The sequence below is a fragment of the Ruegeria sp. CDSA236 genome, assembly GCF_059611285.1.
The window spans coordinates 54981-111025 of the sequence record NZ_JBXWPG010000006.1 but is presented as its reverse complement, the minus strand read 5'-3'; the positions used below and the strand labels follow the sequence as shown (position 1 = coordinate 111025).

Below are 56045 nucleotides of genomic sequence, written 5' to 3'. Positions count from 1 at the left end.
TGATGATCAAGATGTGAAGAGGCAAAAATCACGTTGGTTTGAATTCCCATTCGGCGCTCTTATCTTTAACAGGTTGTCGTCCAAATGACCCCGTCAGGAGCCCCGCCATGACCTCGCCCGACCCTCGCCCCATCGTTCAGATCGACATAGTCTCGGATGTGGTTTGCCCCTGGTGCATTGTTGGATTCCGGCAGTTGGATCTGGCGCTCAAACAGCAAAATATTCTGGCAAAGCTGCGCTGGCATCCGTTCGAATTGAACCCAAACATGGCGTCCGAGGGTCAGAACCTGCGTGAGCACATTGCCGAGAAATACGGCTCCTCGACGGAACAAAGCCAAGCGATGCGGGATCGATTGACGCAAATCGGGGCTGACTTGGGCTTTACCTTCGCCTTTGATGAAGAAAGTCGCATCGTAAACACATTTGCTGCACATCAGCTTCTTGACTGGGCTGAGGCTCAGGGTCGCCAGCATCCACTGAAACTGGCTTTGTTCGAGGCCTATTTCACCAAGCAAATGGACGTTTCGAATATTGAAGTTCTGCTTGAGGCCGCGGAAACTGCCGGTCTGGATCGGAATGCTGCGCGCAGGGTGCTTGAATCAGGTGCTCATGCCGCGCCGGTTCGAGAGAAGCAGCAATACTGGACCGGTCGCGGTATTTCCGGCGTGCCCTCAATGGTGTTTGGCGGAAAGTATCTGCTGACCGGAGCGCAGGGGGCGGACACCTATGCGCAGGTCCTGCAGCGCTGTTTGACCGAAGCGGCCTAGGCCCTTTCCATCCATGCAACCAGCCGCTAAGGAGCCGGCATGGAATGGAAGATTACTGACGGATTGACCGACTATGATGAGGCCATCGCCTTTATGGAGGCGCGCGTGGCCGATATCGCGGCGGGTGAGGCGGATGAGTGTATCTGGCTACTTGAGCACCCTGCCCTGTACACAGCGGGCACTTCAGCCAAGGTCGAAGACCTGAAAGACCCGGACAGATTTCCAGTCTATACGTCAAAACGCGGTGGTGAATACACCTATCATGGTCCGGGGCAGCGCGTTGCTTATGTCATGCTGGACCTGAACAAACGCGGCAGGGATGTGCGCAAGTTTGTAAAGCAGCTTGAGAATTGGGTGATCGCAGCTTTGGCCGAGTTCAACGTGACCGGGCAAATCCGCGACGGCCGTGTTGGTGTCTGGGTGCAACGGGATGACAAACCGCTGACGCCTGCAGGCGAAAAAGCCGAGGACAAAGTCGCGGCGATCGGCCTGCGATTGCGTAAATGGGTCAGCTTTCACGGCATCTCGATCAATGTCGAACCGGATTTGAGCCATTTCTCTGGGATCGTACCCTGCGGCATCTCGAACCATGGCGTGACTTCTCTGGTCGATCTGGGTCTTCCGGTCGCGATGGATGATGTGGACAACGCGCTTAGAAAAACCTTCGCTGAGGTTTTTGGACCCGCGGGGGCGGATTAACTCGGATCACGAATCGAAAAACAGCCCGGCACCGACTACAATCCTGCCGTCAGATCCGCTCTGTTTCAGAATTTGGAAACAATTCCCGATTGGTCCGTCTGGTTTCCGACGGAATCTAGTTAAATTTCACAAATATGAATACTTGGGTCCCATTAACGCCTAGTATGGATTTACCGTTCTAGAGTGAGTGGTGTGTTAAGCCGGTGATCGCAGGTATACCCTGGGAAAACAGGTAAGTGTTTTGGTTACGAGTCTGCCGTTCCGACCCCAAATCGGAACGGCAATTTCTTTTTTAGTGCTCGTGTTTGTCATGTCCAAACCGGGCCGGATGGCCACAAACCTCTTCCCCACTTTCAATTTCAAGCGTTGCATGGCCGATCCCGAACTGATCCTGCAGCGCATTCTTGATGGTTGTGGAAAGCCACCTGGCATCTTCGTCTGCGTGGCTGGTCGCAACCACATGTGCAGTCAGGGCAGGTTCATGCTCCTGCATACTCCACAGATGAACGTGATGGACCGAAACAACGCCCTCGGTGGCCTCGATCATCGAAGCGACCTCTTCTGGGTCAAGGTCGGATGGTGCACCCAACATCAAGACGTGAATGGTTTCGCCAATTTCAGATTTCACATGCCAAAGGATGTAGACCGAGATCAGAATGGTTACGGCGGGATCCACCCATGTCCAGTTGAACACGATGACCATGGTCCCGGCGACGATCACTGCCAACGAGCCCAATGCATCTGCCACATTGTGCAGAAAGGCCGCCCTGATATTCATACTGTCCTTTGCCATCGAATAGGTCAGTGCAGCCGTGATCAGATCGACGATCAGGGCCAGCGCTGCGATCCAGACGACGATCCAGCCATTCACCGGTTCGGGCTCTATAAACCGCATGACTCCTTCGTACATCAGATAAACGGCAAGAACGACAAGAGTGGTGTAGTTAACAAGAGCGGCCACAACCTCTGCCCGGCCATAACCAAAGCTCATCCTTGGATCTGCCGGGCGTCGCGCAATCTTACGAGCGAAAAACGCGATGATCAGCGCGATGGCATCTGAAAAATTGTGCAAGGCATCTGCGATCAAGGCCAGTGAGCCAGACAAAATGCCCCCCACTATTTGTGCAAGCGTCAATACCATATTGACGCCGATCGCTCCGACCACCCTCCGGTCACCGGCATTCGGATCAATGTGAGAGTGGGTGTGGTTATGTGACATGGCAGATCAGATCCTTGTTTTGTACTGCCATCTTATGTAATTCCTCTAGTCACTAGAGGTTCAAGAGGCAAAAAGCACAAAATGTACTCAATCGGAGATTTGTCGCGCCAAACCGGGGTCAAGGTGCCCACGATCCGTTTCTATGAGGAAAAAGGCCTGTTGGCCAAGCCGTATCGGACGGCGGGCAATCAGCGCAGATATGACGAGACTGCTCTGAAACGCCTCCAATTTATCCGCCACTCGCGTGATCTGGGCCTGCCTTTGCCGGATGTCGAAGCGTTGCTTTCTTTGGAAGGGGCGCAGGGGGCGGATTTGGACCATGTTCATGAAATCGCGGATCGTCAGCTGACTGAACTGCGCAACCGGATAACATTGCTGCGCAGCCTTGAGGCCGAACTGGAACGCATCACAGCCGCCTGTGACGGCACCCACGACCATGTATGTGAAGTGCTGAACGCGTTTGGCGACCATAGCAAATGCCTTGGATCGCACTGATCCTGTAGCGGGTGATCAGGCCAGCGCGTCTTTGATTTTAGCGGCGTTTTTAGCGATCAGGTCAAAATCACCCATATTGCCCGGCGGTCGCATCGAAACGCCTTCGTGCCGCGGCAGAACGTGGAAATGCAGATGAAACACCTCTTGCCCACCTGCAGCCTCGTTGAACTGTTGGATGGTGACACCATCCGCACCAAACGCCGCTTTCACCGCCTGTGCCATCTTCTGAACCGTTGAGATCACAGAAGCAAGCTGTTCTGGGCTGGCATCCAGCACGTTGCGACAAGGCGTTTTCGGGATCACCAGCAGATGCCCGTCCGTGCGCGGCATGATGTCCATGAAGGCCAGTGTGTCGTCGTCTTCATAGACCCGGTTTGCAGGGATTTCACCACGCAGGATCTTGGCGAAAATGTTATCGGGATCATAGGCAGACATACTCGGCCTCCGTTTGGACGTTTTTCATGAGGTGTTTGTGCGGTGCCGCACCTTGGCGGTCAAGACGCAATGCACATGCGATCAGAGCGACAAAGGTGTTTCCAGAAAATCGCGGTATACCCTGTCCCGATGCAACAGCAAACCTGCCGAAAGAGTATCCCGTACAGGATCGGATATATGCTCGAAAACCCTTCGGGTACTCAGCCGCATAGCACACAACTCTTCCGGCAACGGTGCGAACAAAGCCATGAAGGCAGCGCAATAAATATCTGCTGCAGTGAGCGTGTTGCCAAACAGAAAATCACCACTTTCTGTGAGCTTGCTACTGACGCGTTTCAATATCCCATCAGCGCGATCGGCAGCCATTTCACCTGCTTCTGTATCATAGCCGTATTTCTTGCCAAGATAGTCGGCAATCTTGGGATGGAACCCACCTTCTTGGCCTCGCATACCAGCATGGATTTGCTGAAGCCGCCTTTGCCAGCCCAATCCATTGGGGGCCGCCAGTAAGTCAATGAAGGCGAGAATGTCGGGCGCCATTGATGCTGGCAACAAATCTGGTTCAGGCGCGATTCGTTGTGCCAAGGCGACAATATCGGCCGTTTCGGAAAGCCGTACTTCATCTTTCCAGAACACAACCGGTGCGCTGTCCGTTTGCGCCCAGATGGTCTGCGCCCGGTCCTGATGGTCCAGATAAACTGGCAGCCAAGGCAGACGCTTTACGTGAAAAATACCCTTTGCGGCTTCGCTCCAAGGGCTTGGCACACCTCCGACAACGATCATGCGTAGCCCGGTGGCCGCCTGAGCCTTTTCGGTTGTCACGTAGTTCAGAACCATCCGGTCTCCTCCATTTGCCGAAAGTTGTGCTCTTTTTCGAAGCCCTGCAACCGGCACCCGCGACAATTAATCTTGATCCAGATCAAACTCGACCATTGAAGGTCGCCCCCACGCAATCTAAAACCAGCAGGAATCCCGCGCGTTGGAGAGGTCCGACAGCGCGGTGTAGTTGCAACAGGAGGCACCTAATGGCAGACGCAGCCATTCATGGTCACGACCATGAAGACCAGCGCGGGTTCTTTACCCGCTGGTTCATGTCGACCAACCACAAGGACATCGGGATTCTGTACCTGATCGTCTCGGCCCTGGCCGGTCTAATCTCGGTTCTGATGACTGTTATCATGCGGATCGAATTGATGGAGCCCGGGGTACAGCACATGTGCATGGAAGGGTTCCGCTTGTTCGGCAGCGGTGCCGAGCTCTGTACTCCGAACGGGCATTTGTGGAACGTGATGATCACCTATCACGGTGTTCTGATGATGTTCTTCGTGGTCATCCCTGCCCTATTCGGCGGATTTGGCAACTATTTCATGCCGTTGCAGATTGGCGCGCCGGACATGGCGTTCCCGCGGATGAACAACTTGTCCTTCTGGCTTTATGTCGCCGGTACTTCGCTGGGCGTGGCCTCGCTGCTGAGCCCCGGTGGTAACGACCAGCTTGGTTCGGGCGTCGGCTGGGTTCTATACCCGCCGCTGTCGACGAGCGAGGGCGGCATGTCCATGGACCTTGCGATCTTTGCCGTGCACGTATCGGGCGCCTCCTCGATCCTCGGCGCGATCAACATGATCACCACCTTCCTGAACATGCGTGCCCCGGGCATGACCCTGTTCAAGGTGCCGCTGTTCAGCTGGTCGATCTTCATCACCTCGTGGCTGATTCTTCTGTCGCTGCCGGTTTTGGCAGGTGCGATCACCATGTTGCTAATGGACCGCAACTTTGGTTTCACCTTCTTTGATCCGGCCGGTGGTGGTGATCCGATCCTGTATCAGCACATCCTGTGGTTCTTTGGCCACCCAGAAGTGTACATCGTAATCCTACCTGGATTTGGCCTTATCAGCCACATCATCGCGACCTTCTCGCGCAAGCCAGTCTTCGGTTACCTGCCGATGGTTTGGGCACTTATTGCGATCGGTGTACTGGGCTTTGTCGTGTGGGCACACCACATGTACACAGTTGGCATGTCGGTCCAGCAGCAAGCCTACTTCATGCTGGCAACGATGGTCATCGCGGTTCCCACCGGCGTTAAAGTCTTCTCGTGGATTGCCACCATGTGGGGCGGCTCGATCGAGTTCAAGACACCGATGCTGTTTGCCTTCGGCTTCCTCTTCCTGTTCACCGTTGGCGGTGTGACCGGTGTGGTTCTGTCGCAGGCTGGTATCGACCGCGCCTATCACGACACATATTATGTGGTTGCACACTTCCACTATGTGATGTCGCTGGGCGCTGTGTTTGCGATCTTTGCTGGGATCTATTTCTACTTCTCCAAGATGACAGGCCGTCAGTATTCAGAGTTCTGGGGCAAGGTTCACTTCTGGCTGTTCTTCATCGGCGCCAACTTGACCTTCTTCCCGCAGCACTTCCTGGGTCGTCAGGGCATGCCACGTCGCTACATCGATTATCCTGAAGCGTTCGCGCAGTGGAACTATGTCTCGTCGATTGGCGCCTTTGTATCCTTCGCCTCGTTCCTGCTGTTCTTTGGTATCGTGTTCTACGCCTTGTTCCGTGGCGCACGTGAGACCCGGAACAACCCGTGGAACGAATACGCGGATACGCTGGAATGGACCCTGCCCTCGCCGCCGCCCGAACACACGTTCGAGCAGCTGCCCAAGCAAGAAGACTGGGACAAGGGCCACGCGCACTGATCCCTCTGAACCAACAGAAAACCCCGCCAACTTGGCGGGGTTTTTCATTTCTAAGTGGCGTGCCACCGGAAATTCGCCAGATCGGTCAAAATAGGGTACTCTGGTAAAGGCAAAACAATCGGCAACCCCGAGGGTTCATATGCCCGATCTTGATTTCTGGTACTCTATCGGAAGCACCTACAGCTTTCTGACGATCATGCGCCTGGACGATTGGTGTTCTGAACACGATGCGTCCGTCACATGGCGGCCGTTCAATGTACGCACAGTGATGTCGCAGCAGAAGAACATCCCCTTTGCAGGGAAACCCGTCAAATCCGCCTATATGTGGCGCGACATTGAGCGTCGGGCGGCTAAGTACCATATGCACGCCCAGCTTCCTGCGCCCTACCCCATTTCTGACCTTGCCTTGGCAAATCAAGTAGCGCTGTTGGGAATGGAAGAAGGCTGGGGCAAGAACTTTACGCAAATTCTATATCGGATCTGGTTCGAAGAAGGTGTAGAGGCCGGTAGCGAAACCGCCCTGTCCGAAGCGCTACATCGCAGTCAGCAGGATCCCCGACTGATCCTGTCCCGCGCGCGCAGCCCCGACATTGTCGCCGCACTTGAGGCGGAAACACTACGCGCAATCAAGCTGGGCATTTTTGGCGCCCCAAGCCTGGTTGTGGGGAACGAAGTCTTTTGGGGGGATGATCGGCTGGACGATGCCCTTTCGTGGGCCCGCGTCGGGCACGTCATCTGAATTTTCAGCGTCGACTCGGACACTCTTTGGGCTATCTTCCGACCATGCCCTACAGATGGAATCAAACCACCACATCAGAACTTGAGCTGCGCTTGTGGCCGCATAACTCGCTGCCGCGTCCTTGGGCGGTGCGAGTTGTGTTTGGGGTCTTTCTGTTCGGGCTGATCCCACTTTTGGCCGTGCTTGGCTCGGCCTTGCTTTGGGGGTTGCTGCCCTTCCTGCTGCTAACAGTTATTGGCCTTTGGCTGGCGCTCCGGTCAAACTATCGGGCCCGTAGCATATTCGAAGTCCTGACTCTGACCGGGACACAGGCGCATCTGATACATCATGACCCGCGACGGGGGCAGCAGGAATGGGCCTGTAATCGCTATTGGGCCCGCCCCGAGATCCATCAGAGCGGCGGCCCGGTTCCGAACTACGTCACCCTCAAGGGTGAAGGTCGCGAAGTCGAAATCGGCGCATTCCTGTCCGAGGAAGAGCGGATTGCGCTTTACGATGACCTCAAAGAAAAACTGCGCGAACCAGTCGCGCAGTAAACTTTCAGCATGTCACGGCAGTCAGCCGCTGGCAGCCGCACAAAGCTGATCTTTGACCATGGGCCCAACTTTCCCAAAGTCCATCTGGCCAGTATAGCGTGTCTTGAGCTCGCCCATGACCTTGCCCATATCCCGGATCGACCCGGCACCAGTGGCCGTAATCGCTGATTGGATGGCTTTCGTCACCTCATCGTCGTCCAGTTGCTCGGGCAGGAATTCTTCTATGACTTCTATCTCGCGCAGTTCACGCTCCGCCAGATCGAGGCGTCCACCCTCTTCGTAAGCACGCGCACTTTCCTTACGCTGCTTGGACATTTTCCCTAGAATTTCAAGAACTTCGGCATCACCGCAACCCTTGGCTTCCTCGTTGACCGCAGCACGAGACGCGATATCCCGGTCCTTGATTGCTGCATTGATCAGACGTAGGGTCGACAGACGCTCGGCGTTCTTGTCTTTCATTGCTTGCTTCAGGGCGGAATTCACCCGTGATCGCATATCCATTTAGTTTGTCCATCCCCATGACAAAAGGAACCCCGACCATATCGAAACAAAAAGCGTGATACAACCGGGGGCCTCAACATCTAAGTCATTGATATTACTCAATAGCCCAAAAATTGAACACACTTGACCCAAGCGCATAACCCCCTTAGGTATGCGCCGATTTACCCTGCAGGAGAGTCGCGCTATGGCCCAGAACGCCCCGTCCAAGCCCACCGCATGTCTGGCTTTGGCCGATGGAACACTGTTCTACGGGGTCGGTTTCGGCGCCACAGGCCAGACCGTGGCCGAGCTGTGTTTCAACACCGCAATGACCGGCTATCAAGAGATCATGACCGATCCTTCTTATGCCGGACAGATCGTAACCTTCACTTTCCCTCATATCGGAAATGTTGGTGTGAACCCCGAGGATGACGAAACCGGTGATCCTGTCGCGGCCGGAATGGTCGTCAAATGGGACCCAACCGAACCGTCCAGCTGGCGGTCTGCTGAAGAGCTGAAATCATGGCTTGCCCAGCGTGGGCGTATTGCCATTGGCGGTGTCGATACCCGCCGGTTAACCCGCGCAATTCGCCAGCAAGGCGCACCTCATGTGGCATTGGCCCATGATCCTGAGGGCAATTTCGACATCGAAGCTCTGGTTTCGGCTGCGCGTGGCTTTGCCGGGCTTGAAGGTATGGATTTGGCGAAGGAAGTGACTTGTGCGCAAAGCTATCGCTGGGATGAGATGCGTTGGGCCTGGCCAGATGGCTATAAACGGCAAGAGGCCCCAGTACATAAGGTTGTGGCACTGGATTTCGGGGCAAAGCGCAATATCCTGAGATGCCTTGCCTCGACCGGGTGCGATGTCACTGTGCTGCCCGCAACGGCAACCGCGGCTGAGGTTCTGGCCCATAGTCCCGACGGCGTATTCCTGTCCAATGGCCCCGGTGATCCAGCGGCTACGGGTGAATACGCAGTACCGATGATCAAAGAGGTATTGGACACCACCGACCTACCCGTATTCGGGATTTGCCTTGGTCATCAGATGCTTGCGCTGGCCCTTGGCGGTCAGACTGTCAAGATGAATCACGGCCACCACGGGGCGAACCACCCGGTAAAAGATCTCGAGACTGGGAAGGTGGAAATAACGTCTATGAACCATGGGTTTGCGGTAGACGCTCAAACCCTTCCCGACGGTGTCGTTGAGACTCATCGTTCGTTGTTTGATGGTTCAAACTGCGGAATTCGCATGACGGATCGACCGGTCTATTCGGTACAGTACCACCCAGAGGCATCTCCGGGCCCACAAGACAGCTTCTACCTGTTCGAGCGGTTCTCGGATGCGATGGCCGCCCGGAAGGCACAGGCATAATCATACAGTCTTAACGGCCTATTAACCTTAATCGCTCCACCCTGACGCAGATTACCACGTCTGGGTTGATTGAATGGTTGAACTGAACCTGCAGCATTTCGCATCGGCCGCGCCGATTTCTACAACGGTGCGCAAGCCTTTGGGGGCTTGCCTGATCGACCGCGGGCTACTTTCGAACCATCAGTTGCAAAAAGCCCTGCACCTGCAATCCAGACAAAATGTTGCACTGGGCGAAATCCTGGTCGGCGAAGGCTGGGTAGATCGGTCCGAGGTTCTGACGGCGCTGTCTGAACAAACAGGATTGCAGATCGCGGACCTGGATCTGCATCCACCAAATCCGGACCTTTGCAAAACCCGCCCCGCCAGCTTTTGGCTGGATCACAACATCATTCCCTGGATGCGCATCGGTCCCATTCTGCTGGTCGCTACCGCCAATCCCGATCAGTTCGACGCAGTTCGCAAGCAGTTGGCAAAGGAAAAGCAAACGATCATACCCGTGCTTGCCGATGCGGACCGGATCGACGACGCGATCGCCAGAATTTTCTCGGAAAGCCTTGTTGAAAAGGCTGAAACCCGTGTGGCAATAGCTCAGAGTTGCCGATCCTGGACTCGGCACTCGCGTATTGGGCCGATTGCCATAGTGCTTGGCCTCGCCACACTGTTCCTGGCGCAACCCATTCCGGGGCTGCTGGCTCTGGTCGTTTTGGCCGTAACGTCGCTTGTATTATTCCTGACATTGCGACTGGCGGGATTGCTCTCGTTTCTGTGTTACAAAGGAAAACGCCACAGTCAGACCGCCACCACGCTTCCTCTTCGACTGCCTCGCGTTTCCATTATGGTCCCTTTGTACAAAGAGCGAGAGATTGCTGGCGCTCTGATCCGCCGATTGCGACGTCTGACATATCCCAAAGCTCTTTTGGACGTCATTCTGGTTTTGGAAGAAACGGATATGGTAACCCGTGCAACCCTGGCCAAAATCGAGCTGCCCTGTTGGATCCGCACGATCGAAGTACCGGCACTAAGCGGGCTGACGACAAAACCGCGCGCGATGAACTATGCGCTGGATTTCTGCCGTGGTGACATTCTAGGCGTTTGGGATGCCGAGGACGCCCCTCTTCCCGATCAAATCGAACGCATCGTCGGACATTTCACCCAAGCCAGTGAAGACGTCGTCTGCTTGCAAGGCGTTCTGGATTATTACAACCCGCGCACCAACTGGCGGTCTCGCTGCTTTACCATCGAGTATAACAGTTGGTTTCGGGTCATCCTGCCTGGCATTGCCCGGTTGGGACTGGTGGTTCCACTTGGTGGTACAACCTTTTTCTTTCGTCGCGAAAAGCTGTTGGAACTGGGCGGTTGGGATGCCCATAATGTGACCGAAGACGCGGATCTGGGCGTCCGCCTCAGCCGCGCGGGTTATCGGACCGAGATGGTTGATACCGCCACTTTCGAAGAAGCAAACTTTCGGGCCTGGCCTTGGGTCAAACAGCGTTCACGATGGCTCAAGGGCTTTATGGTCACATATCTTGTCCACATGCGCGCGCCGATCCATCTGCTGAAAGAGCTGGGTGTGCTGCGCTTCCTTGGGCTTCAGGCGTTTTTTCTGGGCACCGTCGGACAATTCCTGCTGGCCCCGGTTTTGTGGCTGTTCTGGCTTACCACATTCGGATTGGCCAGCCCGCTGGATCCCGTCATTCCGGGCAAGGTCATGACCATACTGATAGCTCTATTCGTATTTGCAGAGATCACGAATGTGACCATCGGGATACTGGCTGTCTCTGCCCGTGAAAGACGGTTTCTGATGCCGTGGGTGCCGACAATGCCGTTGTATTTCCCCTTGGGTGTGCTGGCAGCTTACAAAGCCCTTTGGGAATTGGCTATCAACCCGTTCTTCTGGGACAAAACCCAACACGGTCAAGCTAGTGAAGAAGCCTTCGACATGTGACCGTCAGCTTTCGCGACGAACCGCATCCTGCTTGAGACGCGTCATGAAAGCGACCGAGATATGCTCTTTCAACGCACGTTCCGCGGCTTGCTCGTCACGGGCGGCAATAGCCTCGACGATGCCTTTGTGTTCACTTTGCGCGATCTCACCGCGCCCGGAAACCGCAAGCGATGTCGTTGCCATCAAGGCCATTGTACGGTGCACAAGGTTCAGCTGTTGCACCAAATAGCGGTTGTGCGAGGCCAGATGGATCTGTTCGTGAAACCGCCGGTTCGCCCGAGACAGGGCGTTTGGATTGTCCACCAGCGCATCATCTTCGGCAACCATTTCCTGCAGCACCTTGATCTCTTCCTCGGTCGCGTGCTTGGCGGCCAAACTTGCAGCGAGACCTTCAAGTTCACGGCGAACGACATATAGCTCTGCCATCTGATTGTGGTCCAATGAGGCCACAATCAGCGAACGCCCGTCGCGTTCAAGCAAGGATTGGGTCTCTAACCGCTGCAACGCCTCGCGGATTGGCGTGCGCGAAACACCGAACCTTTCGGCCAGCTCGCTTTCGACCAGCCTGTCACCGGGCTTGTAGATGCCCACATCAATCGCTTCGAGAATAAGGCTGTAGGCGTCGCTGTTGGACTGCTTGGATTGGGGCATCTTTTGTTTTTCTCCTCGTTCGGACATGTCTATCCGTCTGCAGTGCGCACAATCAAGTACTGCATTGAAAACCTGCGCTGCGCGGCTTAAACGGCAGGCATGGTCAAACCTGCCTTCAGCCATGTCTCCCAATGGGTGTTCGATCTGGACAACACCCTGTACCCGCCGCATATGCGCCTGTTCGATCAGATCGAGGTGCTGATGACGGATTATGTGGTCCAGGCCATCGGCGTCGACCGGGCCGAGGCCGACCGGCTGCGATCCCATTACTGGCGCGAATATGGCACCACGCTGGCCGGGCTGATGGCCGAACATGATCTGGATCCCGACCCTTACCTGCATGCCGTGCATCAGGTGGATATGAGCCATATGGACCCGGACGTGGATCTGGCGGCACATATTCGTGCTCTGCCCGGGCGCCGCATTGTCTATACCAATGGCAGCGCGCCCTATGCCGAACGCGTCCTTGCGGCGCGTGGCCTCAGCGGTTTGTTCGATGCCATCTATGGGGTTGAGCATGCGGGATACCGTCCTAAACCCGAAAAGGCCGCATTCCAGGCCATCTTTGCGCAAGACGGAATCAAGGCAGAAAAAGCGGCCATGTTCGAAGACGATCCGCGCAATCTGGCGGCCCCGCATGAGATGGGGATGCGCACGGTTCATGTCGCGCCCGAACCGCACATGGCCGATCACATCCACCATCATACAGACGACCTGACCGCCTTTCTGGCCCGCCTGCGATAGGCTGTCACACTGCGACGATCTGCACTTACTGCGACCCGGGCGCCGCCCCTATATCCCAACTGCGACGAACAGAACGGAGACCCAGATGTCCGCAATCGAAATGCCCCCGCGCTCACCCATCTGGCAGCGCCTGCTATTTGCTGTTCCCCTGTTTGGCTGGATGGCGCGCGATGCGGCCGATGCAGATGGGGACGACTGGTATTACACCGCTGCCGCCATCTTCAGCATGTGGGGCTGTTCGGTGATGCTGTTTGGCTTGCCGGGCCTGTATATCCCCGCCGTCGTGATGGTGCCCGTGATATTCCTAATCCTCATCCTGATCTCGCGCGGCTGACCTGCGAGACAGGATGTCACTTGGCGCAGGCAGCGGAACCGCTCTAGGGTCGGCTCAGAACCAAAGAGGGCGCCATGAACGACCAGTGCGACATCCTGATTTCCGGCGGCGGAATTGCCGGTTTGACCGCAGCGGCGGCCTTTGGCGCGGCTGAGTTCAATGTGGTCTGCGTTGATCCCACCCCTCCTGTGACCCAGCGGGACGTGGACGGATCGGATTTACGGACTACCGCGTTTTTGCAACCAGCCCACGGTCTTTTGGAACAATGCGGGCTGTGGGAAAAACTCGACGCGCATGCCGCCCCTCTTCAGATCATGCGGATTGTGGATGCAGGCGGAGATGTGCCCGAGCCGCGCGTGGTGCGCGACTTCAATGCCGCGGATATCTCGGATCAGCCCTTTGGTTGGAACCTGCCAAACTGGCTCTTGCGGCGCGAAATGGTGGCCCGTCTCGCTGAACTGCCCAATGTCGATTTTCGCCCCGGAACGGGCACGGTCAGCTTGTTCACCCGTACAGCCGAAGCCCGCGTTGGCCTGAGCGACGGGACGCGCATCCGCTGTCAACTGGTGATCGCCGCAGATGGTCGCAACTCGCCCATGCGAGAGGCCGCCGGGATCAACGTGCACACCACGCGCTATGGACAAAAGGCGTTGGCCTTCGCGGTTACACACTCGATCCCGCATCAGAACGTCTCGACCGAGATTCACAGGTCCGGCGGCCCGTTCACGCTCGTTCCCCTGCCCGACTGGCAGAGTCAGCCCTCGTCCGCGATTGTTTGGATGGAGCGTGGCCCGCGCGCAGTAGAGCTGTTGAACACCGATCCGGAAAGCTTTGAAGCGCTGATGACCGAACGGTCCTGCGGGTTGTTCGGTCCGTTGAAACTGGCTTCACGCCGAACAATCTGGCCGATCATCAGCCAATCGGCAGAGCGCCTTTCGGGCGAACGCGTGGCCCTGATGGCCGAAGCCGCCCATGTCGTGCCCCCCATCGGTGCGCAGGGGCTGAACATGTCCTTGGGTGATCTGCGATGCCTGCTGGATTTGGCACAGGCCCGTCCCGAGGGCCTGGGTGACGCGCAGATGTTGGATGCCTATCACAAAGCGCGTCATGCCGAGATCGAGGCCCGGGTCAAGGGTATCGACTTGCTGAACCGCGCCTCGATGATCGAAGCGCGGCCTTTACGGGACATACGTGCAATGGGGTTGAACGCGCTGTACTCGCTGCCGACCGTGCGCAAGACGCTGATGCAGATGGGCCTCGGCGTCCGCTAAAGCCCGATGGTCACAAAACCTGGTCCAGCACGCGCTTTAGACGCGCGATTGTGCCGTCAACATCGTACAGCTTGTCCAGACCGAACAGGCCCAGACGGAAGGTGCTGAACCCGTCTGGCTCATCACATTGCAAGGGTACACCAGCAGCGATCTGCATGCCCAAGGCGGCGAATTTGCTGCCGTTCTGGATATTGGGATCCGAGGTATAGCTGACCACCACACCCGGCGCACCAAACCCATCGGCAGCGACAGAAACAATGCCCTTCTCCTTCAGCATTGCCCGTACACCGTCCCCCAATGCCCGCTGGGCGTCACGCAGTTTGTCAAAGCCATAGTCTCGAGTCTCAGCCATCGTGTCGCGGAAGGCTTTCAGCGCATCTGTTGGCATCGTGGCGTGATAGGCGTGACCGCCATTTTCATAGGCTTGCATGATCTGACGCCATTTCTTCAGGTCGACGGCAAAACTGTCCGAAGTCGTCTCCTCCAGCCTTGCCTCAGCCTGTTCGGACAGCATGACAAGACCCGCACAAGGCGATGCGCTCCACCCTTTCTGAGGGGCCGAGATCAGGACATCCACACCCGTCGCCTTCATGTCCACCCATGCGCAGCCCGAAGCGATGCAATCCAGAACCATCAGCGCCCCAACCTCGTGGGCTGCGGCTGCCATCGCCGAAATATAGTCGTCGGGCAGAATGACCCCGGCCGCCGTTTCGACATGCGGCGCAAAGACCACATCCGGGCGCCCATCGCGGATCGTTTCGATGACTTCCTCGATCGGAGCAGGCGCAAATGGGGACGTTGCAGAGTTGCCGGTCTGGCGCGCCTTCAGAACTGTTGCCGACGCCGTCAACCCACCGGACTCGATGATCTGGCTCCACCGATAGGAAAACCAGCCATTCCTGACCACCAGAACGTTGGCATTGCGGGCAAACTGGCGCGCGACTGCTTCCATAGCGTAGGTACCACCGCCCGGGATAACGACCACACCGTCAGCGTTGTAAACGCCTTTCAGCATCTCAGAGATGTCGCGCATCACATGCTGAAACTGAACCGACATGTGATTAAGCGAGCGATCGGTGAAGACGACCGAAAACTCCTCTAACCCATTGGGGTCAATATTGTCCAAAAGCGGGGGCATTGGTATTCCTTTCAAATTCCACGAAACGAGCGGGTGTTCGCAACTTCGCTCACTGCCTCTCAGTTACTACTGAAAATTGACCCAACGGAACCCGGTTTCCTAAGAAAATTTTAACGCCTCAAAGGCCTTATCGACAACTAATGACGCCAAACAGTGTCAGCAACCCTTTACACCCCTACGTGTTTCTGACCAGATACATACACTTTGGAGAAGAAAGGTATTTTCACTCGTGACTGCGCATAAGCGGATCAGTTTTCAGTTTGTACGTGACGAAGTAAAACGACGAATAGAAACCAGAGTTTGGCCACAGGGGTCGGTGCTGCCGACAGAAACCCAGTTGGCAGAAGAATTTAATTGTGCCCGTGCCACGGTAAATCGTGCTTTGCGGGAACTGGCAGATCAGGGCTTCGTTGAAAGAAAACGTAAAAGCGGAACGCGGGTCAAAAAAGAACCCAGCAAACACGCAAAACTGGAGTTTTCCCTGACCCGACTGGATGTCGAGGGGCAGAACTCCACCTATCGTTATGCGCTGGTCGAGCGTAATATCGTCTCCAGCCCCGGATGGCTTGCCTCTCAGTTAAGCGTCTCGCAAGAAGCGCGTGTTTTGCACATTGTCTGCATGCACTATGCAGACAACCGGCCGTTTCAACTGGAAGAGCGCTGGATCAATATCGACGCAGTTCCAGAAGTGGAACATGCTGACCTCGACACCAAAGGCCCGCATGAGTGGCTGTTGCACGCCGCCCCCTTCACCGATGCTGAAGTCGCCTTTTGCGCGATTTCGGCAGATGGACGCCTGGCTGAATTCATGGGGACAACCTCGGGTACGTCCATGATCCAATTAGAGCGCACGACATGGAAAGACGGGCAGCCAATTACCTTTGCGCGCATGACACATCATCCCGGATATTACATCCGTACCAGGTACTGAAACGGGCCTAGCCGATAGGTCCGGGTAGCCTCTCTTCGCTCAGTAATACATTGGCTTCGACATCTCCGGCCCCGGGCAAAGTCATTATCCGGCGGCGCAGAACACGTTCAAAGTCCGAGAGATCCCGTGCCACGACGCGCAAACGGTAATCATAGAGGCCCAACACATGTTCAACGGTTTGAACCTCGGGGATCGCACTGACGGCGCGTTCGAAATCTTCAAGGCTGACCTGACCTTTCCGCGCTAACTTGACCCCCAGAAAAACTGTCACCCCAAACCCCAACGCTTCTGCATTCAAACGCAGGTGGCGCCCCTTTATGATCCCCGTCGTTTCAAGCCTCCGGATACGGCGCCACATCGCGGGCTGAGACAGGCCGAATTTACGCCCCAAGGCACCCGCGCTTTGCGTTGCATCCTGGATCAGAGCGCGCAGAATTTTGCGGTCGAGCTCATCCAATTCGGTCATAGCGGCAGCACCTCGTCGCTTTTGACCCGCGCGATATGCATCAATGCCTCGATATCTGCGATATGCGGTAAAGTCAGGATACGGTCACGATACAGCTGCTGGTAATGTGCCATATCCTTGGCAAGCACAGATAAGCGCACATCCACACGGCCCAAAAAGGTCTGAATCTCGATCACCTCGGGAACCTCACGCGCGACACCCATGAACTCGTCGAATGCACGCGGTTGGGTCTTATCCAGCGTCACCCGCAATGAAACCTCGACTGCATATCCCAATGCGGCCCAGTCAATGATCGCCTCTTGGGCTTGAATAATCCCGGCCTCTTGCATTTTTTCGATACGCCGCCAGCAGACACTTGTGCTGATGCGACAAAGCTCGGCCAGCTCAGCGGTTGTCAGCGTCGGGTCGGCCTGGAAATGACGCAGAAGCCTGCGGTCAACATCATCAAGCATGATTTTTTCTTTATTGCTATACTTCAAGAATAGATACTCGAGTTATCCTTGATAATTCAAGGGTAACAGTATCGCTATCCTTGGAAAATCGCCTTAAAACCCACAGCAATCGAAACAGAAAGGACCAGCATCATGCGCGTCTATTACGATCGCGATTGCGACATCAACCTGATCAAAGACAAAAAGGTGGCCATCCTGGGTTATGGCAGCCAGGGTCATGCACACGCGCTGAACCTGCGCGACTCGGGCGCGAAGAATCTGGTCGTTGCCCTGCGCGAAGGCTCGCCTTCGGCTAGGAAAGCCGAAGCCGAAGGCCTGGCGGTCATGGGCATTGCAGAAGCGGCAGCCTGGTGTGATGTCATCATGTTCACCATGCCCGATGAATTGCAGGCCGAAACTTACAAGAAATACGTGCATGACAACATCAAGCCGGGTGCTGCGATTGCGTTCGCCCACGGCCTGAATGTTCACTTTGGCCTGATCGAACCGAAAGCAGGCGTAGACGTCATCATGATGGCCCCCAAAGGCCCCGGCCACACCGTCCGTGGTGAATATACCAAAGGTGGCGGCGTTCCCTGCCTTGTGGCTGTTGACACTGACGCAACCGGCAAAGCGCTGGAAATAGGTCTGTCCTATTGCTCGGCCATCGGTGGCGGCCGTTCGGGCATCATCGAGACCAACTTCCGCGAAGAATGCGAAACCGACCTATTCGGTGAACAGGCGGTTCTGTGTGGTGGTATCGTCGAGCTGATCCGCTGCGGCTTTGAAACTCTGGTCGAGGCTGGTTATGCACCCGAAATGGCCTATTTCGAGTGTCTGCACGAAACCAAGCTGATCGTGGACCTCATCTATGAAGGCGGAATCGCCAACATGGATTACTCGATCTCGAACACTGCTGAATACGGTCAGTACGTCACTGGTCCGCGCATTCTGCCTTATGAGCAGACCAAGAAGGCAATGAAAGAGACCCTGTCGGACATCCAGAGCGGCAAGTTCGTACGCGACTTCATGCTGGAAAATGCTGTGGGTCAACCCACCATCAAAGCCTCGCGCCGTTCCAATGACGAGCACCAGATCGAAGTGGTCGGCAAAAAGCTGCGGGACATGATGCCCTGGATTTCGGCCGGTAAACTGGTCGATCAGGAAAAGAACTGATCCTATCGTGACGCCGCCCCCCGGGGCGGCGTCATTCATTTAATGGGCGTCAAAAATTTCTATCGACGGCCCGCCAACAATATCCACATGGGTATACATCGGGTTCGAATGCTGCTCGAACCGCACCGGCTTGTCGACAACCACCGAGGGCCATTTCCCGGGCTTCTGACAGAGGAAGATGTTGAGCAGCAAATGGCTGGGATTGATCCCCTGCGGATTGGCGATAACCAACATGGGCTCGACCCCTGGATTACCAACCGTGACAATGCCCGTCACAATCAACCTAGCGGGCCCCGGAGGCATCTTGTTGTTCCAAGCATACCAATCTCGTGAAGCCACATCGTCTCCGGGCTGGCAAACAGCATTCACTTCTTTGTAGTCCATAATTTGTCTCCAAATTCTTTTTCCAATACCCCTACAATACCACACTCGCAGCTAATTGTGACGAAGCAGGCAATACCATGAGCGAACCCTCTGAAATCACCAACAAAAACTGGCTTATGGTCGCTGTACTTGGCTTCATCTGGGGCGGCACATTTATGGTCGTAGCCATCGCACTCGAAGGGTACGGGCCCGTCACAGTAGCAACAGCGCGCACGACTCTGGGCGCGCTGACCCTTATACTGCTGATGGGGGCGACGGGTCGCAAATTGCCAACATCCACGCGGGGCCTTTGGCCCTCAATCATCGTGATCGGCATTCTGTCGACGGCCCTACCTTTTTTGCTTCTCAGCTGGGGCCAGCAATATGTTCCGTCCGCCTTTGCGGGCCTTTCGATGGCGGCCATCCCGTTGATGGTGTTGCCACTGGCACATTTCTTTTCGGATGAGCCCCTCAACGCGCGGCGTTTTGTTGGCGTATCACTTGGATTTGCAGGCGCGCTGGTGCTGATTGGCCCTGGCCTTGCACAGCTTGGTCAAGGTGCGGAACCACTGGCACAGCTGGCCTGTATTGGTGCTGCACTGTGCTATTCCTGCGCTTCTATATTCACGCGCAGATGCCCCCCGGTCGATCCGGTTGTTCTGGCTGCGCTCACTTTGCTGGTCGGCGCGGCGATCTTGTTGCCCATCATGCTGGTAACCGAAGGGGTGCCAAATTGGCATGGCGCACGGCCTAGCCTCGCCATAATCGCATTGGGCCTTGTTCCGACCGCCTTTGCCACGTTGTTGCGCGTCTCGATTATTCGCAGCGCCGGGTCTGTTTTTCTGACGCTGGTCAACTACCAGGTTCCGATATGGTCGATGGTATTTGGCGCGTGGATTCTGTCCGAGGCATTGCCGATACGGTTTTACGTTGCTCTGGCGATGATCCTGACCGGGCTAGCGATCAGCCAGTGGTTCAGCCTGCGCAGAATGCTTGCCGGTCGCTAACCTGCAACCGCCGCGACCTCAGCAACGATACTGTCAACGACTTGGGCCAACAGCTGATCATCTTCACACTCCGCCATGACGCGGATCAGAGGTTCAGTGCCGGATTTACGGATCAGTAATCGGCCTTTTCCTTTCAGACGCTCTTCGGCATCCGAGATTGCGGCTTTCACACCAGTTGTTTCCAGCGGGGCCTGCCCCTCGCCATAGCGCACGTTCTTCAACAGTTGCGGTACTGTTTCGAACTGAACCGACAGTTCGGATGCGTTGCGCCCGGAATGTACCATTTCAGCCAGGAAATGCAGGCCCGCCATGAGGCCATCGCCTGTGGTGGCATAATCGCTCATGACGATGTGGCCAGATTGTTCACCACCCAGGTTGAAATCTCCTTCACGCATCCGCTCGACTACATAGCGGTCGCCTACGGCCGTTCTTTCAAGCCTGAGCCCCTGCGAACCGAGATGGCGTTCGAGACCAAGGTTGGACATGACTGTCGCGACCAAAGCGCCGCCGCGCAAGCGGTCTGCCTTGGCCCAAGAGGTCGCTAACAACGCCATCAACTGATCGCCGTCGGCCACGTGTCCGTGCTCATCCACGATCACAACCCGATCGGCATCACCATCCAGGCAGATCCCGACATCGGCCCCGTGCGCCACCACTGTTTCAGCTGCAAGCTGAGGTTTGGTCGAACCGCAATTCAGGTTGATATTCTTACCGTTAGGAGATGTGCCTACAGGAATGACCTCGGCCCCAAGTTCCCACAAAACTTCGGGCGCAGTGCGGTGCGCGGCGCCATTGGCGCAATCCACCACCACTTTGAGACCGTCCAGTCTAAGATCGCGGGATAGCGAAGATTTCACCCGCTCGCCATAGCGAAACCGCGCATCGTCTACCCGGCGGGCCCGACCGATATTTTGCGCCTGCGCAGGCTTAACCCCTTCTTCGATCAGCCGTTCGATTTCAATTTCCGCCTGATCCGACAGCTTGAAGCCATCAGGCCCGAAAAACTTGATCCCGTTGTCTTCGGCGGGGTTGTGACTGGCCGAGATCATCACGCCCAGATCGGCGCGCATTGACCGCGTCATCAGGCCGACAGCCGGCGTTGGAACTGGTCCCAGCAGCAAAACATTCATCCCGGTCGAGGTCAGCCCCGCCGTCAGCGCGTTTTCCAGCATATACCCAGACAGGCGCGTATCCTTGCCAATAACAACACGGTGCACGCCGGATTGGTCACGTCGGAAGTACCGCCCAACCGCGGCCCCCATGCGCAGGGCCATCTCAGCCGTGATCGGATGCGTATTGGCGGTGCCACGCACCCCATCGGTTCCGAACAGCTTGCGCATTGGTATCTCTCCGTAAATTCTTGCTTGTTGCGACCGGATTACCGGACGGCGGCCCATAGACGCAAGGCCTGAGCGGTTTCAGCGACGTCATGAACACGAAGGATCTGCACACCCTGTGCCAATCCGGCCAGCCCCACGGCGATGGATCCCGGCGCACGGGCATCTTTGCCCGGTTCTTTGCCTATCTGACCAATAAACCCCTTTCGGGACACGCCCAGCAGGATCGGACACCCCAAACCGTGAAACAGGCTGAGATTCTGCAGAAGGATAAGATTGTGCTTTTCGGTTTTGCCAAATCCTATGCCCGGGTCGATAACGATCTGGTCCCGGCTCATGCCGAGGTCTTCAAGAAAACCAACCTGCCCATGTAGGAAGTCATAAACATCCAGCAAAACATTGTCGTAAGTCGGGTCATCCTGCATCGAACCGGGATCGCCCTGCATGTGCATCACGCAGACAGAGGCTCCGACCTGGGCACAGAACGGCGCAAGGTCCGGATCGAAGGTAAAGCCCGAGACGTCGTTGATCAGCCCTGCCCCGGCTTTCCAAGCGGCTTTGGCAACGGCGGCTTTGCGGGTATCTATGGAAATCAACGCATCGGTGGCCGACCTGATCGCCCTGATCAGCGGTTCGGTCCGGGCGATTTCCTCATCTTCAGGGACAAAGGTTGCACCCGGGCGTGTCGACTCGCCTCCGATATCGAGAATGCTGGCGTCCTGCAAGACCATGTCCCGAGCCGCAGCCTGTGCCGCCTCGACCGAGTTATGCACCCCGCCATCCGAGAAACTGTCCGGCGTGGCATTGAGGATGCCCATGATCTGGGGCCGATCCATCGCAACGCCAGAAATAGCGGCCCGTGGACGTGTCAGCCGATCCAGCACATCGCCGGGAACCTGCGCAGCCGGGAGGATGCGCGCGGCTGCGGTCCGGCTGAGGCGTTCGACATGGGTGAACCACAGCGTCTGACCGGCCAAGGCGACCGCCCCCTCGGGGCGCGCCTCACCATGTTGAACCAAAGGGCGATAGTAAGTGGTCACAGGGTCGCCTGATCCACCGGCACAGCGCGCAGCGGAGTCTGGGGTGAGTCCGGCAAGGCGCCTCCGAATACCATCAGCTCGCTCGCTTCGAATGTCGCGGCAAACCACGCCGCCAGAGCGACCGCATCCGAGGGCGCAGCCGACGGGCCGTCCACTGCATCAAGCACGATCTTGGACGGCGCCCAGACGCAAATCTGCCCGTTCTTCATGGCCCAATCCAACTCGGTCCGGGTGGAAACGACAACGCAGCGCAGGTCGCGCGCGGCCAGTACCCAGGCGTTCTGTTCAATGGCCAGCAGGTCGATCCGGCGCTGAGTCATCGCGTGACCGGTTTGCGAAACGGCCATATCCGCCGCCCCGACGCAGAGGATCAGGGGGCGTTTCCGGTTTTCCAACTGGTCAATCCAGCCGGTCAGATTGTCCGACGCGATTGCTTCGTTTGACAGGAAGGCCAAACGCGGGTGCGGACGCTCTTCCTCGACCAGCTCGTGGTGAGTTGCATCTTTACCGCGCACGATCTCAACGCCCAAAGCGCCGGGGCCACGATCCAGCTTTTCTATTCTGACAAAGGCTCTTACAGCCTGAGGTTCAAGCAGAATTCTCTCGGCAATCCGGTCCGCCAGAGTTTCCAGCAGGTTCAACCGCTCGGCCGACAGCTCAAAGGCGATGGCCTCGGTCACACGATCATAGGACAGGATGCGATCAACATCATCGTCAATAGGATCGGTCAGCGGGCGCACCTCGACAACGATATTGAAGCAGATGCGTTGCGTCGTTCCACGCTCGGCCTGAAAGGCGCCGATCTCGACCTCGACAATATGGTCACGCAGAGAGATGCGATCCAGAGGTCCCCGCGTGGCAGTCGCCTCGGACCGCTCGGACGGGTGCGCAAAGGCAAGACGGATTTCAGAACTCATGCGGTTGACCCTTTGGGCTTGGTGGACTTTTCGGACCTATTTACACATTGCAGGCCCTATAACACTGCAACAAGCGCCATTCCAGTCTTCGAATGCGGCGTCAGCTGACGCGAAACCAGCTCATCATTCCTGATGCTGAATGACCCAGCATGTGGCAGTGTAACAACCAGTCGCCTGGATTGTCAGCAATCAGCGCGATTTTACGGGTCTGACCCCGCCCTATCAGTATCGTGTCGCGCCAGGGGCCCAGCGTGCCGCCATCCAGGATGATGCGGAAATGGTGCCCATGCAGGTGCATAGCGTGGGGAAACGCTGTTTCATTGACAAACTCAATCTGATGAGCACTTCCTAATCGCGCATCCAGAAACGGCTCATCCGGTCGATCAGAATAGCCATTCAATGCCCAAAACCTCCCGAGTTGGGCCAATTCACGGCCTGATAGTTCGGTCTCGCCCATATTGGCGGAATCCAGCCAGCGCATGGCCCCGCCTTGCAGCGTCATGCGATGGATCAGTGCGTCGTCCAGCCGAACCTTAGGCATCTCATTTGCTGGCAAAGGGCGGATTCCAGTCCTGTTTGCCGCCGCCTGTCCGGCCACCGCAAGCCGAACCAGACCGAAGCTTTCACCGCGTTCTTGACTAACAAGCCCGGCAATCTGACCCTCATCACTTTGCACATCCACGATCAGATCCATCCGCTGAGCAGGTGCAAGCGGGACGTTCCCAGAAAACGGCAAAGGGTCAACCAGAGGCATTCCATCCAAAGCGACGATCCAACCTGTCAGACCATCAAGCCCCAGATCGAATATCCTGGCATTTGCCGCATTGATCAGCCGCAGCCTCAGGCGCGCGCCGCGCGCCACTGCATATTCTGGATCAAACTGGCCATTAACTGTGACGAGATTACCCAAACGCCCGGCGTGGCTGAGGTCGTGCTGGTTATCAAAATCTTCTACGATCTGCCCGGTTTCCGGGGTCAACCTCCAGTCGTCCAGGACAAGGGTCAAATCCTGATCCACATCAGGCAGATTATCTTCTTCGACAATCAATGGGCCGTAGAGGCCACGCGCAACCTGCTCCATGGATCGGTTATGGGCATGATACCAATATGTTCCCGCATCCGGGACCACAAAGTCATAGGTAAAACTGTGGCCAGGCTGAACAGCGTCCTGCGTCAGACCCGGGACTCCGTCCATTGCATTGACAATCCGAATGCCATGCCAGTGGATCGTAGCGGGTTGGGGTAAATCGTTTACCAATCTGCGCCGGACGCTTTGCCCTTTGCGCAGGCGAATTTCTGAACCGGGCACATTTCCACCAAGGGACCAAACCGAGGTCTCGGGGTACCCGTCAGGGGCCAGCTGTCGGGAGACGATCTGGGCAACCAAATCATCTATTGCGGCATGCACTGCCTTGGGCAACAGCAACATTGCTGTACCGGATTGCAAAATCTGTCTGCGTGATAACACCAATACGGGCCTCCTGGACCCGCAATCTAAACCGATTTTCGTCCCGCGCCAGTAGGGTTCCAGCGCGGGTGCGTCAATCAGTTACTCGCCGTCTGATAGTTGTGACGGTAGAAAATATGGACACCGATACGCGCGGTTTCCTTGTAGACCTTGGCCCAAGACGGGCGCACTGCGGTCGTGTGATAATGCGTAGCCCCTTCGGTGAGCTTTTTGGCAGCCCCGTCGATGGCTGTACGCGCGACTTTCGCTACACGCTCATAGGCCTTCTTTTCACGGATCACTTCCTCTTGACCGTCACAGGTATAGGTGAACTGGCACTGGTATTTCTTACCTGTGCCCTGATTGATCACACCACACAGCGTGTCGGGAAAGCGGCTGCTGGCAACACGGTTGAGGATTACCTCCGCCACAGCAAACTGACCGCGCACGCCTTCGCCGCGCGCTTCAAAGTACAACGCCTCGGCCAGGCACTTGAACTGTTCGCCTCCGGTGGCGGTGGGTTGCTCGTCCAACCAGCTCTTGGAGTAGGACACTTCTTTCGGCTCAGGCTCCTGTCGGGGCTTGAACAAATTCAGATAATCGCGAAAATTCTGACCGGGCAGTTCGCTACGGGCGACCAGCTCACGTTTCGCAGTATCGGTTGCTTCCCTCTCAGCGAAGGACACACTAGGCAGCATGGTTGTCGCCATAACGGCAACAGCCAGAATATATCTTAGCATCAGATAACCTCGCACAGGCACATTCTGCGCCATACCCTCCCCCGGCGGGCGCGATGAGGCTCATACCGAATTGAATCGGAAACGTCCAGATCAGAAGAAGATGCAAGTGGAAAATCGCCGTAACGTCAAAATAAGTTGACGACGGCTACCTTCTTTTCCCACTAATCCTTGGGTCGGCAGTTACTGTCAACCCCCAAGTCTGGACGAAATCGCCAGTTGAGCGGCAGCCAGCCGAGCGACAGGTACCCGGAAGGGTGAACATGACACATAGTCGAACCCCAAATCCCGACAAATTGCGATTGATTCGGGGTTTCCGCCATGTTCGCCACAGACCGACAGGGTCACGTCCGGCTGAACCCGGCGTCCGCGTTCAGACCCCAGCTTCAGCAATTCCCCTACACCATCGGGATCTAGCACGTGGAACGGGTCCTCGGCAAAAACACCCTGACGCACATAAGCAGACATGAAACGACCAGCGTCATCACGAGACAATCCGTAGGTCATTTGGGTCAAATCATTGGTGCCGAAGCTAAGGAACGCAGTTTGTGGAGCGATTTCGTCCGCCCGCAGGCAGGCACGCGGCGTTTCCACCATGACCCCCAGCCGATATTCGAACTCTTGCCCTCGTTCAGCGGCTACCGATGCCGCAACCGTGTCTATCCGAGATTTGACAAGCTCAACCTCGCGCTTGGCCGAAACCAGCGGTATCATCACCTCGGGGACCACCAGAGCGCCCTCTTTGCTGGCCTCAAGCGTCGCCTCAAAGATTGCTCGGGCCTGCATATCATAGATTTCCGGCACCGTGATGCCCAGCCTGACGCCGCGCAATCCCAACATCGGATTGTATTCGGTCATCTCGGCGACACGGCGTTCCACATCTGAAACCGGCAGATCAAGTGCCTCTGCTAATTCACGCTGGCCACTGCGAGTCGTGGGCAGGAACTCATGCAACGGCGGATCGAACAGGCGGATACAGACCGGTTGACCTTCCATAATTCGAAAAAGTTGCACGAAATCTGCGCGTTGCATCGGAAGCAGACGTTCCAGAACCGCCGCACGACCGGAAGAGGTTTGGGCAAAGATCATTTCGCGCATCACGATCAGGCGGCCGGGATCAAAGAACATATGTTCCGTCCGGCACAAGCCGATCCCTTGTGCCGAAAAGTTCCGAGCGGTCTGCGCATCCGCAGGCGTATCGGCATTGGCGCGGATCTCAATATCACGTTCGGCGTCTGCCCAGCTCATAAGCGTCTGAAAACAATCGTCTAGCGCCGCCTCAAGCATCGCGGGCTGCCCCGCCAGAACCTGCCCCGAAGTTCCGTCTATCGTCAGCTTGTCGCCCGTTTTGAAAACGCGGCCATCCTGAGCTGTCAACATCTTCTCTTTGGTCTGAAACCGCATTTCAGAGGCGCCAACGATGCAAGGCAGGCCCAAGCCGCGACCGATCACGGCCGCATGGCTGGTCATCCCACCCTTTTCGGTCAGAACAGCCACTGCGGCGTGCATTCCCCGGACATCTTCCGGGGACGTCTCTCGGCGCACCAGAATACAGGGCTCGCCCCGCGCGGCACTGGCCTGCGCCTCGGCCGCAGTAAACACAAGCTTTCCGGTTGCCGCCCCTGGACTGGCTGCAATGCCTGTGGTCAGCACATCGCGGCGCGCGTCGGGGTGAACCTGCCGGTGCAGCAACTCGTTCAGAGAATGCGGATCGACCCGCATCACCGCCTCTTGCTGAGGAATGATGCCATCCTCGGCCAACCGAACAGCAATCCGCATGGCGGCACGGGCACTGCGCTGCACGCGCACACCGTCCAGAATGTGAACGTGCCCATTTTCGATGACGAATTCGACCTGCATTTCCTCACGCAGCTTTTCGCGCATGATTGCAGCATGTGCCTTGAGTTCCGCGAATGCCTTGGGCGCAACTTCCTCAAGCGACTTACCACGCGGATCCTTTTCCAGATACAGCGCCGCGACCCCCTCGCCCAACGCGTCCCGCCCCTGGCTTTGGCTGAGGTAACGACCGGTTATCTGCTGCAGCCCTGTTGTCGGATCAATCAGTTGCAGAACGCCGGACCCGCATTCACCCTGCCCCACACCCGGGACCATCTCCTGAATGACCAGGCCCAGACCTGCATCCGCTGGCGCACCTTTTGCCTGGCGTAACAGCCGGGCTGAGGTTCCATCCCAAGCCCGCGCCATCGAACGCAGAACCGCGACCAGCTGCTCACCACGATCCTGTGGGAAGGGCTCGTCGGTCTCATCCTCATAGGCCCGCAACGACTGGCGCAAACCTTCCAGCCCATCGGCCTCGATGTCGTCAAACACATCCGCATCCAGACGCGCCACATGAATGGCATAGCTTTGAACAAAGCGCAGCGACAGTGCAGCCGCGGCCTCGTTCCCCATCTCGTCTGACAGATCCACATAGCGCGCATCATTCATACCGATGTTGAGGATTGCCCCAGGCCCGCCCCAATCGGGGTCCTCGGAACTTGGACGAACACATAGCAGCGCCGCCTCGTCGAACTGTTCGAGAATGGCCGCAATGTCGGGCACCTGCCCGTCGGCGATCCGCTGCACTGCATCAAAGGACAATGCAACCGTTCGTGGTACGGGAAAATCCAGCCGAACCAGGCGCTGCAGGCATTTCGCGCGCCCGCCATGAGTATTCGCCGCTACGGGCGCTTCGGCTGTGATCAGAGTGGTATGCGGATTATTCTGCACTGCGGCACCTTTTGATTTCACCGCAGCATAAGCGCCTGCGCCCGTGGCGCAAGAGCGTTAACCTTCGATTCGGGCCAGATCGGCCACGCTGGAACAGACCTTCCTGATCTGGCTGAGCAGGTTCAGACGGTTGCGGCGCAGGATGTCATTGTCAGTATTGACCTGCACATCCTCAAAGAACGCATCCACCGGCCCGCGCAGCGCGGCCATGGCTGTCATCGCGGCCGGGAAATCCTCGGACGCCAGTGCTGTATCGATCTGCACCTGCGCCTGATCCAATGCGGCAAACAGAGCCTTTTCGCTGTCCGTTTCGGCAAATTTTACATCCGCGCCATAAGAGTATTCCACCCCGTCCTTTTCCTCGGCCTGGGTCAGGATGTTATTGGCCCGCTTGAACCCCTGCACGAGGTTTTCGCCATCCTCGGTCGCAATCACCGCGTTCAGCGCGCGAGCGCGTTTGACCAGCAGGTTGAGGTCGTCATTGCCGTCCATAGCGATACAGGCGTCGATGATGTCGTGGCGGATGCCCTCGTCGCGGAGGAAGACCTTGAGGCGGTCGTGGAAGAAGGAGAGGAGGTCATCTGAAAATGATGCCACTTCGTCATCCAACACCCAATCAACTAAACCTTCGCTAACGGCGTCCTTTAGAATTTGGTTTAGCTGAACAGCATTGTATCGTTTCTTATCCAACGCATCGCCATGCTTCTCTAAAAAGCTAGCAGAAAAATTATCTCTATAGCGATGAATAACTAACAGCAAATAAGGTTGATGGCTAACTACTCGCTTGGAAAGCCCCAAGGCGATCCCTTTTCGAATTGCACCTAGCCAATTGTGACGAATCTCATTCTCTAATACCAACCGAATAACACCCAACGCCGCGCGACGCAGGGCAAACGGGTCCTTCGACCCGGTCGGCTTCTCATCAATCACCCAGAATCCGGTCAGCGTGTCCAACTTGTCGGCCAGCGCCACGGTCACCGACAGCGGCGCTGTCGGAACGTAATCTGACGGGCCCAGCGGCGAGTAGTGCTCTTGCGCCACGGCGGCTACGGCAGCGTCTTTGCCCGCCTCCGCAATATAGTACCGCCCCATAAGCCCCTGAAGTTCGGGAAATTCATAGACCATCTCGGAACTCAGATCGGCCTTAGCCAAACGCGCGGCTATGTCAGCCTGATCGGCATCTGCTCCGACCACTGGAGCCAGTTCGCGGGCTAGTGCTGCGATGCGGTCGATCCGTTCCGCCTGTGTGCCCAGTTTGTTGTGGAAGGTCACGTTCTCTAATGCGCGGGTCCATTGGGTCATATCCGACTTGGCAACGCGCAGGTCATTCTCCCAAAAGAACTTGGCATCCGCCAGACGGGCCGACAGCACCTTCTGGTTCCCCGCCAGAATGGTCGCGCCATTATCGGCGGTCTCGCGGTTGGCGACGGTGATAAAGCGTTCAATCCGGCCGGTTTTGGGGTTCTTCACAGAAAAGAATTTCTGGTGTTCCTTCATCGAGGTCTGCAGCACCTCGGGCGGCAGTTCCAGGAATTCCTCGTCGATCTGCCCCATGAGCACCACGGGCCATTCGACCAGCCCGGCGACCTCGGCCAGCAGGCCCTTGTCATCGACCACTTCCAGACCGGCGGCAAACGCCATGTTCTGCGCGTCGTTCCAGATGTGTTCGGCGCGTTCCTCAGGCGATAGCACAACAAAGGCGCGTTTCAGCTTGGCGGCATAATCCTCGAACGACGTGACAGAAAACCGGTTCGGGGCCATAAAACGGTGGCCCTCGGTCGTGTCGCCGGATTTGATCCCTTCGACCTCAAGAGGCACGACCTGCGCGCCTGCCTCATCGCTGAGGAGGCACAGGATCGAATGCAGCGGACGTACCCAGCGCATCGGTCCACTGCCCCAGCGCATCGACTTGGGCCAGGGGAAGTTCCTAATGGTCGCCTCAAGCACGTCGGCCACGATATCAGCCGCCGGGCGACCAGGCTTTTCGATCATCGCGAAATAGACCGCACCTTTGGGCGTTTCACGCTCTTCCAACTGATCGCGGGTCAGGCCGGCGCCGCGCAGGAAGCCTTCGATGGCCTTATCGGGTGCGCCCACTTTCGGGCCTTTGCGTTCCTCGCGGATGGACGGGCTTTCGGCCAGCAAGCCTTCGACCGCCAAAGTCAGACGACGGGGCGTGGTCAGAGAGGCGGCCCCGGCATAGGTCAGACCGGCCTCGACCAGACCATCGGTGATCCGCTTTTTCAGGTCTTCACCGGCACGGGTTTGCATGCGTGCAGGGATTTCCTCGGAAAACAGTTCGATCAGCAGGTCGGGCATAGTCGGTCCTTAGAAATTGACGATCGTCTGGATGACGATGGCATTAGCGATATCCACAAAAAAGGCGGATACAAGGGGCAGTACGATAAAGGCAATAGGTGAAGGGCCATATCGCTTGGTTACAGCGGTCATATTGGCAATGGCGGTCGGAGTTGCGCCCAGCGCAAACCCACCGAACCCGGCGGCCAGAACTGCAGCGCGATATCCTGACCCCATCACCGGAAACAACACGTAGATAACGAAGATTACCGTAAAAGCGGTTTGTGCCGCCAGTACGACCAAAATGGTCACACCAAGTTCCGCAATCGTCCACAACTGCAGGCTCATCAGCGACATGGCCAGAAAGGTACCCAACGCAAGCTCTGAAACCAGCCCAAGCGCGGATGTGCGGCTGACGGGAACTGCATTTGGCCGCAACCAGCTGCGCAGGTTGCCGATCAAAATGGCAATGATCAGACAAGGTACAAACAGGGGAAGTTTCAGGCCGGCCTCTGCGATCAGGACATTCACACCGTAGCCAACGATAATGGCAAGATGGAGGTACAGCATGACCCGCATCAGTCCAAGCGGCGTAATATCGGGATAACGCTGTTCTTCGGTTGCGACACCAACTGTCAGTTCTTCGTTGGGGCGGTCGGGGGTCAGATTATAGCGTTCGACAAGATACTTGGCCACAGGACCGCCAACCACCGCGGCCAACACCAGACCCAATGTCGCCACTGCGACCCCCAACTCGGTCGCGCCTTCCAACCCAGTTACGGCACCAACGTCCGGCGCCCATGCGATGGCGGTTCCATGCCCTCCGATCAGGGCAGCTGATCCGAATAACACTCCGGATTGGGCAGGAAAGCCAAATGCAACCGCCCCGACGGCACCAATGCCGTTTTGCATGATAATGGTGATCAGTGTCAGAACCAACAGCAAGAACAGAGGTTTGCCGCCGGTAAGCAGATCCAGGAACCGGGCATTCAGGCCGATTGCCGCAAAAAACAGCACCAGCATGTAATCCCGCGTGGCCATCTCAAAATCGAATGAGATGCCTGTGGCCATGTATAATCCCAACATCACCAGCGCTGCGACCAACCCGCCGCTGACCGGTTCGGGTATGTTGAAGCGCTGAAGCAGCTTCACCTGCGTGTTCAACTCCGCCCCCAAAAGATATACAGCCAGACCCAACGTGGCGGCGATCATATCCGGGATGAGATAAGTCATTGCCCCGTTTCCGGTTGCTGCGGGCATTCCTCTCCGACGACCGTGCCGTCATAGGCCTTTTCCCCGCAGTTGTTCAGCGCGTGCCAAACATAGCCTTTTCCATCCTGGGTTACAGCGACGATCCGGTCCACGCCAAAGTGTATATTCTTAGCCCCGATAAAGGCCTGCGCCTGACCGGTCTGCAACGCGTTGGCAATCTCGATGGCATCGTAGCACTCAAACCATCCGGGCGCCGTCAACGGTTCGGGGTCATTGGCGGTCTGATAACCAGCCAGATCTGCTGGCGTCAGGTCAGTTTCAAAGCAGGCGCGGTATCGAATCGGAGAGCTGTCCGCATCAATCGCCTGAAAGTCCGTATAGGCGATGGTCTCGGGCTCATCTGCGCCGATTGCTAGCAAACGGACATCCTGTCCCGGCTTTGAGACCACTTCATAATAAAAGCCGTAAACTTGGAGATAGTACATGGCCCCACCAGCTAGAACAGCCGACCCAAGAAGGAGAATAGCAAGTAGTTTTCCGGTCATCGTTCGAGCATCCTATTCACGTGGCCTCTTTCATTGAGGTCAAAAATGGGCCAGTTTCCAACCTGATACAGGCTGACATTAGGGTAATGAAAATGGACACGACTCTCGCCGCAGGTTTTTTCGGCGCGCTTTTTGCGATCATGAACCCGATCACCAACTTGCCCGTTTTTCTGAGCGTGACTGATGGTCTGACCCCCGCAGATCAACGCAAGGTTGCGGTGAAAACCGTCACCTACTGTCTGATCCTGGGCGGTGCTTTTGCAGCCATTGGCAGCAAGACATTGGGACTGTTCGGCATCAGCGTCAATGATCTGCGCGTTGCGGGCGGTCTTGTTGTCCTGATGATCGGCCTGAACATGCTGAGCGGCACCGAGAGCACGGCGCATCACGGAACCGAAGGCGAAAAGAAATCTTATCCCGAGCCCGACACCGTCGCCTTTTATCCGTTGGCCTTTCCCATCCTCGTTGGGCCTGGCACAATCACAACGTTGATCCTCTATGCACATCAAATGTCCAAACCTATGGACGTCATACTCTATGCGGGCGTTTTTCTGGCAGTGCTGTTTTTGCTGTTCGTCACATTCTGGAACGCCGCGGCGCTGTCCAAGCGGCTTTCGGACAACGCTCGGGTGATCATGAGCCGCTTTATGGGTATGATCCTGTCTGCCATCGCAATCAGCATGATCGCGGACGGACTTAAAGTTCTGCTTCCCGGTTTGGCGTAACTGCCGCATCAGACCTCGTACCCGGCGGCATCGGTCTGAACGAAGGCGTCGGCGCATTGCTTTGCCAAGGTCCGCACGCGCCCAATATAGGCCTGCCGTTCCGTCACCGAGATCACGCCACGCGCATCCAACAGGTTAAAGATATGTGATGCCTTGATGCACTGATCATAGGCCGGGTGCGCCATTACGATACGCTTACCGGTTTTTGGATCGTCATGCTCTTGCGCCAGAATATTGGCGCATTCGGACTCGGCCTCTTCGAAATGGCGCAGTAGGACTTCGGTGTTGGCCACGTCAAAGTTCCAGCGGGCATATTCTTCTTCGGTCTGCTTGAATATGTCACCATAGGTCAGCGGGCTGGGTGACTGCGGATCGTTGAAGGGCATGTCCATCACGTGATCAACACCCAGCACATACATCGCCAGCCGCTCCAACCCATAGGTCAATTCACCTGAAACCGGCGCGCAGTCATGGCCTCCGACCTGTTGGAAATAGGTGAACTGGCTGACTTCCATGCCGTCGCACCAGACCTCCCAGCCCAGGCCCCAGGCGCCCAGCGTTGGGCTTTCCCAGTCATCCTCGACAAACCGGATGTCATGCAGGTCCATGTCGATGCCGATTGCCTCAAGGCTGCCCAGATACAACGCCTGCAGGTCCGGCGGGCTAGGCTTGATCAACACCTGATACTGGTAATAGTGCTGCAAGCGATTGGGGTTCTCGCCATAACGCCCATCTGTTGGGCGGCGCGAGGGTTGCACATAAGCTGCGGCCCAGGACTTGGACCCCAAAGCGCGCAAAGTAGTCGCTGGATGGAATGTCCCTGCCCCGACCTCCATGTCATAGGGCTGCAGAATGGCGCAGCCTTTTGACGCCCAATAGGTCTGAAGGCGCAGGATGATCTCCTGAAAAGAGCGAGGTGCGTTGGACTTAACGGTCATCACATTCCCTTTGGACGCCATTGCGCCCTGTTCCGGTGGGTTTTGCCCTTCCTATGCAAGGGGCCAAGGGGCGTCAACGGGACAGTGTGCCCGGGAAGCCACTGAGCGGCCAAACTGGAAATTCCCCGTATTCCAGGCATGGTGTTTCAACCCGCATATCGCGTACTCTTCATCGCAGAAAAACACCGCGGACACAGGCACACAATGAGACGCATACTAACGGTAATTTCAGTTCTTTTTCTTTTCGGCGTGCGGGCATCATTTGCGCAGCAAGACGGAGGTGTTTGGGTCCAGGTCGAGGCGCAGCCTTCGCTGCGTGAAGCTCAGGAACGCGCACAAGCCTATTCTGGCGCGTTGCCAGACGTGAATGGATTTCGCCTGAATTCGGGCTGGTATGCCATTGTGATCGGCCCGTATCTGCGCGGCGATGCCGAGCAAGTTCTGCGGGTGTACCGCGCAGAGGGGCAAATTCCAGCCGACAGCTTTATCGCCTTCTCGAACACACTGGGGCAGCAGTTCTGGCCGGTCAGTGCGAATACTCAGGACCAGGCCGCTGTGACAGCGCCGGTCGCATCTGAACCGGAACAACCAGTGGCCGAGGCAACCCCGCAAATTGCCGATGAAACCAGATCACAAGCGCTGCAAAGCGAACGATTGCTGAACGCGCAGGAGCGTATGGGCCTTCAAACCGCACTTCAGGCAGCCGGTTTCTACAATTCGACGATTGACGGTGCCTTTGGTCAGGGGACACGCCGCTCGATGGGCGACTGGCAAAGTTTCAACGGATACGAGGCGACCGGGGTTTTGACCACGGCACAGCGCAAGGCCTTGATGGATGACTATAACGCGCCATTAATCAGCGCGGGAATGCAGCTCTACACAGACCCACAGGCAGGTATCGAGATGGCCATGCCGCTGGGTGTTGTTGCATTCGACCGTTACGAGGCCCCCTTCGTGCATTTCAACGGCTCGACCGACCTGAATGCTCAGGCCCTGCTGATCAGTCAGGATGGCACCAAAGCAACCCTGCGGGCCCTTTTTGAAGTCATGCAGTCGCTGGAAATCGTTCCGCTTGAAGGCCCTCGCCAGCTGCGCGGTGACAGCTTTACGCTGGAAGGTCGCGGCAATGACATTGTGTCCTATACCGAGGCCAAGCTGAAAGATGGTCAGATCAAAGGTTTTACCCTGGTCTGGCCCGAAGGGGACGAGGCGCGCCGTACCCGCGTTCTTGCCGCCATGAAAGCGGGCTTTAGCACCACTGATGCGGTTCTTGACGCCGCCGCCGGATCAGACGCTGCGCAAAGCATTGATCTTGTATCCGGCCTGCAGGTTCGCAAACCGCGCCTGTCACGCTCGGGGTTCTTTGCGGATGCCAAAGGCACCGTCCTGACCGTGACCGAGGCGGCAGATAGCTGCTCGCGGATCACGCTGGACGGCGCGCACGAGCTTGAGGTCGCCTCGACCGATCCCAATCTCGGCATCGCCGTTCTGCGGCCAAGCCGCGACCTTTCCCCGATCAGCGTGGCCGAGTTCAGCAGCACCAAGCCGCGGATTCAGTCCGAGGTTGCGGTCTCCGGATTCTCGTATCAGGGCGTTTTGGGCGGTCCGACGCTGTCATATGGGCAGATCGCCGACCTGCGCGGCCTGAACGGTGAGGATGGCGTGAAGCGTCTGGCGCTGGCCACCCAACCCGGCGATGCAGGAGGCCCCGTGTTTGACGGCAACGGTCAGGTGGTCGGGATGCTTTTGCCGACCCCGACGAATGGGCGGACCCTGCCCGCCTCGGTCAGCCTGTCTGCCAATACAGAGAGCCTGAACAAGGCGCTGAGCAGGGCTGGGCTGGCAGGTCAATCCAGCGCCACCGCCGCCACGCAGGTCTCACCCAATGAGCTTAGCCGCCGGGCAAATGGGATGACTGTTCTGGTACAATGCTGGGATTGAGTTCGTAAAATCGCGCATTAACGCCGCCCATCCGGGCGGCGTTTTTTATTCTGCGCGCCATATGTCCGGAGTGATCCGGATCAATGTCGGCCCCTTAGCGGTAAACGCTTTTCGCACCGCAGACTGCATGTCTTCCAGTGTTGAGGGCGCAGCAGACAAGGCGCCGAATGCCTCGGCCAGTTTGCAAAAGTCAGGGTTACGCGCAACGACAGCATTCGGGGCGATCTGACTGCCCACCATGCTGTCTTCGATCTCTTTCAGCTTGCCATTGTCCCAAAGAATGATCGGCAGGGGCAAACCCAGCTCTACCGCCACACCCAATTCCATCATCGTGTAGTGAAAGCCATAATCCCCAGCAATCACAGCAGTCGGCCTGCCCGGCCGCGCGATAGCGCCACCTATTCCAGCCGGCAACGCATAGCCCAGCGTGCCAAAGCCGTTCGGGTGGTGCCAATGATAGGGGAAGGGCATTTCCCACACCCCCTTGGCAACATAGGCGAACTGGGTCATGTCCGAATACACCATCACATCCGCTGGCATTGCCTTACGCAAGGCATCCAACACCGGGACAATTCCGGGCCGTTCTGCGTCAATCTCGGCGCGCCATTTACTGCGGGCTTCGGAGACCTCATCCGAGGACCAGCCATTTGCCGGTTTGACATGGTCAATAGACGCCCACATCGCGTGGGCAAAGCTTTCGCCATCCGCCTGCAACTTGACAGAGGCCCGATGACGGTCCGACAGGACCTGAGGGTCCAGATCAATGCGGATCATATTGGCCGTATGCCCCAGCGCATCGCGCCACAGATCGACCTCACCCAGCTCGGCTCCGACGACCACCACAAGATCGGCGGAGGCGATGATCTGGGCGCTTTCGGGGCGAGACAAGGCAGCGCCAAAATCCAACGCATAATCCAACCCCACCATTCCACGCCCCGCATAGGTGGTGAAACAGGCCGCTCCGATCTGTGTCAGAATCTGCCGCCACAGGTTTGATCTTGCACCGCCTCCCAGAATGAACAGCGGCCTGCGCGCAATGTTCAGCATCGACAAGACCGGCGCGACGTCCGGCGGCAGAGCCTTTGTCCGCAAACCCGGCTGGTTCGGGAATGGGGCCGGGTCAGCCTGTGCCTTAAGCTGCGAAATCGGCACCTGTATATGCTTGGGTCTGGGGCGGCTCAGCGCGAACTCTTCGAAAGCACGTTCAACCAGGCCATAGGCGGCCGAAGCAGTGCTAGCCTGCAACGACCAATCCGCGACCGTTTCTCCGGCGGCACGTTGATCCTTCATCTGATGAAGCTGTCCCTGCAGCGCCTGATCATCATCAAGGCAGGAGGACAGCACCAGCATTGGCACCGAATCCGAATACCCCTGCCCCATGGGTGTCATGATGTTGCACAGCCCAGGCCCAGTGATCACATAGGCCACGCCAGGATTGCCGCTTGCACGCGCATATCCGTCCGCCATGAAACCGGCCCCCTGCTCGTGCCGCGCAAGAACATGGGTGATGCCTGCTTCTTCGATCCCGCGATACATCTCTTGATTATGGACGCCGGGGATACCAAAAATCACATCAACACCCCGATCCCGGAGCATGTGCGAGATTTGAGCGCCAAGTGGTCTTTTCATCAACTTCTCCAGAAATGGACTGTGAACAGCGCATAGACCGCGAGCAGTTCAAGCCGACCGACCAGCATCCCCGCAGATAGTAGCCATTTGGCTGTATCGCTGAGCCCGCTGAAATTTCCCGCTGGTCCGATCTGATCCCCAAGGCCGGGACCAACATTGGCCAATGCTGTTGCTGCACCCGATACAGAGGTAATGAAATCCAGCCCGGTCAGCGCCAGCGCCCATGCCAGGAAGCCCAAAGACAATACGAAGAACATGAAAAAGCTCATGACCGAAGTCAGGACATCCGTTCCGATGGGACGCCCGTCATAGAGAGGCATGAACACCCCATGCGGTGAACGGATACGCCGGATTTGAGTTTTGATGGATGCAAACAGCAGTTGATAGCGGAAAATCTTGATCGAACAGGCAGTTGATCCTGCACACCCTCCGATCAGGCCAATCAGGAAGAACACCATGATTGGAAAACTGCCCCAACCCATATAATCGACGCTGGCATAACCGGTACCTGAAATGATCGACGTGATGTTGAACAGCGATTCCCGCACCGCCTGTTCCCAGTGATGCGGAAAGACAGAGGTCAAAAACACCGCCATGACGGCTACAAGAACCACGATCGTGGCCAAAAACGCCCGAATCTGACTGTCGCGGAACAGGGAGCCGGTGCTGCCATTGGCAAACTGAACATAACGCACAAATGGCAGGGCAGCGAGGATCATGAAAATCGACGCCGCATATTCCGCCGGACCCGAGAAGGTACCGAACGATGCATCATAGTTTGAAAACCCACCGGTCGAGATTGTGGTCATAGAATGAACCACGGCGTCAAAAAAGCTCATGCCAAGACCGGTGTAAACAAGCGCGCAGACCACGGTCAGGAACACGTAGATCAGGGAAATCTGGCCTGCGATTTCTTGCGCCCGCGGCAGGATCTTACCCATGGTTTCGAAACCTTCCGAACGGAAGATCTGCATTCCTCCGACCCGAAGCTCGGGCAGAAAAACCATTGCAACAACGATGATCCCGATACCGCCCAGCCATTGCAGCACACCGCGCCACAAAAGCAACCCCTGCGGCAGCCCGTCGAGCCCCGAAATCACGGTCGAGCCCGTGGTCGTAAGGCCAGACATGGCCTCGAAATAGGCATCTACAAAGCGCAACTCGGTTTCCCCAAACAGGAAAGGAATTGCCCCAAAAAAAGGCAAAGCCACCCAAACGCCGGTCGTGAGCAGAAAGGTCTGACGGATCGTCAACCCTTCGCCAACGCCATTTGAGCAGCTCATAGAAAGGACAGCGCCGGTCAGAATGGTGATAACGCTGCTTTCAAGGAAAACATGCCATTCGCCGCGGCCCTCGATAAGGTCCGCAAGCATGGGCAACATCATGGTCGCCCCAAGAATGGCGACCAACAGGCCAATCACATATCCTACCGGGCGCATGTCCGTCATGAGGCGCAGCGTTGGCGCGCCTGCACGACTGTGTCAAGCGGATGTCCCGATTACTTTTCGGTTTTGCCGCTCGAGACGGGCATCACGGGCGGTTTCGAAGGCGCGCGTGACCGGCGTGCAGCTGCCGCCTGTCCCGCCTGAGTCTTCGACGCGGCCGGATTTGCGGGTGCAGGTTTGGCTGTTGCGACCCGATCTGCCTTCACCTTGGACGCTACGGGTTTAACAGCTGCGGTTTTTGCAACAGCAGCGTCGATCGCAGCGGCGGGAGCAGCAGATTTTACCACTGCAGGCCTAACTGCAGCAGGTTTAGCGGCTTCTACTTTGGGCGTTTCAGATTTGGCAGTTACGGTTTTGGTAACAGCAGGCTTTGCCGTAGCGGCTTTGGGGGCAGCGGACCTAGCTGCGACTTTTGGGGCTGCGGCTTTTGCCACTGCAGGTTTTGCCGCGGATTTGGTCTGTGCCTTTTTCGCACCCCCCGACGCTCTGGCTTTTGTCACAGGTTTCGCCAGGGCGGGCTTGGGCGATTCGGCCTTTGCCTTGACTTCTGCCTTCTTCTGGACGGCCACTTTGACCTTTGCCGCAGGTTGCGGATCAGCATTGACCACAGGCATCGCCTGAGATTTGAACTCAGGTGCCTTCACGTCAGCAACAGTCTTTTCGGAGGCGACACGCAGGGCCTGAACCTGGGCGAAGGGCAGTTCAATCGCAGAGTTGGTCAGAATTTGCATGATTTTCAAATGGTTGGTCATTGCCTCACCGGTAAATCGAATTGCTGCTGCCTGAAATTCAAATGGCTGGGTAAACGGGTTCATGAGGTTGTTCTCCTGTGAAAGTGATGCAACCCGCGAATGAGTAAAGAACCCTGCCCGCCCTGACTAAACGGGCGGATTACGTTGCCTTGCAGTCCTTGGCGTCGCACGTGCCGGCTTCCTGATTGAGTGAAATGATCACCAGAACAGTGACCACGGGATGGCTGCATTCAAGGACAGTTTACAGCAAGAACTTCGCGCTTGCAGCATTTATCGCTGCAATGCGGCGAAATTTCACCGCATCGACACTTAATCAAGGTTTTACAAAAGTTTAGCGCCTATCCGACGTGAAACAATGTCGTAAACAGTCTCGGATCCAGGCTAGAGGACACAAAGGTCGGGCCCTCAGTCAGAACAGAAACGGCATCATGGCTGTGCAGGCTTTCTTGATGGCTGGCGATCACGCGGAAATCGCCGATATGATGGTCGGCCAAAAGTTCGGCACAAAACAGGCGTGCCGCGTCTTCGACAAAAATCGGGTTTGCGGCGTTCAGCTCGGCAAATGCCTGCTCATCTTCACGTTTGACCATGACCTGCGTCTCGGTCGGCACCGCCCTGCGACACAGCGCAATCAGATCTTCGAACCAGAGGCAATCGGCATCGCAATCGACCGCAACCGATATCCGCGCAACCGAGCGCTGCGAATGCGGCGTCGCCAGTTGCCCTCGTGTAGACCGCGCATGCTCGCTGAGCTCCAGAGAACATGGGCACGTCGAGGAATACACATAATCCAGATGCATGATCTTTTGGCGCACGCCATTCTGTTCAACCAGTTCCAGCGCGATATCGTAATATTGATAGCCTTCCAGACCCGAACGCAGGCTTTGAGTCCTGTCCGGGTAAGAGAACCGCATCTGGATACGTGCGTCAAAGCTGTCCAGATCGGTCATATAGTCGTTCAGCGCAGCCTCGATCACCTCAAAGCTGAACGTGCGCTCAGCATGTTTGTAGAACGAACGCATGATACGGGACATGTTGATGCCCTTCTTTTCCGCATCAAGGCTGACAGTGCCAGTCACTGAGGTCTCCAGCGTCAGGTCGTCGCCCTGCTTGCGGTGAAACCGGATCGGCAGGCGGAAATTCGATATGCCAACATGTTGAATCTGTTGCTTTGCCCCACGGATCAGGCTGGAAGGTCCATTCTGAAGGTCAGGCAACGAGGCGCGGTAGGCCTCATCCACAGCAAACCCCTCGGGGTAATGCCGCGACAGGGATGGGTAGTTGACCGGCAGGAGCCCCGGCACAAGCCGCGCGACAGCAGGATCAAGCTGACCGATATCTGCCTCGGTCGCGTTCTCGGCCCATTTCCGCAGGGTTTTCAACGCTGCCGCGGCCTCATCATTGTTGGGGGCGTCATCAATGTCACGGGGATACACGTTCATCGATCAGGGCTCCTCGGGTTGGTCGCCGGACTATATATATGTTCGACGCGATTTCCAGTCTAATGGTATACGCGCCGAAACACAGCCCGGATCGAAACTTCGTGATGGGCGCATCATGCGCACAAGTCACAAACCGTTTTCGAACTATGCCTAACAGTCCAGCAGACACCCCTATTGCTGAGAAACGTCCAATGCGCGCTTGATATCGGCAAGAAGATCATCGGCGTCTTCCAAACCTACTGAGAACCGGATGAGGCCCGGAGCAATGCCCAGCTCAACTTTTTGGTCGTCACTCAATCTTTGATGTGTGGTGGTTGCCGGGTGGGTCGCAATCGACTTGGCATCGCCCAGATTGTTCGAAATCACCGGAATCGTCAGGGCGTTAAGGAAGGAAAATGCCGCCTCTTTTCCGCCCTTGATATCCAACGACAGCACTGTCCCGCCTTTGCCGCCAAGCTGCGTTTGTATCAGATCATTCTGCGCATGAGACTTCAGACCGGGGTAAAGCGTCCGCTCCAACGCCGGATGGCCCTCTAGCGCCTCGGCAATCCTCTGGGCGGTTTCGGCCTGTGCGTTGACCCGCAAGGCCATGGTCTCAAGCCCTTTCAGCATGATCCACGCGTTGAAGGGGCTAAGCGCGCCTCCGGTGTGTTTCATATAGGGCTCGACCGTACCACGGATGAACTCTTTGGTGCCGATGATGACACCACCCAGGGCGCGGCCCTGCCCGTCAATATGCTTGGTCGCCGAGTAGACAACCACGTCAGCCCCCTGAGCGATCGCGCGCGAGAAAACTGGGGTCGAAAACACATTGTCCACGATGACCGTTGCACCAACCGCATGGGCCAGAAGGGAAACGGCTGAGATGTCGATGACCTCAAGCGTCGGGTTGGACATGGATTCGAAGAAAACCGCTTTGGTGTCCGGGCGGATCGCAGCCTCCCATGCGTCAAGATCGGTACCGTCCACAAAGGTCACTTCAACCCCGAACCGGGTCAGCACGTTTTCCAGAATATACAGGCACGACCCGAACAGAGCCTTGGCAGAAACAACGTGGTCACCGGCTTGCAACATCGAAGTCAGTGCCGCATTCACCGCAGCCATTCCAGAGGCGGTGGCAAAAGCGTCTTCGCCCCCTTCCAGAGCCGCGATACGCTGTTCAAACATCGAAACTGTCGGGTTGCCATAACGAGCGTAAATGAACTCATCAGGGCCGGTTTCGATGAACCGCGCCTCGGCCTGCTCGGCCGTATCATAGACAAATCCCTGGGTCAGAAAAATCGCCTCGCTCACTTCGTTGTATTGGCTGCGGCGGGTGCCGCCATGGACGGCTTGTGTGCGCTTGTTCCAGCTCTCGCTCATGTCATTCCTTTCAGCCCCTTGAGGGACGTAAACAAAAAACCCCAGACGCGGCCAAGCGAAAGGGGTCTTTCATCCTGACCTTTTAGCGGTGTTGTTTAGCGTGGCCCGCAATCCGGTAACAAATCGCCACGTGGTGATGCTGAATTACGCCGCGGCTGCAGTATCGTCAACCCCGCCCCCGCAACGTCGCGCAGCTGTAACAATCCCTTCACCTAGGGGGCATAGGCTGTTGGGATATTGCCGCCACAACATCTTGTATGAGGCTGTGAGAATGCCAATAATCCGGATCAACGCGACCGGCGACACGCTTACGCTGCACAACAGCCCACAGTCCCCCTTCAGCCTGCTATGTCAGACCCGGCACATCCAAGGCCCGGTCATCCTCATGTCACATGGGTACAGGTTCCGGCCAGGCCGGGCCAAGGCCTGCCCGCACCAACATTTCTTGTCCCTGCCCCGGACATCCTCGCCAACATCTTTCTGCAGCTGGCCGCGGCAACTTGGTTTTGGCACTGGTTTGCAAACCGAAGGGCTGGGCATTGCCTTTGGCTGGAATGCACGGGGATCGTTTTGGGGTGCCCTCCGCCGGGCGCACGAGGCCGGACGTGTTCTGGCCGAATTGATCCGGGAACTGCACCATCTGAACCCGCGACGTCCGATCCACTTTATTGGCCACTCGATGGGGACCGAATTGGCGCTTGAAGCCCTGCATCACATCCGACCCGGATCCCTGAGCCGCATCATCTCGTTGACCGGAGCCGCCTATCAGAGTCGCGCGTTAAGAGCGCTGGCCACTCCGGCGGGTAGACGGGCGGAATTCATTAATATTACGAGCCGCGAAAATGATCTGTTTGATTTTCTTTACGAATGCCTGATCCCTCCGCCTGAACAAGGCGATCGCAGCATAGGCAGCGGCTTGACCGCCCCGAATGCTATCACGCTGCAACTGGATTGCCTGGACACGCTGAATCATCTGGAGCATCACGCCTTTGCGATCCATGCCTCCAGACGCAGGTTCAGCCATTGGTCCAGCTACACACGCCCCGGTGCGTTGCAAGTTTATCAGGCATTGTTACGTAGCCCAAACGCCCTGAGACTGGCCGTCCTGCGCAGTGGCATCCCACCCTTACCCCAGCGCCGATGGTCTCGGCTATTTGCATGGGCAGAACCCTTGGCGTTCAATTCGCTTTCCAGCAAAACCTCATGACCTCGGCAATCGGCGTATTATTGACCCTCGACCTCACAGCGGGCAGCCGCTGACAGGCTACGCCAATTCCAGTCAGTAGCTGCGGGTAAAAATACAGCGAGCAGAAGAACGGGAGGGGAACAAAGGCCAAGAATTCCCAGACGCGGCACATCGAGTCGCAAATGAGGCTGGAAACACCTAAATGCCTTGACTAAGGAAGGATCTAACATCGCAAGAGGAAGACGCACGCAATGGCAAAGATCACTTATGTCGAGCATGGCGGTACCGAGCACACTGTCGAGGTCGCCAACGGACTAACCGTCATGGAAGGAGCCCGTGACAACAACATTCCCGGCATCGAAGCGGATTGCGGCGGCGCCTGTGCCTGTTCGACCTGCCATGTCTATATCCACCCCGACTGGGTTGAGAAAATTCCCGGCAAGGATGACATGGAAGAAGACATGTTGGACTTTGCCTATGAGCCCGACCCTGCCCGTTCGCGCCTGACCTGCCAGATCAAAGTCACAGACGAGATGGATGGCCTGATCGTTCAGATGCCGGAAAAACAGATCTGATGCCCTGCAAAGTGCCGCGCCTACCCTACCGAACTTGGCAGGGTCAGGCCCGCGGCGCAGCGCTGACGTTGTGCTTCTGGCTGACGGGCCATGCCCCGTTGGCACTGGCAGAGACCGTCTCAGCCGCTCGTTTCACCGAGCCGACAACACGTTACGCCCACGGAGTTCTGGGTGATAACATCGAATATGGCGCGTTGGAGCTGACTACCCAAAGCGGAAACGTGACCATCCGTCTTCCATCTGATCGCGTATTTGAAGATCTCGCTCCACGGCTTGTGGACGTGGATCAGGACGGGACCCCCGAGGCCATTGTCGTTGAATCTCAGGATCAAGCGGGCGCTCAGTTGGCCATCTATGATGCCAGAGGGGACAAAATCGCCGCAACTCCGCATATCGGTACCCGCTTTCGATGGCTTGCTCCGGTCGGGGCGGCGGATCTGGATGGGGATGGCAATATCGAGATCGCCTATATCGACCGCCCTCATCTGGCCAAGACATTGCGCATTTGGCGCTTTGTCGACGGCGAATTAATCCAGATTGCCGCTCTACCAAGGCTGACAAATCATCGGATCGGCGAAGATTTCATCACAGGGGGTCTGCGCGACTGTGGCAATGGCCCGGAACTGGTTGTCGCGTCTGCGGACTGGCGCGAAATTGTCAGCATCCGCTTTGACAATGGCTGGGTGCAGCATCTGGTCGCCCCCTTTAGCCCGAAAGCAATGACCTCTGCGCTTAACTGCGTACCCTCGCCCTGACTGCAGCCCGCGTCAGAGGGCTGCCCGGCCCAAGCCCATTGACGCTGCATCTCTGATGCAGTGGCTGGGCGCGGGAGCCGTCGCGATTAAAGCGCCCGCCATCCGATATCCCGGCGAAAGAACCCCTCTGGCCAGTTGATCCCGTCGATCAGCTCATAGGCGCGGTCACGCGCTTCCTGCAGGTTCCGTCCGCGTGCGGTGACATTCAATACCCGGCCACCACTAGAGACGATCTGACCGTCGGCTTCTTTGGTTCCTGCGTGAAACACCATATTGCCGCTATCTTCAGATACGTCATCCAGCCCTTTGATCACGCTGCCTTTTTGGTAGGAGCCCGGATAACCATTTGCGGCCATGACTACCGTCAAGGCGTGATCATCCGCCCAGTTTACACGCGCCTCGGCCAACCGGCCTTCTGCTGCGGCGTGCATCAGGTCCATCGCCTGCGCGCCCAGGCGCATCATCAGCACCTGACATTCCGGGTCGCCGAAACGCACGTTATATTCAACCAACCGTGGCTGGCCGTCCTTGATCATCAAGCCAACATAAAGAACGCCCTGAAACGGCGTACCCCGCCGCTTCATCTCTGCCATGGTGGGGCGCACAATCTCGTTCATCGCGCGCTCTTCGATTACAGCGCTTAACACAGGAGCCGGAGAATACGCGCCCATGCCGCCGGTGTTCAGACCGGTATCGCCCTCGCCTACCCGTTTATGGTCTTGCGCCGTGCCAATGGACAGGATGCTTTCCCCGTCGCATAGCACGAACAGAGATGCCTCTTCACCTTCCATGAACTCTTCGACCACAACTTCGGCACCGGCACCACCAAAGGCTCCGCCAAACATGTCATCGATCGCATCCAAGGCCGTCGCTTCGTCCATCGCAACGATCACACCCTTGCCCGCGGCCAAGCCATCAGCCTTGACGACGATAGGTGCGCCCTTCTTTTTGATATAGGCTTTGGCTGGCTCGGCCTCGGTAAACCGGGCGTATCCTGCGGTTGGAGCATTGGCGGCGTCGCAGATCTCTTTAGTAAAGCTCTTGGACGCCTCGAGACGTGCAGCCGCGGCCGAGGGGCCAAAAACCAGGACACCGGCCTCGCGCAAACGATCCGCAACCCCCGCAGCCAATGGCGCCTCGGGGCCGACGATCACAAAGTCGATCGCGTTCTCATCCGCAAACCTGACCACCTCACCGCCGTTTTCGATATCCAGCGCTGCACATTCGGCAATCTGGGCGATCCCGGCATTGCCCGGCGCCACAATCAGGCGGTCGCATTTCGGGTTTTGCATCACCGCCCAGGCCAGGCTGTGTTCGCGCCCACCACTGCCGAGAATGAGGATGTTCATGACTGCTCTCCGATCTGCTTGGCCTTGCCTTCCGCGCGTTCTAAGCTGGCCGGGCATTTGACACAAGGCGCTGAAATGTCCGACCTGCTTGACGACCCCATTCCCGGCCAAAATACCCCAGAATACACTGTTTCCGACATCTCGGGCGAGGTGAAGCGGACGCTGGAAGGCAGTTTCGGCCGAATCCGTGTTCGGGGTGAAGTCGGTCGCGTGTTCAAAGCCAGATCTGGTCATCTGTACTATGACATCAAGGACGACAAGAACGTACTGGCCTGCACCACTTGGAAAGGCCAGGTTGCTGCCCTGTCCGTGGTTCCCGAGGAAGGTCTGGAAGTGGTCGTCACAGGCCGCCTGACCGCTTTTGGAGCGCAGTCCAAATACAATCTGAACGTGGATGAGGTTTCGGTGGCCGGACAGGGTGCCCTGATGGCCCTGCTTGAAAAGCGAAAGAAACAGTTGGAATCCGAGGGCCTGTTCGCACCCGAGCGTAAAAAGCCTCTGCCCTATCTTCCTCAGATCATCGGCGTGGTGACTTCACCCTCGGGCGCGGTGATCCGCGATATCCTGCACCGGTTGCGTGACCGATTTCCGCGCAAAGTGTTGATCTGGCCTGTCGCCGTGCAAGGTTCGAATTGCGCGCCTGAGGTGGCGAACGCGATTACTGGTTTCAACCAACTGACTCCTGGCGGTGCGCTGCCACGACCGGACCTGATCATCGTCGCCCGTGGTGGCGGGTCAATCGAGGACCTCTGGGGGTTCAACGAAGAGATCGTGGCCCGCGCTACGGCGGCATCAGAGATCCCGGTGATCTCGGCCGTTGGGCACGAGACCGACACGACCCTGATTGATTTTGTGTCGGACCGCAGGGCCCCAACCCCCACAGCCGCAGCCGAACTTGCGGTGCCTGTCCGCATGGAACTTCTGGCCTGGACCGGAGAGCAAGGCGCCCGCCTGTCCCGTGCAGCCACGGACGCTGTGCAAAGACGGTCGCAACGGTTGCGGGATTTATCCCGCGCATTACCACGCCCGGATAGCTTGTTGAACAACCCGCGACAACGCCTTGATTTAATTGCGGACCGACTGACACCAGCACTTGAGCGCGGCGTACAAAACCGCCGCCTTCAAGTTGTGAAACTGTCCGCCCATCTGCGCCCGTCCACATTACGCTCACTGGTCGGAACCCGACAGGAAACACTGCGCAGCCTTTCGTCGCGCCTGTCTGTCCGGCCGATCCAGCGCGAAATCGACAGCCAACGGCAAAACATCAACCGCCTAGCCGAACGCTTGAGTACAGCGCAAGCCGCGCGTCTGGACCGGATGCGTCAATCCCTGGAAACCGCAGACCGGCTGCGGGAAACGCTAAGCTACAAGGCAACGCTGCAACGTGGATATGCGGTCGTACGCGCCGAAGGACAGGTGCTGACGACTCGTAAACAGGCGGCAAAGCACCAATCCTTTGACATTGAATTTGCAGATGGCGAATTGAAGACCGGCCCGTCTACCGCGTCACCGTCAACTTCGAAAAAGCCGCCGAAAAAGGATGCGCCGGATCAGGGGTCGTTGTTCTGACCCCTGCACAGGCTAGACACCGACTTCAGGACCGTAACAGACCATCTCGGCGTCTGTGTCTTCGTTCTCATATAGTTCGGTCATCTCAGGATTTCCCTCGAACTGAGCGATCAGACCGCCGCCAGATTCGGTGAATACCCAGCATTGCGGGTCATGCCGGTCTTCATAGACGAAACAGATCTGTCCTTCCTGCTCGTACCAGAGCCCTTCTTTGCAGTTCCCATCCAGAAAAGACCAAATCACGCGGCGATCCGGCAGATAACGCTCGACCCCATAAATCCTGCCTTCAAAGCCATAGAACAGGGTTTTTCCCAGCGTATAGCGGTCAAATTCGGCGCCGGACAGGGATGTGTCGGCACAAACCGCCGGGGCAGCCAACGACAACAGAATCGCAATTCGTTTCAGCATGGGTTCATTCTGTCAGATGGCAGGCCGCTAGGCCAATTCCCTTTTCATTCCAACCGGGTGCCTTCACGTCACCGATTGAGTTTTGCGGTTATGCGCTGCGAAAGTGTTCAGTACATGCTGCGGAGATAACTCTATGACCAATGCCCTCTTTCTGATTGCGACAGCTTGCGCTCTGGCTTACCTGCCATTGACCTCGCGTGGCGCTGGCGCTGTTCGGTCAATCCTAAAGACCTTATCCGTCGCAGTTCTGGCGGTCATTGCCGCCCAAAGTGGCGCTCCATTTCTGTTGATCCTTGCGCTGGCATTCTGTGCGCTGGGGGACGCCCTTCTGTCCCGGGAAAGTGATGCCACCTTCATGGCCGGGATCGGTGCCTTTGCAACTGGTCATCTGGCCTATATCGGGCTGTTCTTGTCCCATTCGGCCAGCGACGCCGCGCTTATTCTGGAGAAGCCCGGATATTTCTGGTCTTTGATCCTCCTCGGTATTGTCGTTGTCACCCTATTACCGCCGCGTGCCGGAGACCTGAAATGGCCCGTTCTCGGGTATATTCCGATCATTCTGGGCATGGGTATCACGGTCCTGGCCCTGCCCGCGACAGGCGCGCTGCGTTGGGCTTTACCTGCGGCGTTGTCCTTTATCGCGTCCGACCTGATCCTGGCGACTGAGAAGTTTCTTCTGCCAGCGGACCATCCCAGCCGCCGTTTCACCTCCTATCTGGTTTGGGTATTGTATTGGGGGGCGCAAGCCGGTCTTCTGATCGCCTTCCTCTGACCCTTTGCAACTGCTGCAATTCCGCATTAGGTGAGAGGAACACCTGCGGAGACCAAAAATGGCGCTATTCTCAAAGCTCAAGGACAAGCTGTTCAAATCCTCATCCCGCCTTGAACAGGGGTTGGATGCCATCGTTGAAGATGGGGGCGAGGAAACAACTGCACCGGATCCAATCCCACCAGCGCCGCATTCCGAACCGGAACCCGAAGTCGCGCAACCGGACATGGCACCGGAACAGGCAGTTGCCAAACCGGTGGCCACTACAGCCGAGTCTGCTCCGTCCAAATCCATGCTCGGGCGGCTTTTCGGGCGCGCCGAGACCGAGACAACAGTTCGCCGCACGCTGGATGACGACATGCTGGAACAGCTTGAAGAGCTGTTGATTGCATCCGACATGGGTGTGGACACAGCGCTGCGCGTCACCGCCAATATGGCCGAGGGCCGTTATGGCCGCAAACTTTCGACACAAGAGATCAAGCAGCTTCTGGCGCAGGAAGTCGCCCGGGTTATGGAACCCGTTGCAAAGCCCATGCCGCTCTATTCCAAACGCCCACAGGTGGTACTGGTCGTTGGCGTCAACGGATCGGGCAAGACCACCACGATCGGCAAACTAGCCAGCCAGTTCAGGGCGGCCGGCAAGAACGTAGTGATCGCAGCTGGAGACACCTTCCGCGCAGCCGCCGTAGAACAGCTGCAGGTCTGGGGCGACCGCGCAGGCGTTCCGGTCCTGACAGCCCCCGAAGGCTCGGACCCCGCCTCCCTGGCCTTCGACGCGTTGACCCGCGCACAAGAGGATGGCGCCGATCTGTTGATGATCGACACCGCCGGTCGTCTGCAAAATCGTGCCGACCTGATGGAGGAATTGGCCAAGATCGTCCGGGTGATCCGCAAAGTCGACGAAACCGCACCGCACAATACCCTTTTGGTTTTGGACGCCACCACCGGTCAGAATGCACTCAGCCAGGTTGATACTTTTCAAAAACTGGCCGATGTCTCCGGCCTGGTGATGACCAAGCTGGACGGCACCGCAAAAGGCGGCGTGCTGGTGGCACTGGCCGACAAGTTCGGCCTGCCCATTCACGCAATCGGCGTCGGAGAACAGATCGATGATCTCGCCCCTTTCGATCCCGAAGAATTCGCCGCGGCTCTAACCGGCCTCGATCAACGCTGATCCGAACTTCAACTGGCTAAAAATATCTTCGGGGGGTGTGGGGGGCAGACAGTCCCCCACCCTCTCCACCCGCGAAAGGTCGATGTCTTGAGCGACTGGCTCATCTCTCTGGAAGGCACGCCCAAGGGCCATGACCTTGCCCTCGGGCTCGCGCTGATGGCCGCCTTCTTGCACGCGGTGTTCGGAGCCTTGCAAAAAGGCCGTCACGACCCGTGGCTGTCCCGCGGGGCCATAGACGCCAGCTACTGTCTTCTGGCTGCACCTTTCGCGTTTTTTGTGGTGCCCTGGCCCGAACCCTATATGTGGCCAATCTTCGCCACCGTCTGGCTGATCCACATCGCCTATAAGACCCTGCAGGCAATGGCCTATACCAAGGGCTCTTACACGGTGGTCTATCCCGTCGTGCGCGGCACCGGACCACTGTTCACCGTTTTCGGCGCCTATCTTTTGTTTGGCGAGACCTTCTCTGCCACGCAATGGTTTGGTGTCGCGGTCTTGCTGGCCGGGATATTCGGGCTTGCGGCCTATAATCTGCGGTTTCTCGAAACCAATCGCGAAACGCTTGGGATCGCCCTAGCCTTGGCCCTCGCAACCGGCCTGTTTGTGGCGTTATATACCACCTATGACGCCTATGGCATTCGTGCGACGGCCGATCCGTTCACCTTTCTGGCCTGGTTCTTCATGATCGACGGGGCGACGATGCCGATCTATGCGTTCTTTCGCTGGCGCGCGATGGCCCATCGCCCGGCCTTGGGACCCTTGGCGCTGCGCGGCATCGCCGGCGGGATCATCGCCCCTCTATCTTTCGGAGCCATCATGCTGGCCACGCGGTTGGACAAGGTCGGCGAAGCCGCCGTTCTGCGGGAAACCTCCACCGTCTTTGCCGCCCTGATCGGCTGGCTGGTTCTGAAAGAAACCGTCGGCCCAAGGCGGATCGCGCTGATGGCATTGATTGCACTCGGCGCTGTAATAGTTGAAATGGGCGGGTAAGCAGCAGGACAAGAGACATGACAGGCAAGACCGACATAAATCCATTTCTGAAACAGGTGCTGGAACTGGGGCCTCCGCTAGCCTTTTTCTTCATCTACCTGCGCTTGCGCGATGACAGCTTTATGATCGGCGGCATCGAGTATTCCGGCTTTATCATTGCCACGATCATTTTTGTGCCGCTGATGCTGGGGGCAATGGGCATCCTGTGGTACTTGACCGGCAAGCTAAGCCGGATGCAGATATTTACAGCTTTCATGGTCATTTTCTTCGGCGGCCTGACCGCCTGGTTCAATGACGAGCGGTTCTTCAAGATGAAAACCACGCTTGTTTATGGCCTGTTTGCTCTGATCCTGGGGATCGGGCTGCTGCAAAAGAAATCCTATCTTGCCTATGTTCTGGACGAGATGCTGCCCATGAAACACGAAGGCTGGATGATCCTGACCCGTCGTCTGTGTGCGTGTTTTGCTGTTCTGGCCGTCGCAAATGAATTCGTGTGGCGCACGATGTCGACCGACCTGTGGGTCAAGATTGAGACCTTCGGATTCCCCATTGCCCTTATGGCGTTCCTCATGCTGCAGTTCAGCCTGTTGCAAAGCTATATGGATGATCCCGATCATCAATGACGGCTAAATTCTCAACCGCCCTTCGGATGACTTTTCCGTGAAGCGCGAGAGCCCTAAAACCTAACAAAATCCTTGGCTAAACGCTTGGGCTATGAAAAGTTGTGTCACCACTCACCTTTTCCCGCCGGAGCACCACACCAAATGACGGCTTTCCCAAATAGTGGCTTTCTATCCGAAGCTTCAGACCGGCTGAGATCAATGCTCTCGGCACAGGCGACAGAGATTTCTCTCGAACCTGGTGATATCCTTTTCGAACAAGGGGATGAAGGGGATGCCCTCTATGCGATTCTTGCCGGCACGCTAGAGGTGTCCTTCTTGGCGATGAGCGGTCGAAAACTCTCGTTGACATTGATGAAGCCTGGCGAGGTCTTTGGTGAAATCGGCTTGTTCGACAATGGCCCCCGCACCGCAACCGTGGCCGCGGCCGAGGCCTCTCGGGTGCTGCGTGTGCGTAGGTCCGATGTCATGAACCAGATCCGCCAACATCCTGACCTTGCGGTGGATATGATCCGACTGGCCGGTTTGCGCATGCGGTGGATGGGGTCGCAACTGAATGAACAGGTCTTTTTGCCGATGCCTATCCGGCTTGCGCGCAAACTGCTGCATCTGTCCAACCTTCAAGACGATCCAACCACTCGCATTACCCTGTCCCAAAGCGAGCTGGCCGAATTCGTTGGTGCCACGCGCGAAGCTGTCTCAAAGACAATTTCAACCTGGAAACGCGACAAGGTTGTCGAAGCTTCGCGGGGCGGCCTGATGATCCATGATTTTGAGGCACTGCGGGAACTGGCGGATTCCGACCTCATTTGACCTGTTGTGACCTGCTTCACATACGACGGATCGCATTAAGATTACGTTAGGAACTGTTACCGTAGGAGGTCAGAGAATCATCCCCGATATCTGTCCACTGACCTCTCCCTGTACCAGAGCCATACGCCTTCCCCGGCGTGTGGCTCATCTTTTTTCAGCACAGAAAAAAGGCCAGAGCAGGTGCCCTGGCCTTTCTGTTTGTTCAACCTAAGAGATCACTCTTCAAGGCTCAGCGCGACAAAGCGTGGATCTCCACCGCGCCGCACCAAAAGCAGCAGTGACTTCCGCCCGGCCGTGCGGGCTTCTTCCATTCGGTCCTCGAGATCAGAAATCGCAGTGACCTTCTGCTGGCCAGCCTCGGTGATCAGATCACCGGCGCGCAAACCCTTGGCATAGGCTTCTGACGCCTCGTCCACTTCGGTCACAACCAGCCCCTCAGTATCCGGCTCCAGCCCCAAATCAGCACGCAGGGCTTCAGTCACGGGCGATATCGTCAGCCCCAGAATATCGGCATTTTCCTCAACCGGGGCTTCTTCGGCTTCACCCTCTTCGCTTTCGGCCCGCTCGGCATCTTCGCGGCGGCCCAGAGTCACAAGCACTGTCTGCGTGCTGCCATCCCGATGCACCACCACACGGACCGACTTGCCAACCGTTGTCTCACCAACCTGACGTACCAATCCACGGGTGTCATCGACCTCGACACCATCAAAGCTGAGGATCACGTCACCGGCCAACAGGCCAGCCTCTTTGGCCGGGCCCTCGGGTACATCGCTGATCAGTGCGCCACCCGGCTTGTCCAGGCCCATCGCCTCGGCCATATCCTCGGTCACGTCCTGAATGCGGACACCCAGCCAACCGCGGCGGGTCTCGCCGAACTCGCGCAGTTGGTCGACAACCTTGACCACCACATTCGAGGCCATCGAGAAGCCAATCCCGATCGAACCGCCATTCGGCGACAGGATCGCCGTATTCACGCCGATCACCTCGCCATCCATATTGAACAGCGGCCCGCCCGAGTTCCCCCGGTTAATCGCAGCATCAGTCTGGATATAGTCGTCATAAGATCCGCTGAGCGCGCGGTTCCGCGCCGAGACGATCCCCGCCGAAACCGAAAACCCTTGCCCCAGCGGGTTGCCCATGGCAATCACCCAGTCGCCAACGCGCGCAATGTCACTATCACCAAACTTGACGTATTTCAGCGGCCCGGTGGCTTCGACCTTCAAAAGGGCGATATCGGTTTTTTCATCCGTACCGATCACTTTCGCAGGCAGTTCTTTCTTCGGTTGACCGTCGCCCGGGAAGAATTCGACCAGTATCTCATCAGCCTCGGCAATAACGTGGTTGTTTGTAACGATGAAACCATCCTCGGATATCACAAACCCCGAGCCCAGCGAATTGCTGCGGCGGGGGCGGTTATCTTCATCCCCGTTACGGTCTTGAAACTCGCGAAAGAAATCTTCGAACGGAGAGCCTTCGGGAACGATCCCCTGTGGGCCGGTCTGTCCCTCAATCAGTGTCGAAGTGGTGATGTTGACCACCGCTGGGCTGATCTTATCGGCCAGCGGAGCCAGGCTTTCGCCCCGCGCCTGGGCGGCCACTGACTGCGCCAATACAAGCAGCATCCCGGCAAAGGCCAGCAACATCAACCGCATGAAACCAACAACGTCGTCCCGCCGGACGGATATACTGCGCGCTTGTGACTGCACGTGGGAACTCCTTGTCGTCAACACTATCTGGATCGCCCGCAGGCGGCCCTTCTTGATATCCAATGTAGCTGGTTTGTCCTTGCCCGCAACTGAGGATCGCGGGGAAATCACCATGAAGTGTAGCCGTTGTTCAAAACCCGACCTGATATGCACCCCATAGCAACACGAGACCTCCCACCATACATAACAATCCTGCAAGCCGACGTGCCTGCTCTGGCATAGACCGCAACGCCTCTAGCATACGTTCAATAAGCGAAGGGGCCAGCGCATAGGCCAGCCCCTCGACAATCAACACCAGCCCAAAGGCCAGAAGGATCATACCCATTATTCAGACGCCTGCCCCGCCGATTGGCCCCGGCCGGTGGGTGATTTGAGATAGTTGAAGAACTCGGAATCCGGGCTCAATACCATCGAGCTGTTACCGCCCTGCAAAGCATTCTGATAGGCGGTCAGCGAACGATAGAATTCGAAGAATTCAGGGTCCGCACCGTAAGCTTCGGCAAAGATCGCATTGCGTTCGGCGTCAGCCTCACCGCGAATGATCTCAGCCTCACGCCGTGCATCCGACACCAGTTCGACAACGGTCCTGTCGGCCTGGGCACGTACACGCTGTGCCGCCTCATTACCACGGGCACGTTCGTCCGTTGCTTCGCGCTCCCGCTCGGCCTTCATACGGTCAAACGTCGCTTCGAGGTTGGCCTGCGGCAGATCGGTCGCTTTCAGACGTACGTCAATGACGGTCACACCCAGCGCACGTGCCTCGGCAATCGCACTATTGCGAATACGCAACATCAGCGCAGCCCGGTCCGAGCTCAGGATGTCACGGGACGAAACTGAACCCAGAACTTCGCGGGTTTCAGCGCGCAAGATGCGGTCCAGACGATCCTCGGCAACCGGGATACCACCGACACCAACCGCCTGGCGGAACTGGTTCAGATCGGAAATCCGGTACCGTGCGAAGGCATCGACTACCAGACGACGATCATCCAACGGCGTCACTTCAAGCGGTTGAACGTCGATGGACAGGATACGGTCGTCATAACGGACAACTTCCTGAATAAGTGGAATTTTGAACGCCAGACCAGGCTCTTCCTTAACCGCGACCACACGGCCGAATTGCAGAACCAATGCGCGCTGGCGTTCGTCCACGATAAAGATCGATGACAGCGCAACAGCGCCGAGGATCACCACAAGGATGAGGATAATGGGTGACTTACGCATCAGTTGCTCTCCCCGGATTGATTGCGGCGCAGTTCGTTCAGCGGCAGATACGGAACAATGCCCTGTCCCTGACCGGTCGAGTTTTCGTCCAGTATGATCTTGTCGACATCACCCAGAATCTGCTCCATCCGCTCCAGATACAAACGTTTGCGCGTTACATCCGGCGCTTTGGAGTATTCTTCCAGAACCGCGCTAAAGCGGCTGGCTTCACCTTGAGCACTGTTGATCTGCTGGGCGCGATATCCTTCGGCCTCTTCCACAACTTGCGCGGCTTCACCACGTGCTTCGGCCAGTACCTTATTGGCATAGGCGTCGGCGACGTTCTGCAGACGGTCACGTTCTTGTGCGGCGGCCTGAACGTCGCGGAAGGCCGCGATTACGTCCTGTGGCGGGTCGGCTTTGTCAAAGTTGACACGCACAATGTTCACGCCGGAATCATAGCTGTCCATCGTCGACTGAATCAATTCCTGCAAGCGATCAGCGATCACACCCCGATCTCGGTTCAGGATCGGTGC

At 57.2% G+C, this 56045-nt stretch carries 55 protein-coding genes and 1 riboswitch (1 of these 56 only partly in view); of the genes, 25 read left to right on the top strand and 30 right to left on the bottom strand.

Annotated elements, in window-relative coordinates; translation table 11 throughout:
- The first annotated feature begins 107 nt into the window (after positions 1–107).
- Positions 108–767 (top strand): DsbA family oxidoreductase, encoded by a 660-nt coding sequence (locus AC2FLB_RS11635; protein ID WP_496709300.1) that lies wholly within the window; start codon positions 108–110, stop codon positions 765–767.
- Positions 768–806: 39 nt separating this feature from the next.
- Positions 807–1466: a lipoyl(octanoyl) transferase LipB gene (gene lipB, locus AC2FLB_RS11630; RefSeq protein WP_271946447.1), complete on the top strand. Its 660-nt coding sequence runs from the start codon at positions 807–809 to the stop codon at positions 1464–1466.
- Positions 1467–1758: 292 nt separating this feature from the next.
- Here the strand turns inward: lipB and AC2FLB_RS11625 are convergent, their stop codons facing one another.
- Positions 1759–2685: a cation diffusion facilitator family transporter gene (locus tag AC2FLB_RS11625; RefSeq protein WP_496709299.1), complete on the bottom strand. Its 927-nt coding sequence runs from the start codon at positions 2683–2685 to the stop codon at positions 1759–1761.
- Between the two features lie 81 nt (positions 2686–2766).
- On the opposite strand from AC2FLB_RS11625, the gene AC2FLB_RS11620 reads away from it, so the two are divergent.
- The gene (locus AC2FLB_RS11620) at positions 2767–3180 is read left to right on the top strand and encodes a MerR family transcriptional regulator (RefSeq protein WP_281972282.1); all 414 of its coding nucleotides are present in this window, start codon (positions 2767–2769) and stop codon (positions 3178–3180) included.
- Positions 3181–3195: 15 nt separating this feature from the next.
- Here the strand turns inward: AC2FLB_RS11620 and AC2FLB_RS11615 are convergent, their stop codons facing one another.
- Both AC2FLB_RS11615 and AC2FLB_RS11610 read right to left on the bottom strand, forming a co-directional pair.
- Positions 3196–3615 (bottom strand): HIT family protein, encoded by a 420-nt coding sequence (locus AC2FLB_RS11615; protein WP_496690742.1) that lies wholly within the window; start codon positions 3613–3615, stop codon positions 3196–3198.
- A gap of 81 nt (positions 3616–3696) precedes the next feature.
- The gene (locus tag AC2FLB_RS11610) at positions 3697–4452 is read right to left on the bottom strand and encodes a glutathione S-transferase family protein (RefSeq protein WP_496709298.1); all 756 of its coding nucleotides are present in this window, start codon (positions 4450–4452) and stop codon (positions 3697–3699) included.
- Between the two features lie 188 nt (positions 4453–4640).
- On the opposite strand from AC2FLB_RS11610, the gene ctaD reads away from it, so the two are divergent.
- From ctaD to AC2FLB_RS11595, 3 genes are all read left to right on the top strand, one after another.
- Positions 4641–6314 (top strand): cytochrome c oxidase subunit I, encoded by a 1674-nt coding sequence (gene ctaD / locus AC2FLB_RS11605; protein ID WP_142634476.1) that lies wholly within the window; start codon positions 4641–4643, stop codon positions 6312–6314.
- 139 nt (positions 6315–6453) lie between these two features.
- Complete coding sequence (locus AC2FLB_RS11600) at positions 6454–7053, top strand: 2-hydroxychromene-2-carboxylate isomerase (protein ID WP_142634478.1); 600 nt, start codon at positions 6454–6456, stop codon at positions 7051–7053.
- Between the two features lie 44 nt (positions 7054–7097).
- Complete coding sequence (locus AC2FLB_RS11595; RefSeq protein ID WP_496695061.1) at positions 7098–7589, top strand: DUF2244 domain-containing protein; 492 nt, start codon at positions 7098–7100, stop codon at positions 7587–7589.
- 21 nt (positions 7590–7610) lie between these two features.
- Here AC2FLB_RS11595 and AC2FLB_RS11590 read toward each other — a convergent pair whose 3' ends face one another.
- Positions 7611–8090 carry a GatB/YqeY domain-containing protein gene (locus tag AC2FLB_RS11590; RefSeq protein ID WP_142634482.1) on the bottom strand — a complete coding sequence of 160 codons (480 nt, stop codon included), beginning with the start codon at positions 8088–8090 and terminating at the stop codon, positions 7611–7613.
- A 184-nt stretch (positions 8091–8274) separates the two neighbouring features.
- Between AC2FLB_RS11590 and carA the strand changes: the two genes are divergently transcribed.
- Both carA and AC2FLB_RS11580 read left to right on the top strand, forming a co-directional pair.
- Positions 8275–9441 carry a glutamine-hydrolyzing carbamoyl-phosphate synthase small subunit gene (gene carA, locus AC2FLB_RS11585; protein ID WP_496709297.1) on the top strand — a complete coding sequence of 389 codons (1167 nt, stop codon included), beginning with the start codon at positions 8275–8277 and terminating at the stop codon, positions 9439–9441.
- Positions 9442–9514: 73 nt separating this feature from the next.
- Positions 9515–11386, top strand: a complete 1872-nt coding sequence (locus AC2FLB_RS11580; protein ID WP_496709296.1) for a glycosyltransferase — start codon at positions 9515–9517, stop codon at positions 11384–11386.
- A gap of 3 nt (positions 11387–11389) precedes the next feature.
- Here the strand turns inward: AC2FLB_RS11580 and AC2FLB_RS11575 are convergent, their stop codons facing one another.
- Positions 11390–12037 carry a GntR family transcriptional regulator gene (locus AC2FLB_RS11575; protein WP_142634488.1) on the bottom strand — a complete coding sequence of 216 codons (648 nt, stop codon included), beginning with the start codon at positions 12035–12037 and terminating at the stop codon, positions 11390–11392.
- A 99-nt stretch (positions 12038–12136) separates the two neighbouring features.
- Between AC2FLB_RS11575 and AC2FLB_RS11570 the strand changes: the two genes are divergently transcribed.
- From AC2FLB_RS11570 to AC2FLB_RS11560, 3 genes are all read left to right on the top strand, one after another.
- Entirely contained in the window at positions 12137–12781 is a 645-nt protein-coding gene (locus tag AC2FLB_RS11570; RefSeq protein WP_142634490.1) for a pyrimidine 5'-nucleotidase, read from the top strand.
- An 85-nt stretch (positions 12782–12866) separates the two neighbouring features.
- Entirely contained in the window at positions 12867–13115 is a 249-nt protein-coding gene (locus tag AC2FLB_RS11565; RefSeq protein WP_271946430.1) for a hypothetical protein, read from the top strand.
- 74 nt (positions 13116–13189) lie between these two features.
- Entirely contained in the window at positions 13190–14386 is a 1197-nt protein-coding gene (locus tag AC2FLB_RS11560; RefSeq protein ID WP_496709295.1) for a UbiH/UbiF family hydroxylase, read from the top strand.
- 10 nt (positions 14387–14396) lie between these two features.
- Here AC2FLB_RS11560 and AC2FLB_RS11555 read toward each other — a convergent pair whose 3' ends face one another.
- Entirely contained in the window at positions 14397–15524 is a 1128-nt protein-coding gene (locus tag AC2FLB_RS11555; protein ID WP_496709294.1) for an aminotransferase class V-fold PLP-dependent enzyme, read from the bottom strand.
- Between the two features lie 229 nt (positions 15525–15753).
- Here AC2FLB_RS11555 and hutC point away from each other — a divergent pair, with 229 nt between their 5' ends.
- Entirely contained in the window at positions 15754–16455 is a 702-nt protein-coding gene (gene hutC, locus AC2FLB_RS11550) for a histidine utilization transcriptional repressor HutC (protein ID WP_142634498.1), read from the top strand.
- 7 nt (positions 16456–16462) lie between these two features.
- Here the strand turns inward: hutC and AC2FLB_RS11545 are convergent, their stop codons facing one another.
- Together AC2FLB_RS11545 and AC2FLB_RS11540 are read right to left on the bottom strand one after the other, a co-directional pair.
- Positions 16463–16921, bottom strand: a complete 459-nt coding sequence (locus AC2FLB_RS11545) for an Lrp/AsnC family transcriptional regulator (RefSeq protein WP_496700067.1) — start codon at positions 16919–16921, stop codon at positions 16463–16465.
- On the bottom strand, positions 16918–17373 hold the full coding sequence (locus tag AC2FLB_RS11540; RefSeq protein WP_271946422.1) for an Lrp/AsnC family transcriptional regulator: 456 nt from the start codon (positions 17371–17373) through the stop codon (positions 16918–16920). Before AC2FLB_RS11540 ends, AC2FLB_RS11545 begins: the two co-directional genes overlap by 4 nt.
- Before the next feature lie 132 nt (positions 17374–17505).
- On the opposite strand from AC2FLB_RS11540, the gene ilvC reads away from it, so the two are divergent.
- Positions 17506–18528, top strand: a complete 1023-nt coding sequence (gene ilvC / locus AC2FLB_RS11535; protein ID WP_142634504.1) for a ketol-acid reductoisomerase — start codon at positions 17506–17508, stop codon at positions 18526–18528.
- 39 nt (positions 18529–18567) lie between these two features.
- Here ilvC and AC2FLB_RS11530 read toward each other — a convergent pair whose 3' ends face one another.
- Positions 18568–18912: a hypothetical protein gene (locus tag AC2FLB_RS11530; RefSeq protein ID WP_142634506.1), complete on the bottom strand. Its 345-nt coding sequence runs from the start codon at positions 18910–18912 to the stop codon at positions 18568–18570.
- Between the two features lie 77 nt (positions 18913–18989).
- Between AC2FLB_RS11530 and AC2FLB_RS11525 the strand changes: the two genes are divergently transcribed.
- On the top strand, positions 18990–19898 hold the full coding sequence (locus tag AC2FLB_RS11525; protein ID WP_496709293.1) for a DMT family transporter: 909 nt from the start codon (positions 18990–18992) through the stop codon (positions 19896–19898).
- On the opposite strand, the gene glmM is transcribed toward AC2FLB_RS11525, so the two are convergent.
- The 9 genes from glmM to AC2FLB_RS11480 all read right to left on the bottom strand — a co-directional run bounded on the left by glmM (position 19895) and on the right by AC2FLB_RS11480 (position 32161).
- On the bottom strand, positions 19895–21238 hold the full coding sequence (glmM, locus tag AC2FLB_RS11520) for a phosphoglucosamine mutase (RefSeq protein WP_496690751.1): 1344 nt from the start codon (positions 21236–21238) through the stop codon (positions 19895–19897). The two genes, AC2FLB_RS11525 and glmM, sit on opposite strands and share 4 nt — an antisense overlap.
- A 38-nt stretch (positions 21239–21276) precedes the next feature.
- Positions 21277–22275 carry a dihydropteroate synthase gene (folP, locus tag AC2FLB_RS11515; RefSeq protein WP_496709292.1) on the bottom strand — a complete coding sequence of 333 codons (999 nt, stop codon included), beginning with the start codon at positions 22273–22275 and terminating at the stop codon, positions 21277–21279.
- Positions 22272–23192, bottom strand: coding sequence for a dihydroneopterin aldolase (locus tag AC2FLB_RS11510; RefSeq protein WP_281972293.1), 921 nt, complete (start codon positions 23190–23192; stop codon positions 22272–22274). The genes folP and AC2FLB_RS11510 overlap by 4 nt, the downstream gene beginning before the upstream one ends.
- A gap of 100 nt (positions 23193–23292) precedes the next feature.
- Positions 23293–24621: a multicopper oxidase family protein gene (locus tag AC2FLB_RS11505; RefSeq protein ID WP_496709291.1), complete on the bottom strand. Its 1329-nt coding sequence runs from the start codon at positions 24619–24621 to the stop codon at positions 23293–23295.
- A 116-nt stretch (positions 24622–24737) separates the two neighbouring features.
- On the bottom strand, positions 24738–25412 hold the full coding sequence (locus AC2FLB_RS11500; RefSeq protein WP_271946407.1) for a cell wall hydrolase: 675 nt from the start codon (positions 25410–25412) through the stop codon (positions 24738–24740).
- A 153-nt stretch (positions 25413–25565) separates the two neighbouring features.
- The gene (locus AC2FLB_RS11495; protein ID WP_282021365.1) at positions 25566–28127 is read right to left on the bottom strand and encodes a putative PEP-binding protein; all 2562 of its coding nucleotides are present in this window, start codon (positions 28125–28127) and stop codon (positions 25566–25568) included.
- A 36-nt stretch (positions 28128–28163) separates the two neighbouring features.
- Complete coding sequence (gene glyS / locus AC2FLB_RS11490) at positions 28164–30425, bottom strand: glycine--tRNA ligase subunit beta (protein WP_496709290.1); 2262 nt, start codon at positions 30423–30425, stop codon at positions 28164–28166.
- A 9-nt stretch (positions 30426–30434) separates the two neighbouring features.
- Positions 30435–31637, bottom strand: a complete 1203-nt coding sequence (gltS, locus tag AC2FLB_RS11485) for a sodium/glutamate symporter (protein WP_496687541.1) — start codon at positions 31635–31637, stop codon at positions 30435–30437.
- A complete protein-coding gene (locus AC2FLB_RS11480; RefSeq protein ID WP_496690757.1) occupies positions 31634–32161 on the bottom strand; it encodes a DUF6446 family protein in 528 nt (175 codons plus the stop codon). The genes gltS and AC2FLB_RS11480 overlap by 4 nt, the downstream gene beginning before the upstream one ends.
- 92 nt (positions 32162–32253) lie before the next feature.
- Between AC2FLB_RS11480 and AC2FLB_RS11475 the strand changes: the two genes are divergently transcribed.
- A complete protein-coding gene (locus tag AC2FLB_RS11475; protein WP_496690758.1) occupies positions 32254–32886 on the top strand; it encodes a MarC family protein in 633 nt (210 codons plus the stop codon).
- 8 nt (positions 32887–32894) lie between these two features.
- Here the strand turns inward: AC2FLB_RS11475 and AC2FLB_RS11470 are convergent, their stop codons facing one another.
- Positions 32895–33824 carry a glycine--tRNA ligase subunit alpha gene (locus tag AC2FLB_RS11470; protein ID WP_496690759.1) on the bottom strand — a complete coding sequence of 310 codons (930 nt, stop codon included), beginning with the start codon at positions 33822–33824 and terminating at the stop codon, positions 32895–32897.
- A gap of 204 nt (positions 33825–34028) precedes the next feature.
- On the opposite strand from AC2FLB_RS11470, the gene AC2FLB_RS11465 reads away from it, so the two are divergent.
- Positions 34029–35765, top strand: a complete 1737-nt coding sequence (locus tag AC2FLB_RS11465; RefSeq protein WP_496709289.1) for a serine protease — start codon at positions 34029–34031, stop codon at positions 35763–35765.
- Positions 35766–35810: 45 nt separating this feature from the next.
- On the opposite strand, the gene AC2FLB_RS11460 is transcribed toward AC2FLB_RS11465, so the two are convergent.
- The 5 genes from AC2FLB_RS11460 to metZ all read right to left on the bottom strand — a co-directional run bounded on the left by AC2FLB_RS11460 (position 35811) and on the right by metZ (position 42395).
- Positions 35811–37394, bottom strand: a complete 1584-nt coding sequence (locus tag AC2FLB_RS11460) for a thiamine pyrophosphate-binding protein (protein WP_496709288.1) — start codon at positions 37392–37394, stop codon at positions 35811–35813.
- The gene (locus tag AC2FLB_RS11455; protein ID WP_496709287.1) at positions 37394–38842 is read right to left on the bottom strand and encodes a TrkH family potassium uptake protein; all 1449 of its coding nucleotides are present in this window, start codon (positions 38840–38842) and stop codon (positions 37394–37396) included. Before AC2FLB_RS11455 ends, AC2FLB_RS11460 begins: the two co-directional genes overlap by 1 nt.
- 50 nt (positions 38843–38892) lie before the next feature.
- Positions 38893–39654, bottom strand: coding sequence for a hypothetical protein (locus AC2FLB_RS11450; protein WP_496709286.1), 762 nt, complete (start codon positions 39652–39654; stop codon positions 38893–38895).
- 275 nt (positions 39655–39929) lie between these two features.
- Entirely contained in the window at positions 39930–41033 is a 1104-nt protein-coding gene (folE2, locus tag AC2FLB_RS11445) for a GTP cyclohydrolase FolE2 (protein ID WP_496678170.1), read from the bottom strand.
- A gap of 171 nt (positions 41034–41204) precedes the next feature.
- Positions 41205–42395: an O-succinylhomoserine sulfhydrylase gene (metZ, locus tag AC2FLB_RS11440; RefSeq protein WP_496690763.1), complete on the bottom strand. Its 1191-nt coding sequence runs from the start codon at positions 42393–42395 to the stop codon at positions 41205–41207.
- Between the two features lie 62 nt (positions 42396–42457).
- A riboswitch (SAM riboswitch) is annotated at positions 42458–42535 on the bottom strand.
- Positions 42536–42666: 131 nt separating this feature from the next.
- Here metZ and AC2FLB_RS11435 point away from each other — a divergent pair.
- From AC2FLB_RS11435 to AC2FLB_RS11425, 3 genes are all read left to right on the top strand, one after another.
- Positions 42667–43602 carry an alpha/beta hydrolase gene (locus AC2FLB_RS11435; RefSeq protein ID WP_496700693.1) on the top strand — a complete coding sequence of 312 codons (936 nt, stop codon included), beginning with the start codon at positions 42667–42669 and terminating at the stop codon, positions 43600–43602.
- A 230-nt stretch (positions 43603–43832) separates the two neighbouring features.
- Positions 43833–44156 carry a 2Fe-2S iron-sulfur cluster-binding protein gene (locus tag AC2FLB_RS11430; protein ID WP_142634548.1) on the top strand — a complete coding sequence of 108 codons (324 nt, stop codon included), beginning with the start codon at positions 43833–43835 and terminating at the stop codon, positions 44154–44156.
- Positions 44156–44911, top strand: coding sequence for an FG-GAP repeat domain-containing protein (locus AC2FLB_RS11425; RefSeq protein ID WP_496709285.1), 756 nt, complete (start codon positions 44156–44158; stop codon positions 44909–44911). Before AC2FLB_RS11430 ends, AC2FLB_RS11425 begins: the two co-directional genes overlap by 1 nt.
- An 86-nt stretch (positions 44912–44997) precedes the next feature.
- On the opposite strand, the gene purD is transcribed toward AC2FLB_RS11425, so the two are convergent.
- Positions 44998–46260 carry a phosphoribosylamine--glycine ligase gene (gene purD, locus AC2FLB_RS11420; protein WP_496709284.1) on the bottom strand — a complete coding sequence of 421 codons (1263 nt, stop codon included), beginning with the start codon at positions 46258–46260 and terminating at the stop codon, positions 44998–45000.
- Between the two features lie 75 nt (positions 46261–46335).
- Here purD and xseA point away from each other — a divergent pair, with 75 nt between their 5' ends.
- Complete coding sequence (gene xseA, locus AC2FLB_RS11415; protein ID WP_496704887.1) at positions 46336–47829, top strand: exodeoxyribonuclease VII large subunit; 1494 nt, start codon at positions 46336–46338, stop codon at positions 47827–47829.
- A gap of 12 nt (positions 47830–47841) precedes the next feature.
- On the opposite strand, the gene AC2FLB_RS11410 is transcribed toward xseA, so the two are convergent.
- Entirely contained in the window at positions 47842–48237 is a 396-nt protein-coding gene (locus tag AC2FLB_RS11410; protein ID WP_496690768.1) for a hypothetical protein, read from the bottom strand.
- Positions 48238–48370: 133 nt separating this feature from the next.
- Between AC2FLB_RS11410 and AC2FLB_RS11405 the strand changes: the two genes are divergently transcribed.
- From AC2FLB_RS11405 to AC2FLB_RS11385, 5 genes are all read left to right on the top strand, one after another.
- Positions 48371–49009 (top strand): lysoplasmalogenase family protein, encoded by a 639-nt coding sequence (locus tag AC2FLB_RS11405; protein ID WP_496690769.1) that lies wholly within the window; start codon positions 48371–48373, stop codon positions 49007–49009.
- 58 nt (positions 49010–49067) lie between these two features.
- Positions 49068–50180, top strand: coding sequence for a signal recognition particle-docking protein FtsY (ftsY, locus tag AC2FLB_RS11400; RefSeq protein WP_496690770.1), 1113 nt, complete (start codon positions 49068–49070; stop codon positions 50178–50180).
- An 87-nt stretch (positions 50181–50267) separates the two neighbouring features.
- Positions 50268–51170, top strand: a complete 903-nt coding sequence (locus tag AC2FLB_RS11395) for an EamA family transporter (RefSeq protein WP_496709283.1) — start codon at positions 50268–50270, stop codon at positions 51168–51170.
- Positions 51171–51187: 17 nt separating this feature from the next.
- On the top strand, positions 51188–51793 hold the full coding sequence (locus AC2FLB_RS11390; RefSeq protein ID WP_142634562.1) for an inner membrane-spanning protein YciB: 606 nt from the start codon (positions 51188–51190) through the stop codon (positions 51791–51793).
- Between the two features lie 141 nt (positions 51794–51934).
- Complete coding sequence (locus AC2FLB_RS11385) at positions 51935–52603, top strand: Crp/Fnr family transcriptional regulator (protein ID WP_142634564.1); 669 nt, start codon at positions 51935–51937, stop codon at positions 52601–52603.
- Between the two features lie 215 nt (positions 52604–52818).
- Here AC2FLB_RS11385 and AC2FLB_RS11380 read toward each other — a convergent pair whose 3' ends face one another.
- The 4 genes from AC2FLB_RS11380 to hflK form a co-directional block, all read right to left on the bottom strand.
- Positions 52819–54255, bottom strand: a complete 1437-nt coding sequence (locus tag AC2FLB_RS11380; protein ID WP_496709354.1) for a Do family serine endopeptidase — start codon at positions 54253–54255, stop codon at positions 52819–52821.
- Between the two features lie 184 nt (positions 54256–54439).
- Entirely contained in the window at positions 54440–54634 is a 195-nt protein-coding gene (locus tag AC2FLB_RS11375; protein ID WP_142634568.1) for a DUF2065 domain-containing protein, read from the bottom strand.
- Positions 54634–55530 (bottom strand): protease modulator HflC, encoded by an 897-nt coding sequence (gene hflC / locus AC2FLB_RS11370; protein WP_496690774.1) that lies wholly within the window; start codon positions 55528–55530, stop codon positions 54634–54636. The genes AC2FLB_RS11375 and hflC overlap by 1 nt, the downstream gene beginning before the upstream one ends.
- Positions 55530–56045 carry the 3' portion of an FtsH protease activity modulator HflK gene (gene hflK, locus AC2FLB_RS11365; protein WP_496709282.1) on the bottom strand. Its footprint extends 627 nt past the window's final position, so the window shows 516 of its 1143 coding nt (coding positions 628–1143); the start codon falls outside the window, past its right edge; the stop codon is at positions 55530–55532. Before hflK ends, hflC begins: the two co-directional genes overlap by 1 nt.

What these genes read in the sequence shown, in the direction of transcription:
- ilvC (WP_142634504.1), top strand. Translation starts at nt 17,506, where the DNA reads ATGCGCGTCTATTACGATCGCGATTGCGACATCAACCTGATCAAAGAC.
- gltS (WP_496687541.1), bottom strand. Translation starts at nt 31,637, where the DNA reads ATGACTTATCTCATCCCGGATATGATCGCCGCCACGTTGGGTCTGGCT.
- lipB (WP_271946447.1), top strand. Translation starts at nt 807, where the DNA reads ATGGAATGGAAGATTACTGACGGATTGACCGACTATGATGAGGCCATC.
- AC2FLB_RS11425 (WP_496709285.1), top strand. Translation starts at nt 44,156, where the DNA reads ATGCCCTGCAAAGTGCCGCGCCTACCCTACCGAACTTGGCAGGGTCAG.
- AC2FLB_RS11570 (WP_142634490.1), top strand. Translation starts at nt 12,137, where the DNA reads ATGGTCAAACCTGCCTTCAGCCATGTCTCCCAATGGGTGTTCGATCTG.
- AC2FLB_RS11470 (WP_496690759.1), bottom strand. Translation starts at nt 33,824, where the DNA reads ATGACCGTTAAGTCCAACGCACCTCGCTCTTTTCAGGAGATCATCCTG.
- AC2FLB_RS11500 (WP_271946407.1), bottom strand. Translation starts at nt 25,412, where the DNA reads ATGGCGCAGAATGTGCCTGTGCGAGGTTATCTGATGCTAAGATATATT.
- AC2FLB_RS11455 (WP_496709287.1), bottom strand. Translation starts at nt 38,842, where the DNA reads ATGACGGACATGCGCCCGGTAGGATATGTGATTGGCCTGTTGGTCGCC.
- hflC (WP_496690774.1), bottom strand. Translation starts at nt 55,530, where the DNA reads ATGCGTAAGTCACCCATTATCCTCATCCTTGTGGTGATCCTCGGCGCT.
- ctaD (WP_142634476.1), top strand. Translation starts at nt 4,641, where the DNA reads ATGGCAGACGCAGCCATTCATGGTCACGACCATGAAGACCAGCGCGGG.
- AC2FLB_RS11380 (WP_496709354.1), bottom strand. Translation starts at nt 54,255, where the DNA reads ATGCGGTTGATGTTGCTGGCCTTTGCCGGGATGCTGCTTGTATTGGCG.
- AC2FLB_RS11505 (WP_496709291.1), bottom strand. Translation starts at nt 24,621, where the DNA reads ATGTTGCTGTTGCCCAAGGCAGTGCATGCCGCAATAGATGATTTGGTT.
- AC2FLB_RS11575 (WP_142634488.1), bottom strand. Translation starts at nt 12,037, where the DNA reads ATGCCCCAATCCAAGCAGTCCAACAGCGACGCCTACAGCCTTATTCTC.
- AC2FLB_RS11530 (WP_142634506.1), bottom strand. Translation starts at nt 18,912, where the DNA reads ATGGACTACAAAGAAGTGAATGCTGTTTGCCAGCCCGGAGACGATGTG.
- xseA (WP_496704887.1), top strand. Translation starts at nt 46,336, where the DNA reads ATGTCCGACCTGCTTGACGACCCCATTCCCGGCCAAAATACCCCAGAA.
- AC2FLB_RS11510 (WP_281972293.1), bottom strand. Translation starts at nt 23,192, where the DNA reads ATGAGTTCTGAAATCCGTCTTGCCTTTGCGCACCCGTCCGAGCGGTCC.
- AC2FLB_RS11405 (WP_496690769.1), top strand. Translation starts at nt 48,371, where the DNA reads ATGACCAATGCCCTCTTTCTGATTGCGACAGCTTGCGCTCTGGCTTAC.
- AC2FLB_RS11435 (WP_496700693.1), top strand. Translation starts at nt 42,667, where the DNA reads ATGCCAATAATCCGGATCAACGCGACCGGCGACACGCTTACGCTGCAC.
- AC2FLB_RS11610 (WP_496709298.1), bottom strand. Translation starts at nt 4,452, where the DNA reads ATGGTTCTGAACTACGTGACAACCGAAAAGGCTCAGGCGGCCACCGGG.
- AC2FLB_RS11465 (WP_496709289.1), top strand. Translation starts at nt 34,029, where the DNA reads ATGAGACGCATACTAACGGTAATTTCAGTTCTTTTTCTTTTCGGCGTG.
- AC2FLB_RS11600 (WP_142634478.1), top strand. Translation starts at nt 6,454, where the DNA reads ATGCCCGATCTTGATTTCTGGTACTCTATCGGAAGCACCTACAGCTTT.
- AC2FLB_RS11390 (WP_142634562.1), top strand. Translation starts at nt 51,188, where the DNA reads ATGACAGGCAAGACCGACATAAATCCATTTCTGAAACAGGTGCTGGAA.
- AC2FLB_RS11475 (WP_496690758.1), top strand. Translation starts at nt 32,254, where the DNA reads ATGGACACGACTCTCGCCGCAGGTTTTTTCGGCGCGCTTTTTGCGATC.
- glmM (WP_496690751.1), bottom strand. Translation starts at nt 21,238, where the DNA reads ATGCGCAAGCTGTTCGGAACCGATGGGGTGCGTGGCACCGCCAATACG.
- AC2FLB_RS11565 (WP_271946430.1), top strand. Translation starts at nt 12,867, where the DNA reads ATGTCCGCAATCGAAATGCCCCCGCGCTCACCCATCTGGCAGCGCCTG.
- AC2FLB_RS11620 (WP_281972282.1), top strand. Translation starts at nt 2,767, where the DNA reads ATGTACTCAATCGGAGATTTGTCGCGCCAAACCGGGGTCAAGGTGCCC.
- ftsY (WP_496690770.1), top strand. Translation starts at nt 49,068, where the DNA reads ATGGCGCTATTCTCAAAGCTCAAGGACAAGCTGTTCAAATCCTCATCC.
- AC2FLB_RS11375 (WP_142634568.1), bottom strand. Translation starts at nt 54,634, where the DNA reads ATGGGTATGATCCTTCTGGCCTTTGGGCTGGTGTTGATTGTCGAGGGG.
- AC2FLB_RS11580 (WP_496709296.1), top strand. Translation starts at nt 9,515, where the DNA reads ATGGTTGAACTGAACCTGCAGCATTTCGCATCGGCCGCGCCGATTTCT.
- AC2FLB_RS11525 (WP_496709293.1), top strand. Translation starts at nt 18,990, where the DNA reads ATGAGCGAACCCTCTGAAATCACCAACAAAAACTGGCTTATGGTCGCT.
- AC2FLB_RS11460 (WP_496709288.1), bottom strand. Translation starts at nt 37,394, where the DNA reads ATGAAAAGACCACTTGGCGCTCAAATCTCGCACATGCTCCGGGATCGG.
- AC2FLB_RS11555 (WP_496709294.1), bottom strand. Translation starts at nt 15,524, where the DNA reads ATGCCCCCGCTTTTGGACAATATTGACCCCAATGGGTTAGAGGAGTTT.
- AC2FLB_RS11590 (WP_142634482.1), bottom strand. Translation starts at nt 8,090, where the DNA reads ATGGATATGCGATCACGGGTGAATTCCGCCCTGAAGCAAGCAATGAAA.
- AC2FLB_RS11450 (WP_496709286.1), bottom strand. Translation starts at nt 39,654, where the DNA reads ATGAACCCGTTTACCCAGCCATTTGAATTTCAGGCAGCAGCAATTCGA.
- AC2FLB_RS11560 (WP_496709295.1), top strand. Translation starts at nt 13,190, where the DNA reads ATGAACGACCAGTGCGACATCCTGATTTCCGGCGGCGGAATTGCCGGT.
- AC2FLB_RS11480 (WP_496690757.1), bottom strand. Translation starts at nt 32,161, where the DNA reads ATGACCGGAAAACTACTTGCTATTCTCCTTCTTGGGTCGGCTGTTCTA.
- metZ (WP_496690763.1), bottom strand. Translation starts at nt 42,395, where the DNA reads ATGAGCGAGAGCTGGAACAAGCGCACACAAGCCGTCCATGGCGGCACC.
- AC2FLB_RS11635 (WP_496709300.1), top strand. Translation starts at nt 108, where the DNA reads ATGACCTCGCCCGACCCTCGCCCCATCGTTCAGATCGACATAGTCTCG.
- AC2FLB_RS11385 (WP_142634564.1), top strand. Translation starts at nt 51,935, where the DNA reads ATGACGGCTTTCCCAAATAGTGGCTTTCTATCCGAAGCTTCAGACCGG.
- AC2FLB_RS11410 (WP_496690768.1), bottom strand. Translation starts at nt 48,237, where the DNA reads ATGCTGAAACGAATTGCGATTCTGTTGTCGTTGGCTGCCCCGGCGGTT.
- AC2FLB_RS11540 (WP_271946422.1), bottom strand. Translation starts at nt 17,373, where the DNA reads ATGCTTGATGATGTTGACCGCAGGCTTCTGCGTCATTTCCAGGCCGAC.
- glyS (WP_496709290.1), bottom strand. Translation starts at nt 30,425, where the DNA reads ATGCCCGACCTGCTGATCGAACTGTTTTCCGAGGAAATCCCTGCACGC.
- AC2FLB_RS11430 (WP_142634548.1), top strand. Translation starts at nt 43,833, where the DNA reads ATGGCAAAGATCACTTATGTCGAGCATGGCGGTACCGAGCACACTGTC.
- purD (WP_496709284.1), bottom strand. Translation starts at nt 46,260, where the DNA reads ATGAACATCCTCATTCTCGGCAGTGGTGGGCGCGAACACAGCCTGGCC.
- AC2FLB_RS11595 (WP_496695061.1), top strand. Translation starts at nt 7,098, where the DNA reads ATGCCCTACAGATGGAATCAAACCACCACATCAGAACTTGAGCTGCGC.
- AC2FLB_RS11615 (WP_496690742.1), bottom strand. Translation starts at nt 3,615, where the DNA reads ATGTCTGCCTATGATCCCGATAACATTTTCGCCAAGATCCTGCGTGGT.
- folE2 (WP_496678170.1), bottom strand. Translation starts at nt 41,033, where the DNA reads ATGAACGTGTATCCCCGTGACATTGATGACGCCCCCAACAATGATGAG.
- carA (WP_496709297.1), top strand. Translation starts at nt 8,275, where the DNA reads ATGGCCCAGAACGCCCCGTCCAAGCCCACCGCATGTCTGGCTTTGGCC.
- AC2FLB_RS11625 (WP_496709299.1), bottom strand. Translation starts at nt 2,685, where the DNA reads ATGTCACATAACCACACCCACTCTCACATTGATCCGAATGCCGGTGAC.
- AC2FLB_RS11545 (WP_496700067.1), bottom strand. Translation starts at nt 16,921, where the DNA reads ATGACCGAATTGGATGAGCTCGACCGCAAAATTCTGCGCGCTCTGATC.